This is a genomic window from Streptomyces sp. NPDC050617, from assembly GCF_040654795.1.
Classification (GTDB): domain Bacteria; phylum Actinomycetota; class Actinomycetes; order Streptomycetales; family Streptomycetaceae; genus Streptomyces.
The window spans coordinates 55,475-110,363 of the sequence record NZ_JBFAIS010000017.1 but is presented as its reverse complement, the minus strand read 5'-3'; the positions used below and the strand labels follow the sequence as shown (position 1 = coordinate 110,363).

Below are 54,889 nucleotides of genomic sequence, written 5' to 3'. Positions count from 1 at the left end.
GGTCCGCCCAGGTCGAGTCGGGGCGCAGCTCGCCGCGGACCGTGGAGACGAGATGGACGAGACCGGGGTGCGGCTCGATCTCGCAGAGCCCCGGCACGGTCACCGAGCCGCTCGCGCAGACCCGGCCGAGGTCGTTGCGGACCAGGTCGACGATCATCACGTTCTCGGCGTGGTCCTTCTCCAGCAGGTCGGCGGCGGTCCGGCCGGTGCCCTTGATCGGCCCGGACTCGACGGTGCGGCCGGACCGGCGCACGTAGAGCTCGGGCGAGGCCGTCGCCACCTCCACGCCGTGCGCGGGCAGCCGGATCGTTCCGGCGTGCGGGGCGGGGTTGCCGCGGGCCAGCAGCGCGGTGAGCGCGTCCACGTCGGCCGCGTCCGGGTCCGGCAGCGGCGCCGTGAGAATTCGGCAGAGATTCGCCTGATAAACGTCGCCCGCCGCGATGTGTTCGCGTATGCGGCGTACGCCCGCGGTGTACGCGCCCCGGTCCAGGGAACTGGTCCAGTCCAAAGGCGCGGGACCGCGCCAGCGCCCCGGCGCGGGAACGGGCGCGGGGCGTACGTCCCCGAAGCGCGCGCACACCATTCCGCCCTCGAAATCGGCCGTCACCGCCCACCAGCCCGAGGAGTCCAGGGCCGCCGGGTCGCTGGTGACGTCGCGCAGGTCAAGGGCGAGAAGCCCGCCGAAACGGGCCATCGGGGAGAGGTGGGACACGCTTGCGAGTCTATGACCGGGGAAGGCGCGGGCCGCCTCGGGGGAAACGAACCCCGCGGCAAGCTGGGCAAACGGAATTTGAGCTGGCGCTGGAATCCGCTAGAGTTCAACACGTCGCCGGGACGCGCAAGCGCACCGGACACAACGACACCTGCGGACGTAGCTCAGTTGGTAGAGCACCACCTTGCCAAGGTGGATGTCGCGAGTTCGAGTCTCGTCGTCCGCTCGAAGTGGGGATCTTCCCGAACCCCGCACTCCGGGTGGAGTGGCCGAGAGGCGAGGCAACGGCCTGCAAAGCCGTCTACACGGGTTCAAATCCCGTCTCCACCTCCAAGGACGATTAGCTCAGCGGGAGAGCGCTTCCCTGACACGGAAGAGGTCACTGGTTCAATCCCAGTATCGTCCACCGGGACCCTCACAGGTCCCCCCGCGCGATTAGCTCAGCGGGAGAGCGCTTCCCTGACACGGAAGAGGTCACTGGTTCAATCCCAGTATCGCGCACGCGACAAGAGCGGCACCCGCGACACCGAGGACGATTAGCTCAGCGGGAGAGCGCTTCCCTGACACGGAAGAGGTCACTGGTTCAATCCCAGTATCGTCCACACAGCACAGCGGCCGGACCCCGGGAACGGGTCCGGCCGCTGTCGTATGTCCATGCCATCCTCCGCCCACGCGCCCGCCCGTACGCGGGCGAATCGGTCCGGAACGCGCGATGGCCGGGTACCTCCCCAGGTACCCGGCCACTCGTGCCGTCCGCCGCACCCCCGTCCCCACGGGGTTTAGGCCGGTTTCCCCGGTCCGGGCCGCTCTCCCGGACCTCGGGGCGCTCAGCGCCCCAGTGTTCCGGCCACGGACGACGCTTGGGTGACGACGGCGTCCCAGCCGCCGAAGGCCACGGCCAGGAGAACCGCCAGCGGCAGGACCATCGCCGCCGCGATCAGCGGATGGCGCGTCCGCCCGGACTGCCGGCCGCCGAGGGCGCCCAGGGCGCCGAAGGCGTCGACGGCCCGGCGCCCACGGGCCCGGATCATCGTGCGTCCTGCGGTGTCCGCCATCGTCCTTCTCCTGTCGTTTCCGGAGCGGCGGGCGTCTGACCTCGGGGGACGAGTGCTACGCCCGCCGCTTGACCTCAACATTAGGTGCGCCGCGCACCCCCGGCGTCATGCCCTCGTATCGATTGGCGGGCCTCCCGGAGGATGACGGCGGACCGGACCGGCTACTCCCCTGGGTGGAGAACGGCCGTCACGTCTTGGGGTCTTCCCGGAGGGGTCCCTCCGTGTCGTCGACCCGCGGCACCGGGTGCTCGACCAGGGCCAGCACCCGGGTGGCCATGAAGCGCGCGGTCCGCACCACCGAGCCGCTGCGGGTGACTTCACTCACTTCCACCACTCCGCGGCGCACCGCCGTCTCGACCCTGCGCCCCGCCCTGCTCGCCACCATGTCGTACGTCCGCGTCGTGTCCCCGGCGTCCACCACTATCTCCACACGGTCACCCTTCACCGGCCCAATCCCCCTTCTGAGCACTGCCTTTGGGACCCGCGCCCCGATGCGGGAACCGCGGTCCCGTGGTCTGCGTCCACCCTCCAAGGGTCCCACTCGGCACTGACAATCCGGTTGACGACGCATGCGCGGCCTATCAGCGCGCCGGGCCGTCAATCCGTAAGCTGTGCCTCGTCAGGACGGATGGGCAGCGGAGTGGGGCCTCCCCACCGGAGGTAGGGGACGGACATGGCGATGATGCGGCTCCGGCGCGAGGACCCGCGTGTCGTCGGCTCGTTCCGGCTGCACCGGCGGCTCGGCGCGGGCGGGATGGGCGTGGTCTACCTCGGCTCCGACCGGCGCGGGCAGCGGGTGGCGCTCAAGGTGATCCGGCCGGACCTGGCGGAGGATCAGGAGTTCCGCTCCCGGTTCGCCCGCGAGGTGTCGGCGGCGCGGCGCATCCGCGGCGGCTGTACGGCGCGGCTGGTGGCCGCCGATCTCGACGCGGACCGGCCGTGGTTCGCCACCCAGTACGTGCCCGGACCCTCCCTGCACGACAAGGTGAACGAGGAGGGGCCGCTGTCGGCCGCTCAGGTCGCCGCCGTCGGGGCGGCGTTGTCCGAGGGCCTGCTGGCCGTGCACGACGCGGGCGTCGTGCACCGCGACCTCAAGCCGTCGAACATCCTGCTCTCCCCCAAGGGCCCCCGGATCATCGACTTCGGCATCGCCTGGGCCACCGGGGCGAGCACCCTGACGCACGTCGGGACGGCCGTGGGCTCGCCCGGCTTCCTCGCGCCCGAGCAGGTGCGCGGCGCGGCGGTGACGCCGGCCACCGACGTCTTCGCGCTGGGCGCGACCCTCGCGTACGCCTCCACGGCCGACTCCCCGTTCGGGCACGGCAGTTCGGAGGTCATGCTCTACCGCGTCGTGCACGAGGAGCCCCAACTCATGGGCGTGCCGGACGCGCTGGCGCCGCTGCTCCACGCGTGCCTGGCGAAGGACCCCGAGGAGCGGCCGAGCACGCTCCAGCTGTCGCTGCGGCTCAAGGAGATCGCGGCGCGGGAGGCGCACGGCATCGCGGAGGGCCGCCCGCCCGCCCAGCGCCGGGAGCCGGAGCGCCCCACGGGCCGCCGGGCCGAGGAGTACGCGGAGCAGCACACCGAGCGGCGACCGGGCGGCACCCCCGCGCCGCGCCCGCAGCAGTCCGGCGCCGCGGAGAGCGTACGGGCGTCCGCGCCGCGTACGGGCGGCGGCGGGCGGACGACCAACGGCGGACGCACCGGCGGCGGGCGGACGACGAACGGCGGGCGCACGGGCAGCGGGCGCACCGCCGGCACCGGGCGCGGAACGGCCGGGCGGAGCGGTTCGCGTCCCCCGGCCCGTACGACCGGCACGGGACGGCGCTCGCCCGGACCGGACCGCCGGCTGCTGCGGCAGCGGCTGATCGTCTTCGTGGTCGTCACGCTGCTGGTGGCGCTGGGCATCGCGGCGGCGCAGGGCTGCCAGGGGCCCGCGCACAGCATGGGTGAACTCCACCGGGCGCCGGTGGAGTCGGCCGAGCCAGGGATCTGAGGGGCCGGGGCCCCGGGGGCCGCCGGGTCAGTCCTGGGGGCGTCCGGAGGCCACCGCGTAGAACGCGACGGCCGCCGCCGCGCCGACGTTCAGCGAGTCGACGCCGTGCGCCATGGGGATGCGCACCCATTCGTCGGCGGCCATCAGGGCCCGCGCGGACAGGCCGTCGCCCTCCGCGCCCAGCATGAGGGCCGCGCGCTCCAGGCGGTGCGGGGCGGCCTCGTCGATGGCGGTGGCCTTCTCGTCCGGGGTGAGCGCCAGCAGCTTGAAGCCCGCGTCGCGGACCGTCTCCAGGTCGCGCGGCCAGGTCTCCAGGCGCGCGTACGGCACCGAGAAGACCGCGCCCATCGACACCTTCACCGACCGGCGGTAGAGCGGATCGGCGCAGTCCGGGGAGAGCAGGACGGCGTCCATGCCGAGGGCGGCGGCACTCCGAAAAATTGCGCCGATATTTGTATGGTCATTGACGGATTCCATGACCACGATCCGCCGTGCGCCGCCCAGCAGTTCGGCCGCGGTCGGCAGCGGCTTGCGCTGCATGGAGGCGAGGGCGCCCCGGTGCACGTGGTAGCCGGTCACCCGCTCGGCGAGCTCGGGGGCCACCGCGTAGACGGGGGCCGGCACCTCGTCGATGACATCGCGCATGACGTCGACCCACTTGGCCGAGAGCAGCATCGAGCGCATCTCGTAACCGGCGTGCCCGGCCCGTCTGATGACCTTCTCGCCCTCGGCGATGAACAGCCCCTCGGCGGGCTCGCGCCTGCGGCGCAGTTCCACGTCGGTGAGTCCGGTGTAGTCGCGCAGGCGGGGGTCGTCGGGGTCGTCGACGGTGATGAGATCGGCCACAGGGTGATACTGCCTTGTCGTGGTTGCGGTGCCAATGTGCGGGACGAGAACGGTTACCGGCCGGTACCGGAGCCGATGGCCACCACGTCGCCGATGACGATGACCGCCGGCGGCCGTACGCCCTCGGCCCTGACCCTCTCCCCCAGCGTCCCCAGCGTCGCGTCCACCCGGCGCTGGGCCGCGGTCGTGCCCTCCTGGACGACGGCGACGGGGGTGTCCGCGGCCCGGCCGTCGCGGACGAGGGCCGCGGCGATGGCGCCGCTGTTCTCGACGCCCATGAGGACCACGAGGGTGCCGCGCAGCTTGGCGAGGGCGGCCCAGTCGACCGTGGACCGGTCGTCGTCGGGCGCGACATGGCCGCTGACGACCGTGAACTCCTGGGCGACGCCGCGGTGCGTCACCGGGATGCCGACGGCGCCGGGCACGCTGATGGAGCTGGAGATGCCGGGCACGACGGTGCACGGTATCCCGTGCTCCGCGAGCGCCGCGGCCTCCTCCATGCCGCGGCCGAAGACGAAGGGGTCGCCGCCCTTGAGGCGGACGACGGCCTTGCCGGCCTTGGCGTGCTCGATGAGGGCGTCGTTGATGGCCTCCTGGGCCATGGACCGGCCGTACGGGATCTTGGCGGCGTCGATCACCTCGACGTGCGGCGGCAGTTCGTCGAGCAGATCGCGCGGGCCGAGCCGGTCCGCGATGACGACGTCGGCCTCGGCCAGCAGCCGCCGCCCGCGCACGGTGATCAGATCCGGGTCGCCGGGACCGCCGCCGACGAGGGCGACCCCGGTCGTACGGGCGCGGTGGTGCGGCGCGGGCAGCGTGCCGTCCCGCAGCCCCTCGATGATCGCGTCCCGCACGGCGGCGGAGCGACGCGGGTCACGGCCGGTGAGCACCGCGACGGTCACGCCCTCGCTGCGCCCGGTGGCCGGCGTCCACGCCGACGCGGCCTCGGCGTCGTCGCTGCGCACGCACCACACCCGGCGCGCCTCGGCCTCCGCCGACGCGGCGGCGTTGACCTCGGGGTCGTCGGTGCTGATGAGCGCGTACCAGGCGTCGGCGAAGTCCCCGTCGCGGTACCCGCGGCGCTCCCAGCGCAGCTCGCCCGCCTCCGCCATGGCCTCCACGGAGGGGGTGGCCGACGGCGATACGAGCAGGACGTCCGCGCCGGCCGCGATCAGCGCGGGCAGCCGGCGCTGGGCGACCTGCCCGGCGCCGAGCACGACGACGCGGCGTCCGGCGAGGCGCAGACCGACGGGGTAGGCGGCGCTCGTGGCGTGCCCTGCGTTGTCGACGGGTTCGGACATGGTGCTCGCGGCTCCTAGGTACGGCGACGGGGCGCCGCTTCGGCGGTGGAGCGGCAGGTCAACGGGGGGACGGGCCCCGGCGCACACTTTACGGTGCGGCGCCGGGACCCACGGCTGCCGCGGGAACGGCACAACCCCCGGCGCCGTCCCGCGGTCGGCGCCGGGCGGGCCCGTGCCCGCCCGCTCTCACGCCTTCTCGGTGACCCCGGCGGCGTCGAACGTGGCGACTTCGTGCATGGCCCGCGCGGCGCTCTGCACCACGGGCAGCGCCAGCAGCGCCCCCGTGCCCTCGCCGAGCCGCAGGTCGAGGTCGACCAGCGGGCGCAGGCCCAGCTTCGTCAGCGCCGCCACGTGGCCGGGCTCCGCGCTCCGGTGCCCCGCGATGCAGGCGGCCAGCGCCTCGGGGGCGATGGCCCGCGCCACCAGGGCGGCGGCGCCGGCGCTCACGCCGTCCAGGATCACGGGCGTGCGCAGCGAGGCGCCGCCCAGCAGCAGCCCGACCAGGGCCGCGTGCTCCAGCCCGCCGACGGCGGCCAGGACGCCCACCGGGTCGGCCGGGTCCGGCTGGTGCAGCTCCAGGGCCCGCCGTACGACGTCCACCTTGCGCGCGTGCATCTCGTCGTTGATGCCGGTGCCGCGGCCGGTGATCTCGGCCGGGTCGATGCCGGTGTACACGGAGACGAGCGCGGCGGACACGGTGGTGTTCGCGATGCCCATCTCACCGGTCAACAGCGCCTTGTTGCCTGCGGCGACCAGGTCGCGGGCGGTCTCGATGCCGACCTCGATGGCGCGCAGCGCCTCCTCGCGGGACATGGCGGGGCCGGCCGTGAAGTCGGCGGTCCCGGCCCGTACCTTGCGCGGCAGCAGCCCCGGCGTGCTCGGCAGGTCGCCGGCGACGCCCACGTCGACCACGCACACCTCGGCGCCGACCTGGTTGGCGAAGGCGTTGCAGACGGCGCCGCCGCCGAGGAAGTTGGCGACCATCTGCGTGGTCACCTCCTGCGGCCAGGCCGTGACGCCCTGGGCGTGCACCCCGTGGTCGCCGGCGAAGACCGCGACGGCCGCGGGCTCCGGGATCGGCGGCGGGCACTGCCGGGAGAGCCCGCTGAGCTGCGCGGAGATGATCTCCAGCATGCCGAGCGCGCCGGCTGGCTTCGTCATCCGCTTCTGCCGCTCCCACGCCTCGCCGAGCGCCTTGGCGTCCAGCGGCCGGATGCCCTGGAGGGTCTCGGCGAGCAGGTCGTGCGGCTCCTCGCCGGGCAGGGCGCGCCGCCCGTACGTCTCCTCGTGCACGACCCAGGACAGCGGGCGGCGCTTGGACCAGCCCGCCTGCATCAGCTCCGGGTCCTCCGGGAACTCGTCGACGTACCCGACGCACAGGTAGGCGACGACCTCCAGGTGCTCGGGGAGGCCGAGTTCGCGGACCATCTCGCGCTCGTCGAAGAAGCTGACCCAGCCGACGCCGAGGCCCTCGGCGCGCGCGGCGAGCCACAGGTTCTCGACGGCGAGCGCGGAGGAGTACGGGGCCATCTGCGGCTGGGTGTGCCGGCCGAGGGTGTGCCGGCCGCCGCGGGTCGGGTCGGCGGTGACGACGATGTTGACCGGGGTGTCGAGGATCGCCTCGATCTTCAGTTCCTTGAACTGCTTGGCGCGCGCCTTCGGCAGCGACTTCGCGTACGCCTCGCGCTGGCGCGCGGCCAGGTCGTGCATCGTGCGGCGGGTCTCCGCGGAGCGGATGACGACGAAGTCCCAGGGCTGCGAGTGCCCGACGCTCGGCGCGGTGTGCGCGGCCTCCAGGACGCGCAGCAGCACGTCGTGCGGGACGGGGTCGGTGCGGAAGCCGTTGCGGATGTCGCGGCGCTCGCGCATCACGCGGTGGACGGCGGCGCGCTCGGCGTCGTCGTAGCCGGGGGCCGGTTCCGCGGCTTCCGCGGCCTCTGCGGGCGCCGTGGTCTCGGCAGCCGCCTCCGCGACGGGCGCGGGCTGCTCGGAGGGGGCTTCGCCCTGCGGTGCGGCCGACTCGGCTGCCGCGTCGGCGACTATCGAGTGCCCCGGCGCGACCGGGGCCGGGCCGGGCTCGGCTTCCTCGGACACGACCGCTTCGGACACGACCGCTTCGGACACGACCGCTTCGGACACGACAGCCTCGGACACGACTGCTTCGGCCGCCGCCGCTTCGGTCGCCGCTTCTTCGGAGAGGTGGGCGATGCCGTCGCTGCCGACGGCGACGGGCGCGGCCGCGCCCTCGCGGGCCTCGGGCCGCGCTTCTGCCTCCGCCGGGCTCTCGGCTTCGGCGGCCTCGGCGGCCGGCTGCTCAGCCGCGGCGACGGGGGCGGCGGCCGGTTCCGTGGCCGGATCGCCGGTCTCGGCGGCGACGGCTGCCGGCTCGGTGGGGGCTTCCTCGGACGGGCCCTCGCCATCGCCTTCGACGGGTGCGGCCTCGGGCTGCGGTCCGGCGGCGACCGGCTCGGCGGCAGCCGCGCTCTCCCCGTCGCCGGCCTCGGCCGCCTCGGCCGCCGGGTGCTCGGCCGTGGTCGAGGCAACGCCTTCGGGCTCGGGCTCGCCTGCGGGCTGCGCCCCGGCGACGGCCACGGCCTCGGATACGGGCTCGGACGCGGCTTCCTTCACAGTCTCGGCCTCGGGCTGCGCCTCAGCGGCAGCCTCGGGCGCGGGTGCGGCGGCCGGTTCGGCAACGGCCGCGGTCTCGGATGCGGGCTCGGGCTCGGCTACGTTCGCAGCCTCTGCCTCCGGCTGCGGCGCGGCAGCCGGTTCGGCGGCGGGCGCGTCCCCGGACTCGGGCACGCCTGCGGGCTGCGCCTCGGCAGACGCCACGGCAACGGCCACAGCCTCGGCCTCGGGCTGCGGCTGCGCCTCAGCGGCGGCTGTCGGCTCGGCGACGACCGCGGCCTCAGGCCCCGCCTCGTTCACAGCCCCGGCCTCCGGCTGCGCCTCGGCGACAGGCTCGTCCCCGGACTCGGGCTCGGACTCGGACTCGGGCTCGGACTCGGGCTCAGCCTCGGCGGCCGTCTCCGCGACGGCCACAGCCTCGGCCTCGGGCTCGGCTTCTTCCGCAGCCTCGGCCTCGGGCTGCGCCTCAGCGGCGACCGTCTGTTCGGCGACGACCACGGCCTCGGGCCCGGCCTCGTTCGCAGTCCCCGCTTCCGGCTGCGCCTCGGCGACGGCCGTCGGTTCGGCAACGGCCGCGCCCTCAGGCCCGGCCTCGTTCACGGCTCCGGTCTCGGGCTGCGCCTCGGCGGCGGCCGCAGGCTCCGCGGCAGGGGGTACGGGCGCGGCTTCGGCCGTGCCCTCGGGCTGTGCCTCTCCCCCGGCCACGGCCTCCGGCGCACCGGCCGGCTGCTCGGCGCTCTCCGGCTCCGCGGGGGCCTCAGCGGCGGCGGGAGCCTCCGGTTCGGCCTGAGCCTCGGCCCCGGCCTCAGTCACGACAGCCTCGGGCGCGCTCTCAGCGGCAGCCGCGACCTCCCCGGCCTCCGGCTCAGCGGCCTCCGGCTCGGCGCTCTCCGCAGGCGCGGGCGTCTCGGCAGTGGCCACGGCCTCCGCGGTTGCCACGGCCTCCGGCTGCGCCGGCGCCTCCGGCTCGGCCGCCGCGGCGGGTACGGCCGTGGGGGCGGCGTCGGGGGCGGGCGCGGCCGTCTGCTGCGGCTGCGCGTCCCACGCCTCCGCCTGCGGCGGGACCTCGCCCAGCTGCGGCCCCGCGAGCGCAGCGGTGTCGTCGCGCGGCACGTCGAGGTATTCGGGGCCCGCGGTCGGCGGGCCGGCGTGCTGCACGGGCGGCGCGCTCTGCTGGACGCCCGTGGCGGGGCCGCGGTCGGCGAGGGAGCGTACGACGCCGCCGGAGGTGTCCGGCACGGGCGGGCCCATGTGCAGCGGGCGGCGCGGCGCGGCGGGCGGGGCGGCAGCGGCCGGAGCGGCGGGGCGCTGCTCGCGCACGCCTGGGACCTGGACGGACCCGGTGTCGCGTCCGCCCGTCTCGTGCGTGGTGCCGCGCGGCGCGGCGGCGCCGGTCGGGGGCTGCTCCATCCAGGCGCCCTGCGCGCCCGGCATCAGCAGCAGGTCGTCCTCGTCCATGCCGCCGTCGAGGCTGCCGTCCAGGTCGTCCACGGCGCCGTCGACGTCCCGGTCGGCGAGGAACGCGTACGTGGACGGGCCCTGGGCCGGGCGGCCCGGCCGCTCGGCGCGGTGGGCGCCGGCGGCGGCGGGGGCCGGGGCGGCGGCGTCAGCGGGGAGCGGCTGTCCGGGCTGTGCGCCTGCGTTCCCCGGCTGTCCCTCGCCCGGGATCTGGCCGGTGTCGGTCATGCGTACCCCTCGCCCATCGGTAGTGCTCCTTCGAACCGCTCCCGCCCTCGAGACAAGAACGAGCGTCCGTGTCTCGCGGCACGTTGCACGCGGTATGCCGCCCGTACCACCCTGCCTCGTGCGCCACCAAGCCGGTGGTGCTTTCCGGACATTGGCGACTGGGAGTCGAATGCCGGGCGGCGGTACAACAGTCGGCCAGCCTACCCTTTGCCGTGCTCGGCGAGGTCATGGGTGGGACCGGAACCGGCCGCGTGAGCTGGGCGGGGGCGGGTTCACGGATGGGCGCGGTGGCCGCTCAGCAGGAAGGCCACGGCCCGTTCGCGCTCGGCCCACACGCGGGTGTCCAGCTCCATCGCCTGGAGCAGTACGCACTCCACTCCGTACCCCGCGGCCGCGAGCACCCGGCCCACGGCCTCGGCCTCGTCGCGGGTCGAGGCGTGCGTCACGATCCGCTCGGGCCGGCGGGCCGCGCACGCCTCGACGACGACCGCGCCGCCGCCTCCGACGCGGATCACGTCGGGTTCGGGGAGGTCTTCGAGGATCTGGGGGGCGGCGCCGTGGACGATGTCGAGCTGTACGCCGAAGCGGCGGGCGACGGCGGCGGCGCGGCCGCATGCCTCCGCGTCGCGGTCCACGGCGATGACGGCCGCGCCGAACCGGGCGGCCTCGACGGCCGCCGCGCCGCTGCCCGAGCCGATGTCCCAGACGAGGTCGCCCACGCGCGGCCCGAGGCGGGCCAGTTGCGCCGCGCGCAGCTCCATGGACTCGCCCTCGCCCAGCACGGTCCCGTACGCGCCGGAGGGCAGCGCCCAGCCCCGTACGGGCGGCGGGTAGCCGGGGTCGCGGCCCGCGAGCCAGCCGCTGCCCTGGGCGGCGGCGGTGCCCGCGCCGCCGATGACGATGACGACGTTGGGGTCGCGCCAGGCGTGGTCGACTACCTTGTCGGAGGTGAGCACGGTGACCTGTTCGCGCGCGGTGCCCAGTTCCTCGCAGATGACGAACGTACGGTGCACCGGGCCGAGCAGGAGGGCCAGCTCGGCGGGGCCGGCGCCCGGCGAGGTGAGGACGGCGACCTTGGTGTGCGCCCGGCAGACGTTGACGGCGCGGCGCAGGTCGCGGCTGTGGGCGACGACGACCTGGGCGTCGTCCCAGGGCATGCCGGCTCTGGCGAAGGCGGCGGCGACGGCGGAGACCGCCGGGACCACCTCGACCTCGAGTCCGTGCTCGGGGGCGCGCAGGGTGCGTACGACGCCGAAGAAGCCGGGGTCGCCGTCGGCGAGGACGACGGCGGTGCCGCGGTGCTGCGCGATGCGCCGGGCGGCGAGGTCCAGGCTGCCGAGCCTGATCCGTTCGGCGGCGGGCGGTACTTCGGGCAGTGCCAGGTGGTGGGCGGCGCCGGCCACGAGGGTGGCCGCTTCCATGGCGGAACGGGCGGCGTCCGTGAGCGGGGAGCCGTCCCAGCCGATCACCGTGACCCGGTCGGCCATCGTCGTCAGTCTCCTGGGCTTGTCGCGGGGCGGGCGGATCAGGGGGGCTATCGGCGGGCGGATCGGCGGACAGGTCCGAACGGGCCCGCGGCGGCGCGGGCCCGCGGCACGGGCGCGAACACGGTGAGCGTATCGCGACTGGTCCAGACCGGGCAGCGGCCGTCGTCGGCGGCCCGGGGCCGCGGTCAGCTCCAGTCGGGGTACGCCGCCGCGTATCCGGAGTCCTCGGCCGTCTCGTCGTGGGCGCCGTCGAGGTCTTCGGGGAGCAGACTCCACACGAGGAGGTCGGTGCGGATGCGGGTCCAGCCGCCGTCCTCGGTGCGGATGCGGGCTATCCAGGCGTTGCGGAGCACGCCCTCGCTGATGCAGCCGATCTTCTGGGCGACCTGCTGGGCGGCGGCGTTGTCGGCGGCGGTGCGCAGTTCGACGCGCTCGAAGCGCAGGTCGCGGAAGAGCCACTGGGCGACGGCGAGCACGGATTCGCAGGCGTATCCCTCGCCGCGGGCCCAGGGGGCGGTGGCGTAGGACACCTCGGTGGCGAGCGTCCGCCAGTCGGTGTTGCGCAGCTGGACGGTGCCGACGAGGCGCTGGGTGAGGAATTCGGTGACCGCAAAGACGATTCCTCGCCCGCTGGTGCGCTCGGCGGGGGCGCGTCGTGCGGTCCAGTCGCGGGCGTCGGCGGCGGTGTAGGGGTGGGGCGCGGCGGTCCAGGCGGTGACGAGTTCGTCGTTCATCATCTCGGTGAGCGCGGGGACGTCCGCTTCCTCGAATGGGCGCATCACCAGCCGGTCCGTGCTGATGGAGATGTCCGGAAAGGTGGATGTCATGCTCTGCTCCAACGCCGGGGACCGGGGTGATCTGGACCGTCTTGAGTGCACAAGCATGCAGCATGCGCCCGTCGCCGTGCCAAGCGCGTGGGCCCCGCGCACGCGGTGCGCGTGCGCGGGGCCCTGGTCCGTACGGGCGGCGTGAGCGGGTCCGTACGGGCGGCGTGAGCGGGGGTCAGCTCGTGACGGGGCCGAAGGCCGGGAGGACGGAGCCGTCGGTGTACTTGGACTCGATGAACTTCTTGACCTCGTCCGAGTTGAGGAGCTTCGCGAGCTTCTCGACGCGCGGGTCGTGCTCGTCGCCCTTCTTCACGGCGAGGAAGTTGGCGTACGGGTTGCCCTTGGCCTGCTCCAGGGCGAGGGCGTCCTCGGAGGGCTTGAGGTGCGCGCCGATGGCGAAGTTGCCGTTGATCACCGCGGCCTGGACGTCGTCGAGGTGGGCCGGGATCTGGGGGGCCTCCAGCTCGGTGAAGTTCAGGCCCTTCTTGTCGGTGATGTCGGACAGCTTGGCGTTGGCGCCGACCCCGGCCTTGAGGTCGATGAGCTTGTGGTCGGCGAGCAGCTTGAGGGCGCGGCCCTCGTTGGTGGCGTCGTTGGGCACGGCGATCTTGGCGCCGGGCTTGATGTCGGAGAGCTTCTTCGCCTTCTTGGAGTAGAGGCCCAGCGGCTCGATCTCGACGTTGACGACGGGCACGATGTGCGTGTTGTTCTTCTTGTTGAACTCGTCCAGGAACGGCTTGTGCTGGAAGAAGTTGGCGTCGACGTCGCCGTTCTCGGTGGACGTGTTGGGGAGGTTGTAGTCGTTGAACTCCTTGACCTCCAGGTTGAGCCCGGCCTTCTTCGCCAGCTTGTCCTTGACGTAGTCGAGGATCACGGCGTGCGGGGTGGGGCTGGCGGCCACGACGAGCTTCGCGTCGGGGTCGCCCTTCTTGCCGCCGGAGTCGGTGTCGGAGGGCGCGCTGCACGCGCCGAGGCCGATGGTCAGCGCCGCGGCGGCGGCGACGGCTGCGGAGATCTTGATGGTGTTGCGCACGAAGAGTGCCTCTTTCTCATCTCACGAATTGGTGCGCCCGGCGAAGGGTCCGGGCTCGTGGGCGTGGGGTGCGGGGCGGCGCCCGCGCGGGTCAGGACTTGGGGATCGATGCCTCCTGGGCGGTCCGGCCCGACCAGGGCAGCCGGATCCGTACGGGCGACTGGGCGCGGGAGGTGCCGCGCGGGGCCAGCCGCCGCGCGGCGAGGTCGCCGAGGAGCTGGACGAGGGTGACGATGACGATCAGCACGACGACGGTGACGATCATCAGGCCGGTCTCGAAGCGCTGGTAGCCGTAGACGATGGCCAGGTTGCCGAGGCCGCCCGCGCCGATCGCGCCGGCGATGGCGGAGTAGCCGATGAGCGCGATCACGGTGGTGGTGAGCCCCGCGACGATGGAGGGGAGCGCCTGCGGCAGCAGGACCTTGAGCACCAGCGTCCAGGTGCCGCCGCCCATCGACTGCACGGCCTCGATGAGGCCGTGGTCGACCTCGCGGACGGCGGTCTCCACGAGCCGGGCGAAGAAGGGGATGCCGCCGATGGCGAGGGCGACGACCGCGGCGCTGGGGCCGATGGAGGTGCCCACCACGAAGCGGGTGAAGGGGATCAGCACCACCATCAGGATGATGAACGGTATCGAGCGGCCCACGTTCACGACGGCGCCGATGGCCTTGTTCGCCACCACGTTCTGCAGCAGGCCGCCGCGGCCGGTGAGGACCAGCAGGACGCCGAGCGGCAGCCCGACGACGACGGTCCACACGGTGGCCCACAGGACCATGAAGAGGGTGTCGAGACAGGCGTCGGACAGCAGGGGCTGCATCTCGGACCAGGTCACTTGGCACCGTCCTTCGCGAGGTCCGCGGCCTCCTGGAGTCCGTCGCCGTCGGCGTCGGCCACGGCCGCGACCTCGACCTGGAGTCCCTGTTCGCGCAGGAAGCCGATGGGGACGACGTTCTCCTCGAAGCGGCCGGGCAGCTCGATGCGCATCCGGCCGACCTGCCTGCCCGCGACGGTGTCCATCGCGGCGCCCAGGATCGAGATGTCGATGTTGTACGTACGGGAGAGCTGGGAGATGACCGGCCGGGTGGCGGCCTCGCCGAGGAAGGTGACGTCGACGACGGTGCGGTCCGCGCCGGACGGCTCGCCGCCGACCGGGAAGAGCTCCGCGGCCAGCTCCGAGCCGGGGGTGGCCAGCAGTTCGGAGACGGTGCCGGATTCGACGACGCGGCCGCCCTTCATGAGGGCCGCGGAGTCGCAGATGGTCTTCACGACGTCCATTTCGTGGGTGATGAGCAGCACGGTCAGGCCGAGCTGCTGGTTGAGGTCGCGCAGCAGCTGGAGGATCGAGCGGGTGGTCTCGGGGTCGAGGGCGGAGGTCGCCTCGTCGGAGAGCAGCACCTTGGGGTCGCCGGCGAGGGCGCGGGCGATGCCGACGCGCTGTTTCTGGCCGCCGGAGAGCTGGGCCGGGTACGCCTTGGCCTGGGCGGCGAGGCCGACGAGGTCGAGCAGTTCCAGCGCCTTGCGGGTGCGCTCCTTGCCGGAGACGCCGAGGATTTCCAGCGGCAGCTCGACGTTGTCGCGCACGGTGCGCGAGGAGAGCAGGTTGAAGTGCTGGAAGACCATGCCGATGCGGCTGCGGGCCTGGCGGAGCGCGGCGTTCGCACGCTGTCCGCGTCCGGCGAGGGCCGTGAGGTCCTGGCCGGCCACGGTGACCGTGCCGGAGCTGGGGCGCTCCAGGAGGTTCACGCAGCGGATGAGGGTGGACTTCCCGGCGCCGCTCTGTCCGACGACGCCGTAGACCTCGCCCTCGCGGACGTGCAGGTCGACTCCGTCGAGCGCGGTGACCTCGCGGCCGCGCGAGCGGTAGACCTTGGTCAGGTCTGTCGTGGTGATCACAGGGGTTTCCATCACTGTCGAGTGCGCGGCGCGGGGCGCCGGGCACGGGCATGCATTGCGGAGCGCGGCAGCGGGGAGCCCGGCGGGGCGCGGGGGCGCGGTCGGGGGTTCCGGTGACGCGGGGCGTTGCCGGCCGGTACGGGCGGGGCTCGTACGGTCACGGCTTCATGGCTCACGGTCTCGCTTCGGGGCGCGAGGCTCGGACAGGGGCCCTCAGCGGTCACACATTCGACACAGGCAACGAGCACCGGGCGTCGTCATCGCCTCGGTCGCAAGGGTGCGGCTGCTCGTCGTGGTCATGCCGTCAAGTAAAACAGACCCGCGCGCGGCCCGATCAAGCATGTCCACATTTTGGACGCTCTCGACCGACCTGTGGACATTTTCCGTCGGGCCCCGTCCCGTTCCGGCGGGGCGCGCGGAGCCCGGCGGCGGCCGTTCGCGGGCGGCCGATTAGAGTCGGCGCATGCCTGTCAAGCCCGCTCCCTCCGCCCGTACCGCGCGGAGGCCCCGGTGATCACCGCCCTGACCGCCGCGGTCGGCGTGTGCGCGCTCGCGCTGGCCGCGTGGTGCGGCTTCGCCGCCTACCGCGACCAGCCCACCAAGGACTGGCACTTCATCGGCATGGCCGTGGTGTCGCTGCTCGCCGTGGCCCAACTGGTCGTCGGCATAGTGCAGTTGGCGCGCGGCGACAAGCCGGACCAGGGGCTGCCGATCTTCCTGGCGTATCTGATCGGCTCGGCGGTGTGCGTACCGGCGGCGGGCTTCATGTCGCTCTCGGAGCGGACCCGCTGGGGCTCGGTGACGGTCGCGGCGGGCGGCGTCATCCTGGCCGTGCTGGAAGTGCGGCTCTACGACATCTGGGGAGGCTGACGATGCCCGACTCCGCGACGACAGCGCGCTCGGACGACGGGACCGGACGGACCGATCGGACGGGGACGGCCGGGCAGGCCGGCCCGAAGTCCGGCTTCAGCCTCGGCCAGGGGCCCGGCCGGCTGCTGGTGTGGCTCTACGGCGTCTTCACGGTCGCGGCGGCGTCCCGCTCGGTCGTCCAGATGATCATGGACTTCGGGCGGGCGCCGCTCGCGTACGTGCTCTCGGCCGTCGCCGCCGTGGTGTACGCCTTCATCACGTACTCCCTGGTGCGCGGCGGCGAGGGCGCGCGCCGGGCGGCGCTGGTGTGCTGCGCCGCCGAGCTCGCGGGGGTGCTGGTCGTCGGCACCTGGACGCTGGTGGCGCCGTCCGCCTTCCCCGACGCGACGGTCTGGTCGGACTACGGCATGGGCTACCTCTTCATCCCGGTCATCCTGCCGGTGACCGCGATGGTCTGGCTCCGCAAGGCGAAGCGCTGAGGCGGCCGGCCGTCCGGGGCGGCCGTGCCGCCCCGGACCGGCGAGGCGCTCAGGCGCTGGCCACGTACGAATCCGCGTCGGCGGCCTTCTCCAGGGTCACCAGGGTGAGCTGCCGGCTGACCTCCTCACGGGAGACGGGCGCGTAGCCGTACTTCCGGTAGAGGCGCAGATTGCCCTCGTTGCGGTGGCCGGTCAGCAGCCGGTACCGCTTGGCCGCCCGCTCCTGCGCGAGCCGCTCCTCGACCGCGGCGAGCAGCCGGCCGCCGAGCCCGTGCCGCTGCATGCGCGGATGGACGATCAGTTTGTCGATGCTCGCGGTGCCGTCCGCGTCGACCGCGCCCCGCACCGAACCGACGACTTCCCCGCCGAGCCGGGCCACGAGCACGCACCCGGCGCCCAGTTCGGCGCGCACGTCGTCGAGGGACTGGGTGAGCGGTTCGATGGAGTAGTCGCCGTACAGCGCGGCTTCTCCCTGATAGCAGAGGTACTGGAGTTTGAGGATCTGCTCGACGTCGTGCTCGGTCGCCGCAGAGATGGTCACGCTCATGCCCATGTGCGCATGCCTCCCTTTTCGGTGCCGCTCGGGCCGGAGCGACGCCGAGGGTGGACGTCGCCTCCGTGGCGACGATTGTCTAACGCTCCTTTCCCCAAGGGTCAGGAGCCGCAACCTCCGCCGTGAGCATTCTGCGCAGGCATCCCAGGCAACGGGAACGGACTGGCCCCAAAGATCCTTGTGAGATACCCAACTCCCCTGCGATTTCCCGGTACGTAGGGTCGGTTTTGGACAGCAGCGCGTCGAGCAGCCGCGGGCACCGGCCGGGCAGCCGCCGCACGGCGGCGCGCAGCGCCCGCCGCTCCTCGGCGGCCAGCACCTCGGTCTCGACCTCGGACTCCGCCCCGGCGTACGGGCCCGCGTGCGCGCCGCCCGGGGACGGGGCGCCCGCCTGCTCGTACGGCACCTCGCGGCGGGCCCGGCGGCGGGCGTCGCGGGCCTCGGTCCGTACGGCGGTGCGCAGCCAGGCGGCGGGCTCGGCCGGCGGCCCCGTCCTGCGGGTGCGCTCCAGCAGCCGCAGCCAGACGCCCTGTTCGAGGTCGGCCGCTTCGATACCCGCCGCGTACGCCTCGGCTCGGGCCTCGGCCGCGAGCAGCGGGCTCAACTCCTCCAGGATGTTCATGCCGGGCGGGACGTGGCCGTGCCGACGCGCGGTTGCCGATCCGGCCACGCCCCACCCGTGCGGGTCAGGCGGCGTTCCCGCCTTGACGCCTCGGCGCCGGCATCCGGCGCCTTGGCGTCTCGTCCCCGGCGTCCGACGCCTCCGGCGGCTCAGCGCTTGCGGAAGGCGTCCCTGGCGAGCACCGCGGTGTCGCAGTTGTCGGAGAAGATCCCGTCGATGCCCGTCTCGAAGTACACCTGGAACGCGCCGAAGGCGTCGCCGTAGGCGTTCGGGTCGGCGCCGCGCCGGAAGTCGGCGGGCAGGAAGGTGTTCTCGTTGCGCATCGTGTACGGGTGCAGGATCAGCCCGGCCGCGTGCGCGTCCCGTACCAGGGTCGTGGGCCGGGTCAGCCTGCCGTCCTTGTCCCGGGGGATGATCAGCAGCAGCGTCGGCCCGATGCCCTGCGCGAATCCGGCGACCCACTCCAGCCCCTTGGGGGTGATCAGGTCGGCGACGGTGCGCGGGTCGTTCGCCTCGACGAAGTCCCAGGGGCGGGTGTCCGCGGCGTCGAGCAGCAGCACCTTCGGGGCGGACGCGCCGAGCCGGCCGAGCCGCTGGAGGCTGCTGGGCTCGAAGGACTGGAGGAAGGTGTGGCCGTTGCGGCCGGCGCGCCCGTAGCGGCGCAGCAGCCTGAAGAGACGTTCCTCCAGCCCGAGGCCGATGCCGCGGAAGTACGTGGGGTGCTTGGTCTCGACGTGCAGCCAGATCCGCCGCCCGCGCTCGCGGCCCCGCTCCTCGGCCCAGTCCAGGACCTCTTCGAAGGTCGGCACCGCCCAGCGCCCGTCGTAGAGGGTGTTGTGCTGGCGGGTGCCCGGAATGCGCTCCTTGGCGCGCAGCGTCTTGAGCTCCGCGAGCGTGAAGTCCTCCGTGAACCAGCCGGTGATCTTGGCCCCGTCGACGGTCTTCGTGGTCTTGCGGTGCGCGAACTCGGGGTGCGCGGAGACATCGGTGGTGGCGGTGATGTCGTTCTCGTGACGGCACACGAGATGCCCGTCCTTGGTGGGGACGACGTCCTGCTCTATGACGTCCGCCCCGTTGTCGAGGGCGAACTGGTACGAGCCGAGCGTGTGCTCCGGGCGGTAGCCGCTGGCGCCGCGGTGGCCGACGACGGTCGGCGTCGGCAGGTCCCGGTACGGGCCGTGGCCGGTGTGCGAGCCGTGCGGGCCGCCGCGCGGCGCCGCCTCGGCGGTTCCCGCGCCGCCCAGCACCGCGGCCCCCGCCCCGAGGGCCGCCGCCCCCAGGAGGGCGCGTCGCGCCGGTCCCTGTCCCCGTTCCTGCTCCATCAGCACTCCTCTTCCGTCAGTTTCTGTCATGTACCGCACCGATCATGGGTCTGGCCGATCGTAGACGTGCAGTGCTTCCGTACGGGACCCCCTGGGCGAAATGACGGAGAAACACACATCAACACGGCGTATCAACCGATGAGCCCGGTGTGCGGCGCGTGGGTTCCCCCGAGTATCGTCCGGAGCTGCGTGCTCAGGTGCGCAGCGTGCGCAACAGCCGACCACCACGACCGGAGGACCCGTTGTCCCGGATCATGCTCAAGGCGATTCTTGGATTGCTCATGCGCGTCCTGTACCGCCCGCGGGTCGAGGGCCTGGGGAACATCCCCGCGTCCGGGCCGGTGATCCTGGCGGGCAATCACGTCACGTTCATCGACTCGCTGTTCATGTCGCTGGTCGTGAAGCGGCCGGTGTACTTCATCGGCAAGGACGAGTACGTCACCGGCAAGGGCATCAAGGGCCGCCTGATGGCCTGGTTCTTCACCGCCTCCGGCATGATCCCCGTCGCCCGCGACGGCGGGCGCGGCGGCGTCGCGGCGCTGATGACGGGGCGCCGGGTGCTGGAGGACGGCAAGGCGTTCGGCATCTACCCGGAGGGCACCCGCTCCCCCGACGGCCGGCTCTACCGCGGCCGTACGGGCGTGGCGCGGCTCACGCTGATGACGGGCGCGCCGGTGGTGCCGTTCGGGATGATCGGCACGGACAAGGTGCAGCCGGGCGGCAAGGGCCGGCTGCGCATCAGCCCGGTGACGGTCCGCTTCGGCGAGGCGCTGGACTTCTCCCGGTACGAGGGCATGGACCGCGACCGGTATGTGCTGCGGGCCGTGACCGACGAGATCATGAGCGATGTCATGCACCTCTCGGGCCAGGAGTACGTGGACGTCTACGCGACGAAGGCGCGCGCGGCCTGAGCCGCGACCGCGAGCCCCCGGGCGACGGGCCTCGCCGCTGAGGCTCCCGTCGGACCGGGGGCTTCGTGCTGTCGCGGCGCGCCGTCAGGGCAGCTTGATGGTCGGCGCGTACATATCGATCCAGACGGCGAGGTCCAGCGTCCGCTCCAGGTCGCGCCGGGACGCCTGGTCGATCTGCGGGGTCCGCGCGGAGACCGCCTCGCCGAGCCGCCCCTTGTCGACGAGGTCGAACACCGGGTGCCCCGGCGTGGAGAGCAGTTCCCGGCACTGGTCGCGCAGGGCGGCGGCGTACGTCGGGTCCTGGGTGGAGGGGTAGGGAGACTTGCGCCGCTTCACGACGGACTCGGGCAGCACATCGGCCGCCGCGGCGCGCAGCAGCGACTTCTCCTTGCCGTCGAAGTTCTTCAGCGCCCAGGGCGTGTTGTAGACGTACTCCACCAGCCGGTGGTCGCAGAACGGGACCCGCACCTCCAGGCCGGAGGCCATCGAAGTGCGGTCCTTCCGGTCGAGCCAGATGCGGACGAACCGGGTCAGATGCAGATAGCTGATCTTGCGCATCTGCCACTCCGGCTCGCTCTCGCCGTCGAGCCGCCGGATGCCGGTGACGGCGGAGCGGTACGAGTCCTGGATATAGGCGTCGAGGTCGAGCGCCGCCTCCAGCTGGTCGCTCAGCAGGCTCCGCGGGCCGGCCGCCGCCCGGCCGTCCCGCCCCCGCCGCCCTTCATGCCCGCCCTGCCCCTGCCGCCCTTCCTGTCCCTGGCCGAAGAACTGCTGGTGCCGTGCCAGCCAGGGGAAGGTCGTGCCCTTGCGGGCCTCGGGGTCGAAGAACTGCTTGTAGCCGCCGAAGAGTTCGTCGGCCGACTCGCCGGACAGCGCCATGGTCGCGTGCCCGCGGATCGCCTTGGCCAGCAGGTACAGCGAGGTGTCGAGGTCGCCGAGGCCGGAGGGGAGGTCGCGGGCGCCGATCACCTTCCGGCGCACCTCGGGGTCGGCGATGTCGGCGGAGCTGAGCACGATGTCCTGGTGCAGGGTGCCGGACTTCTCGGCGACGTCGTGCACGAAGGGGGTGTCCGGGGCGTCGCGCAGCGCGTCGGGGACGAAGTTCTCGGTCAGTCCGGCGAAGTCCACCGCGAAGCTGCGCACCCGCTCGCCCCGGCCGGCCAGTTGCGCCGCGGCGATCGCGGTCATCGCCGAGGAGTCCAGGCCGCCGGAGAGCAGGGTGCAGCTCGGCACGTCGGCGACCAGCTGGCGGCGGACGATGTCGTCGAGGAGTTCCCGCACCCGCGCCACCGTGGTGTCCCGGTCGTCGGTGTGCTCCCTGGTCTCCAGGGTCCAGTAGCGGGTGGTGCGGATGCCGGTGCGGCCGACGGCGACGACGGTGCCCGGCTCGACCTCGCGCATGCCCTCCCACACGGCGTGTCCGGGCGTCTTGATGAAGGCGAACAGCTCGCGGAAGCCGTCGGCGGTGACGGTGCGTTCGGCGAGCGGGTTGGCGAGGATCGCCTTGGGCTCGGAGCCGAAGAGGACGCCGTCGGGGGTCGGGTAGTAGGAGAAGGGCTTGATGCCCGCGCGGTCGCGGACCATGAGGAGCCGCTGCTCGCGGCCGTCCCAGATCGCGAAGGCGTACATCCCGTTGAGGCGCTCGGCGACGGCGTCGCCCCACTCCAGATAGCCGCGCAGCACGGCCTCGGTGTCCGAGTGGGTGGTGAACTCATGGCCACGGGCGGCGAGTTCGGCGCGTAGCTCGGTGAAGTTGTAGACCTCGCCGGAGTACACCATGGAGACGGCGCCGTGCGGGGTGTCCGCGTTCATCGGCTGCGCGCCGCCGGGCGGGTCGATGATGGCCAGCCTGCGGTGGCCGAGCGCGACATGCCGGTCCAGGTAGGTGCCGCGGCCGTCCGGGCCGCGGCAGGCCATGGGGTCGGTCATGGCGTCCACGATCGGCTGCTGGGTGCGCAGGTCGCGATCGAAGGCGACCCACCCTGCGATGCCGCACATATGTCTCCTGCCTTTCTGTATGAATTTCCTGGGCATCCGGAATGGCCATGGGTCCGCCCTCGGCGGATTTCGCGAATACCCGCCGCGGCGGCGCAATGGCGTCGCGCCGGACGGAGTTCACGCGGCGGCGGCCCGCTTCGGGTTTCGCACTCCGAGCGGGTCTCGAACAGCATCCCGGTGAACGGCTCAGAGGGTCTTGCACAAACGCGACACGCCTGTTGCCCGGCCGTGCAGCAGTTCGCCGGTGAACTGGTCGGGAAGGGAGTCGAGCGGGCCGCTCCGGCCGGATTCGGCGCGGGCCGCGGGAAATCTTCCGGGGGTGCAGCCAATCATCGCCTTGAAGCTCCGGGTGAAGTGCGACTGGTCGTGGTAACCGGCCGCCGCGGCCACTTCCGCCCATGTCATCCCGCGCTTCTTGTAGCGCAGCGCCGCCTGGAGCCGCAGCACCTGCGCGAGCGACTTCGGCGGCAGGCCGACCTGTTCGAGGAAGCGGCGCTCCAGCTGGCGGTGGCTCCAGCCGGTGCCGGCGGCCAGCCGCCGTACGGACGTACGCCCGGCGCTCCGGTGCAACTGCCGCCAGGCCCAGGCGAGTTCGGGCGAGCACCGCGGTCCGGCGAGCAGCCGCGCGGTGAGCACCTGGTCGAGCAGGGCGAAGCGCGAGCCCCAGGTGGGCGCCTCGGCGAGCCGGGCGGCGAACCGGCGCAATCGCTCGCCGAACAGCTCGGCCACATCCACGTTCCGGCAGGCCAGCCGGTCCATCGGGACCCCCATCACCCGGTACGCGGCGAGCGGCGTCAGCAGCACCGTGACCCCGTGCACCGGGCCGGCGTGCTCGCCCACGGTGGCGGTCGCGTGGACGCCGCTGACCAGGGAGATCGCGGTGACCGGCCGGGTCGGCCGCACGGCGTCGGCCACCCGCAGCGGACCGCTGAAGCCGAGTACGACCTTGACGACACCGTCCGGCGCGACGAGCCAGCGGCCGGGCCCCCTGGCCCCGAACATGAAGCCCCGGTATCCCAGCACATGGCCGCGCAGAGCGGGTCCGGAAGACCTCCAGACCAGCTCTTTCGCGTGCGCCGCCGCTAACTGGCCTTTACTCACGCCTGCCACCCCCGAGGCTTTCGGAACACCGGACCGTACGGAATTCGACGCGTTCTGCACTGAGGTTTTCCCCGGATTCGCCGCGAGAACATCCGCAGCCGGGGGAACTGGTGTGAGAGGGCGCCGAAAGGCGAAGGAAGCCCGTCCGGCCAATACCCGAACGTGTGCCGCACGAAAACAGGCGCGACAGCAGAAGTCCGTGGGCATTCGCAGAATACACAGGCGAGTTGGCGGCGGGCAGCGCCGCGCACCGGGCGATATCGGGCGCACCGGATCCGGAAGCGGCCGCGGGGGCGGGCATTCGCCCAGCTCACTCGGGTACCGACGGCGCCGTACGGCCGTGCGGCGAAGCGGTGGGATCTGCTCCGGCGCGTCAAAACCTGTGATCTCGGTCACTTCGGTTCGGGCATTCTCCGCCCGCCGCCGGACCGCCGGTCCCCGCGCCGAGGTCGCGTTTGTACAAGACCCCTCTACGCGGTCACAGGAATGCTGTCACACAACAAGGCACGACAGGGATCCCGAAACAGAACCGTTCCCACGGGGAACCCCACCGTTCATTCGGCGCCCTCGTACCCCCCGCCGACAGCCCCTCACGCGTTCCGTGGCCGTCTCGCCCAGCGCGAGCACGGCGACGGCCGCGCCCGTCCAGTCCACGCCGCCATGCCGTGCCCGGTCGCCGCACGGGACGGCTCCGCGCTGCCGCCGGCGACTCACGACCAGCGAGGAGATCGCATCGCATGCGCGTCAACCATGACCGTCTCCAACAGCGGATGAACCAGTTCGGCCTGGACGCCGTGGTGAGCACCACCGCGGAGAACCTGACCTATCTCACCGGTGTCGAGAGCGTGCACCTGGACATGTTCCCGCACTCCGGCCGGGCCTTCGCGGTCCTGTCCCAGGACACCCGGGCCGGCGCGGTCTTCGTCTGCGGGCGCTGCGAGGTCGACCAGTTCCTGGACGCCGACGAGCGGATCTCCGAGGCGATCGGCTACGGCCCCTTCTACCGGGAGCTGCCGGAGGAAGTGGACCTCGGCCAGGACGACCGGCTGCTGCACGCCATGACCGGCGACGCCCGCTTCCCGGACGCGCGGGCCGCCCTCACACACGCGATCAAGCAGGTCTGCCCCGGCGGCGGCCGGGTGGCCGTGGACGAGGAGGGCGTGCCGCCGGAGTTCCTCGACGCGCTCGGCAAGGAGCTGTCCGGCTGGCAGCTGGTGCCCGCCGCCGCCCATCTGCGCCACGCCCGCCAGGTGAAGACCGCCCGCGAACAGGGACTGGTGGCGGCCGCCGCGGCCGTTGCGCAGAACGCGATCCTCGCCACCGTCGCCATCATGCGCGAGGGCGTCACCGAGCGGGAGCTGGTCCGGGAGTTCAACCGCTCGGTCGCGGCGCAGGGCGGCACGCCGCGGTTCACCCTGATCCGGATCGGCGCCAACGCGGTCGCCGGGCAGCGGCGGCCCACCGGCACGGTGCTGCGCCGCGGGCAGGCCGTGTGGTTCGACGTCGGGGCCGTCGTGGACGGCTACTGGTGCGACATCGCCCGCGTGTGCACGCTCGGCGAGCCCGAGCAGCGGCTGGCGCGGCTGTACGCGGCGGTGCTGGCCGGCGAGGAGGCCGCGCTGGAGCGGGCCCGCCCCGGCATGACCGGCCGGGAGTTGTTCACGCTCACCGTCGAGGCGGTGCGCGACGCGGGCATCCCGCACTACCGGCGCAGCCATGTCGGCCACGGCATCGGCGTCGAGGTCTACGACCGGGTCCTGATCCGCCCGGACAGCACGGACGAGCTGTGCGACGGCACGGTCGTCAACATCGAGACCCCCTACTACGAGTACGGATTCGGCTGTGTGCACGTCGAGGACCCCTTCGTCGTCGGCCCGGACGGCAACCGCCTGCTGACCACGCTGGACCGCGGGCTGCTCATCGCCCCCTGAACCGGCCCCACCGGTCCATCGGCTCATCGGCACCGCCCCACGAGGAGAAACCGTGATCTACGAGAACGTGCTGGAGACGCTCGGGGACACCCCCGTCGTCCGGTTGCGCCGGCTCCTGCCCCGGCCGCAGGACCGCGTCTACGTGAAGCTGGAGGGCGCCAACCCGTCGGGCAGCATCAAGGACCGTGCCGCCCTCCACATGGTCGAACAGGCCGAAGACGAGGGCCGGCTGCGGCCGGGGGCGACGCTCGTCGAGTCGACCTCCGGCAACCTCGGCAAGTCCCTGGCCCTGATCGGCGCGGTCAAGGGCTACCGGATCATCCTGGTCGTCGACCCCAAGACGCCCCAGTCGGTGCTCTCCTACGCCACGAGCCTCGGCGCCGAGATCGACATGGTCGCGCGGCCGGACGCGGACGGCAGCTACCAGGCGGCCCGCATCCGCCGGGTGCGCCGGCTGGTCCAGGACACGCCCGGCGCCCACACCCTGGACCAGTACAACAACCCCGACAACCCGCGGACGCACCGGCTGCACACCGCCCGTGAGATCACCAAGGACTTCGACCACCTGGCCGCGCTGGTCGCCACCGTCAGCACCGGCGGGCACCTGAGCGGGCTGAGCGCGGGGCTCAGGGAGCAGTTCCCGGATCTGCACGTCCGCGCGGTGGACGCCGTCGGCTCCGCCGCCTTCGGCCACCGCTTCGAGCCGTACAAGATGCGCGGCATCGGCCTGAGCTGGCGCCCCGGCAACCTGCGGCCCCAGGCCGTCGACTCGCTGCACCGGGTCGCCGACACCGAGGCCCTCTCCGTCTGCCGGGTCCTGGCCGGCGAGGAGGGGCTGCTGCTCGGCGAGTCCGGCGGCGCGGCGGTCTTCGCGGCGCTCGCCTACGCCGCCGCGCATCCGGGCGCGCCGGTCCTGGCGATAGCCCCGGACACCGGCGCCAACTACCTGTACGAGACCTATGACGACCGGTGGCTGCGCGAGCACGGCACCCCGCCGGAGGTCCTCTGGCGCACCGGCGGCGACCTGCTGCACCACGCCCGTACGCCGCTCCACCCGCCGGTCCCGCTCGGCGGCGACACCGCGACCGGGGCCGGCACCGGGACCGGGACCGGAACAGGAGCCGGAACCGGGTCCGGCCAGGTGACGATGGAGGTTCAGGCATGACGATCCGTACGGGAGCCGAGTATCTGAGCGGGCTGCGGGACGGGCGCGAGGTGTGGCTGAGCGGACGCCGCGTCGACGACGTGCTCGCCGAACCGGTCCTGGCCTCGGCCGCGCACACCGTGGCCCGCCTCTACGACCAGCAGCACGACCCGCTGCTGCGTGACGTGCTCACCTACGAGGACGGCGGCGAGCGCTACCCCATGTCGCTGGCCGTGCCGCGCGACGCGGACACCCTGCGGCGGCGCGGCGCCGCGTTCCGCACCACCGCCGAAGCCACCTTCGGACTGGTCGGCCGCTCCCCGGACTTCGTGAACGCCGTGGTCACCGCGTTCGCGTCGGCGAGCGGGTTCTTCGACCGGGCCGACCCGCGCTTCGGCCGCAACGTCGCCGGATTCCACCGCGCCTGCCTGGCGAGCGACCGGTTCCTCTCGCACGCCGCCATCAACCCGCCGCTCAGCCGCGCCCGTTCCTCCAGCGAGCAGGACGACCCGTACGTCCATCTGCGGATCGTCCGGGAGACCAGCGAGGGCATCGTGGTGCGCGGGGCGAAGCTGATCGGCACCCTGGTGCCGGTCGCCGACGAGATCGTGGTCTTCCCGCTGCCCAAGTACCACCCCGGCGACGAGGCGTACACCGTCGCCTTCGCGATCCCCGTCGCGACGCCGGGGCTGCGGATCGTCTGCCGGGAGCCGCTGGTCACCGACCCGACCCGGCTGGTCAGCAGCCCGCTGGCGCCCTTCGAGGAGATCGACGCGACGTGCGTCTTCGACGACGTCCTCGTGCCGTGGGACCGGGTCTTCTTCCACGGCGACGTCGACGCCGCCAACCGCATGTACGACGTGACGACCGCGCGCCACCACACCGGCCAGCACGGCATCGTGCGCGGCGCCGTCAAGGCCGAGCTGCTCACCGGCATCGCCGTCGCGCTGTCCGAGATGTCCGGCACCAACTCCTTCCTGCACGTCCAGGAGATGCTCGGCGAGGTGCTGGGCTCCCTGGAACTGGCGAAGGCCGGCATCCTGGCCGCCGAGGCCGACGCCGAGATGAGCGAATGGGGCACCCTCACCCCGGCGATCGCCCCGGTGCTGGCCCTGCGCTACCACTTCCCCCGGATGACGAGCCGCATGATCGAGGTCATCCAGCTGCTGGGCGGCGGCAGTCTGCTGAGCACCCCCTCCGAGGAAGATCTGAGCAGCGAGCTGTGGCCCGCCATCGAACGCTTCTTCCGGGGCGCGGACGGCGTCCCCGCCGAGCAGCGCGTACGGCTGCTGAAGCTCGCCTGGGACGCCACGGGCAGCGCGTTCGGGCAGCGCCAGATGCAGTACGAGCGCTACCACTCCGGCGACCCGGTCCGGCTGGCCGCGGCCCAGTACTTCGGGTACCGCACCACCCCGCTGCTGGAGACCGTGCACCGCGCCCTGCGCCCTCCGACGCCGGGGACGGGCGCGGCCCCCGGCGCGACCCCGCAGGAGGCCCACTCATGATCACCGCCGAGCCCCGCCGGATACTGGTCCTGGCCGGGGCCGCCGCCCACGCCTCGCGCACCCGGTCGGTGGCGGAGCTGGTCTGCCGCGACGTCGCCGCGGCCGGCGGCCGGCCCGTCCTGCGCGACCTCGCCGAACACCCGCTGCCGCTGCTGCACGCGGACCCCGACGGCGCCAACCTCGCCGACGTGCAGATCCAGGCCGCCGAGGCGGACGCCATGATCTGGGTGACCCCCTGCTACCACGGCAGCTACTCGGGCATCCTCAAGAACTGCCTCGACCACCTGCGCGAGGACGCGCTGCGCGGCAAGCCCGTCGGAGTGGTGGCGGTCGGCGCGTCCCTGACGGCCGTCTCGGCGTGCGAGCACCTGCGCACGGTCGCCCGCACGCTGGGCTGCGTCACCGCCCCCACCCAGGCGGTGGTCTCCGGCGGCGGCCTCGCCGGAGACGACGGCACCGACGCGGGCGCGTACCCGCGGATCATCCGCATGATCGGCGAACTGCACGCGCTGAGCGGCGTGACGGGGCTGCTGCGCCAGTGCGCGGCGGCGGACGCGGTAAGCCCCGCGTAATTCCCGGGCGTGCTGGGGACGGGGTCCCTAGGGTGAGGCGGATGAACTCCGCCTCACCCTCCTTCCTCGATCTGCGCGGCCGCCGCCTGAGCTACCTCGACTTCGGCGGACCGGGCGCGCCCGTGCTGGCCCTGCACGGCCACTTCGGCCGGGCCCGCCAGTACGCGCCGCTGGCCGCCGCCCTGGCGCCGCGCCACCGCCTCATCGCGCTCGACCAGCGGGGGCACGGACTGAGCGAGGGCGGCGGGCCGTTCTCCACCGACGAGTACGCGGCGGACGCCGCCGCCCTGATCGAGGAGTTGGGCGTCGGCCCGCTGCCGGTGGTCGGCCACTCGATGGGCGGGCTGATCGCCTACACCCTCGCCGCGCTGCGCCCCGAGCTCGTACGGGCCCTGGTCATCGAGGACATGGGCGCGGTCAACCAGCCGCCGGAGGTGGCCCACGCGGTCCTCGACGTATCCGACTGGCCGGTACGGGCGGCGAGCCGCGAAGCGCTGGGCGAGGCCATCACCGCTCGGGGCGTCCCCGACCCCGCCTACTTCCTGGACAGCGCGGAACCGGCCGGCGACGGGTGGCGGCTGCTGTTCGACCCGGCCGAGATGATGGAGTCCCAGCGCGCGACGGCAGGCGACCACTGGCACCGCTGGCTCGGCTCCTCATGCCCGACCCTGCTCCTCCACGGCGAACACAGCTTCATGCTCTCCCCCGCCCACGCCCACGAAATGACAAGCCGCCGCCCCAGCACCGAGCTGGTGGAATTCCCCTCCTGCGGCCACTGGCTCCACGACGACGACCCGGCCGGCTACGCCGAGGCCGTGGCGTCGTTCCTGTCGCGGGCCTGAGCTCGTCGCCGAGCGGCATCGTCGAACGGCTCGCCGCCGGACAGCTACACGACAGCACATGCTTCGTCTGCCCCACCAACGTGGAAACCGGCGGCGATTCCTCCTCAGCCGACAAACAGCCGCCGAGTTGAATCTCGCCGTGGGTTCCTGAGCCGTCGACGCCCGGGCAGTAACCGAGGTTGCCGTCATTCCATCCCACGAGGACGGCGCGACAAAGCCTCCGCGAAAGCGCGCGGACATGCATCGCTCAGCTCACCGTAAATCCCTGAAGGATTCCTGAAGATTGAGCCCGATACGTCTGCACGGACGGAGCATTCCGCTTCTTTGGGCAAACGCATCGCAAAGATCGTTCGACTTCCGTTCCGCTATACGATCACGCACGGCATGCTGCGACAAGTGCCGTTGCGCGGAGGCAGCGAACACGCTGCCGCCCCGAAGCTGCGGACCCCACACAGACCTTGAAGGGTTCGCCGAGTTCGGGCACGAGCATCCGCAGGTCGGCGAAAGTCAGTAATCATCATTTCGGGGCCCGCGCAGCGGGCCCCGAAGGGACAAGGAAGACCGCGTGCACGCCCCATCCATCCCCTTGTATGCCTGGTGGATCATTTCCATCGTCGCCACATTGGCATTCCTCATCTTCTTCGTGACGCTCATGCCGATCCGTAAATACAAGATTCAGGTGTGCTTCGCACCCGTACTTGGCATGACTTTCGGCGTGGCGTCCGCACTCCTGAAAGACATGAAACTCGAAGAATTACTGCCGATGTATGCCACCGCACTACTGGTGTTCCCTGTCGGCGTTTTGGGGCACCGGCGAGAAATACGGCAGAAAATTCTGAACAGATCAATACACGGAGAGCGGCCGGAGGACAAGCCGTCCCGTGCACTGACGGCGCAGATTACCCTTTCGCTCGTGATATTCGGCGCACTCATGGCATGGCTTACCTTTACCTGATCCAGCTCAAGAGAAGCACGTCGCTTCCGCTGGGGCGGCCTCAGTGCTCGGCCGCTCCGTCCTCCAGGCGCTGGCCGCGGAGGAGGAACCACGCCGCGATCGCCGTGGCGAGGAGGACGGTCGCGCCCGCGGCCGCCGCGATCCGCAGCCCTTCTGTGAAGGCGTCCTGCGCGGAGGCGAGGAGGGCCGCGCCCGTCTCGTGCGGCAGTTCGGCGGCGGACTCGACCGCGCCGCCGAGGGACTCGTGGGCGTCGGCGGCGGCAGGGCCCGGTACGCCGGCCGGGACCGTGAAGCCGCGGTAGACGCCGGTGACGATCGAGCCGAGCAGGGCGATGCCGAGGGCCGCGCCGAGTTCGTACGCGGTCTCGGAGACCGCCGAGGCCGCGCCCGCCTGCTCCTTGGGGACGCTGGAGAGGATCACGTCGGCGGTGACGGTGAAGGAGAAGCCGGCGCCGGTGCCGACGACGAGCAGCACCGCCCCGAGGATCGGGTACGGCATGTCGCCGTGCACCCAGATCAGCACGGCCAGGGACACCGCGATGGCGGCGAGGCCGCCGGCGACCACGCCGCGTACGGAGTAGCGGCGGGCGGCCTTGCCGGCGAGCAGTCCGGCGGTGACCGCGCCCACGGCGGCGGGCAGTTCGGCGAGCCCCGCCTCCAGCGGGCCGCGTCCCTGGACCAGTTGCAGGAACTGGGAGAGGAAGAAGACCAGACCGGACAGGCCGAGGATGGTCAGCAGGTCGGCGAGGACCGCGCCGGAGAAGCCGCGGTGGTGGAAGAGGCGCATGTCGAGCAGCGGCGCGGGCAGCCGGAGCTGGCGGCGTACGAACCACAGCAGCGCCAGCACGCCGATCACGCCCGCGGCGGCGATGTCCCAGCGCATGCCGTGCGCCGCCGCCTCCTTGATGGTGTAGACGACGCCGACGATGCCGATCAGCGAGAGGGCGACGCTGCCGAGGTCCCAGGGGCCGGGCGAGGGGTCGCGCGACTCGGGGAGCAGTTTGATGCCGACGACGACGAGGATCACCATCACCGGCAGGTTGATCAGGAAGACCGAGCCCCACCAGAAGTGCCCGAGCAGGAAGCCGCCGACGACCGGTCCGACGGCCGCGCCGGCCGAGGCCATCGCGCCCCAGATGCCGACGGCGAGGCTGCGTTCCTTGGGGTCGTGGAAGATGTTGCGGATCAGGGCGAGAGTCGACGGCATGAGCGTCGCGCCGGCTATGCCCAGCAGCGCGCGGGCCACGATCATCAGCTCGGGGCTCGTCGCGTAGGCGTTGAGCGCGGACACCGCGCCGAACGCGACGGCGCCCGTGAGCAGCAGTTTCTTCCGTCCGATGCGGTCGCCGAGGCTGCCCATGGAGACCAGGAGCCCGGCGATGACGAAGGAGTACACGTCGCCGATCCACAGCAGCTGCGTGCCGGACGGCTTCAGGTCCTCGCTGAGGAACGGCGTCGCGAGGCCGAGCACGGTCGCGTCGACCGCGACGAGGAGCACGGCGAGGACGAGGACGGCGAGCGCCAGCCAGCGGCCGGGCGCGGGGGCGCCGGGCCCCGCCGCCGGTACGGCCCGGATCTTCGCTGCGGACTCGCTCATTTCTCCATGCTCCGTCGGGCGCCGCCGAGCAGCAGCTCGGCGATCGAGTGGTTGAGGTCCTTGCGGGCGACGCGCCCCTCGTGCACAGCCCAGGCGCCCGCGCCGATCAGCCCGTACAGCGCCTCGGTGAGCCAGACGGAGCTGAGGTCGATCCGGAAGCGGCCCTCTTCCTGGCCGCGGCGGAAGACGGCGTTGATCCGGGCGTCCAGCCGGTCCCAGCCCTCATGGGTGTCGCCCTCGAACAACTGGTTCTCGGTGCAGAGGAAGGCCATGAAGGCGAAGACGGGCTCGGACTCGGCGAGCAGCCGGCGCAGCGCCTCGACGGCGTCGCCCTCGTCCAGCCGGGCGGCGTCGAGGGCCTGCTCGAACTGGGCGATGCCCAGTTCCTCCAGGGCCCGTATGAGCGCGTCGCGCCCGGCGAAGTGCCGGTGCAGGGTGGCCCGGCTGATTCCAGCGGCCTTGGCGATCTCGTCCATGGAGGCCGTCGCCTTGCGGCTCAGCAGGCCGGCGGCCTCTTTCAGTACCTGCTCACGATCAACGGCCATGAGACGCACCCTACCCGAATGAGACAGTGACGTCTCACGAGATAGACCTCCCACCGGACAGCGGCGCGCCTCCCGCCGGCGCTCAGGACCAGGGCAGCTGGGAGCGGTGCCGCCAGTAGGCCGCGGGATCTTCGGCGAGACCCGCCAGACGGGTGAGCTGGTTCTCGGTGAGGGCCAGCCGCACCGCGCCCACATGGGAGGCGAGCTGCTCGGCGGTGGCCGCGCCGGAGAGGACCGTGCCGGCCCACGGCTGGTGGAGGACGGCGGCCACCGCCACCGCGTCGGGGGCCGCGCCCGCCTCCTCGGCGATCCGCAGCAGCTCCGGCGGCGCGTACGCGGCGCTCGCCAGCCGCCCGTTGGCGACCGCCTCCTTGACGATCACCGCGACGCCCGCCTCGTGGGCCTCGGCCAGCGCCGCGCCCGCGGCGGGCTCCAGCACGTTGTACGTGGACTGGACGGTACGGAAGAGGGGTTCGCCCTCCCAGGTGACGCCGAGGGCGGCACGGATGGCGTCGGCCTGGGCGGGGCCGCTGGTGGAGAGGCCGACCGTCACGCCCTCGGCGGCGAGGGCCGCCAGCCGCCCGTGCAGCGCGCGGTCGGTCAGGGCCGGGCTCCCGGGGGTGACGGAGTGGATCTGGTAGAGGTCCAGGCGCGGCCCGAGCAGGGCGTCGGTCTCGGCGCACTGCCGGTCGTACGCGGCGACGCTGTGGTCCTTGACCTCGTGCACGTCGGCGTCGGTGCGCCAGTCGGCGACGTAGGTGTAGCCCCACTTGCTGCCGATCACCGCGTCCTCGGCGTCGGGGCGGCGGCGCAGCCAGTCGGCGAGGAACTCCTCCGAGCGCCCGTAGGACCGCGCCGCGTCCAGATACCTGACGCCGTGCCCGTACGCGGCGTCCAGCAGCTGGTGGGTGCGCTCGCGCATCGCGTCGACGGTGCGCTGGGCCGGGAGGTCCCGGTCGCGGCCGTGGTTGATGTAGCCGGGGCGGCCGACGGCGGCCAGCCCCAGTCCGATACGGGCCGCCGGAGCGGCGGCTTCCGCGAGGCGCGCGAACGCCATGGTGTTCTCCCGAGGGCCGGTGTTCTTGCTGGTCGGATCGTTTCACCGTACCCGCAGCGGCGGGCGGGACCGGCCATCCGGCCCCGCCCGCCGACGCTCTCAGCCCTTGGCGTCCGCCCAGGCCCGCTGCACCGCGAGGTCGGCCTTGACCTCGGCGAGCTGCGCGGCCACCGCCGACGGCGCGGTGCCGCCGCGCCCGCTCCGGGAGGCCAGCGCGCCGGGCACGTCGAGGACCGTGCGGACCTCCGGCGTCAGATGCGGCGAGATCTTCGCGAACTGCTCGTCCGTGAGCTGGTCGAGCTCGTCGCCGTGCGCCTCGCACTCCTTGACGCACTCCCCCGCGACCTCGTGCGCGACCCGGAACGGCACACCCTGCTTGACCAGCCACTCGGCGATGTCGGTGGCGAGCGAGAAGCCGGCCGGGGCCAGCTCCGCCATGCGCTCGCGGTGCACGGTGAGCGTCGCCATCATGCCGGTGAACGCGGGCAGCAGCACCTCCAGCTGGTCGCACGAGTCGAAGACCGGCTCCTTGTCCTCCTGGAGGTCGCGGTTGTACGCGAGCGGGAGCGCCTTCAACGTCGCCATCAGGCCCGTGAGGTTGCCGATCAGCCGGCCGGACTTGCCGCGCGCCAGCTCCGCGATGTCCGGGTTCTTCTTCTGCGGCATGATCGACGAACCGGTCGAGAAGGCGTCGTGCAGCGTGACGAAGGAGAACTCCTTCGTGTTCCAGATGATGACCTCCTCCGCGATGCGCGAGAGGTTGACGCCGATCATCGCGGTGATGAAGGCGAACTCCGCCGCGAAGTCCCGCGCCGCCGTGCCGTCGATGGAGTTGGCCGCGCTGCCGTGCTCGAACCCGAGGTCCGCCGCGACCGCCTCCGGGTCGAGGCCGAGGGAGGACCCGGCGAGCGCGCCCGACCCGTACGGCGAGACCGCCGTCCGCTCGTCCCACTGCCGCAGCCGCTCCGCGTCGCGGGAGAGCGACTGCACATGGGCCAGGACGTGGTGGGCGAAGAGGACCGGCTGGGCGTGCTGGAGGTGCGTACGGCCCGGCATGGCGACGTCCGGGTGCGCCTCGGCGAGGGCGGTCAGCGCCTCCTGGAGGTCGGTGATCAGGCCGCCGATGGTCCGCGCGTGGTCGCGCAGGTACATCTTGAAGAGCGTCGCCACCTGGTCGTTGCGCGAGCGGCCGGCCCGCAGCTTGCCGCCGAGGTCGGCGCCGAGCCGCTCCAGCAGCCCCCGCTCCAGGGCGGTGTGCACGTCCTCGTCGGCGATGGTGCCGGTGAACGAGCCGTCCGCGACGTCCGACTCCAGCTGGTCGAGGCCCGCGAGCATGCGCGAGAGCTCGTCGGCGGTGAGCAGCCCGGCCTTGTTCAGCACGCGCGCGTGGGCGCGGGAGCCCGCGATGTCGTACGGGGCCAGCCGCCAGTCGAAGTGGACGGACGCGGACAGCTTGGCCAGGGCCTCGGCCGGCCCGTCGGCGAACCGCCCGCCCCAGAGCCGGACATCACCGCTGTTGCCGTTGCTCACTTGCTCTGCTCCTCGTAAGAGATGAGTCGAACCCGGTCCCGGCCCATGAGCCCGTCCGGCGTTCGAGGCTTCCGGGAAGGGGCGGGGTGGGGTGGGGAAATCTGCGATCTGCATGCAGATGTAGTACCAGATGGCATAACTATGCAAGTCAATGCATGATTCGTCAATGCCACCGGAGAGTGAACCGCGCGGGGAGCCGGTCGGCCGGAGTCACCCCCGCCGCACCGTCCGCACCACATCGGCCAGCACCAGCACATGCCCGTGCTCGACGTCCTTGGTCGCGGTGAGCAGCGTGAGGCGCCCGGACCCGGCCCGCTCGCACAGCTCCCGTACGGCCCGCTCCCCGTCCTCCGCCGCCAGCTCGGCGCGGTAGCGCTCGGCGAACTCGTCGAACCTGGCGGGGTCGTGCCCGTACCAGCGCCGCAGCTCGGCCGACGGCGCGACGTCCTTGTCCCACGCGTCCAGCTCCGCCGCCGCCTTCGACAGGCCGCGCGGCCACAGCCGGTCGACCAGCACCCGCGTGCCGTCCGCCGCGTCGGGGGCCTCGTACACCCGCCGCACCCGCACCTCGTCCGCGTCGCGCGCCATCGTCTGCCTCCTGCCGTGGGACGACCCCCTCGCCCCATAATGCGAGGCATGGGAAAGGTGTACGAAAAAATAGACGGCCGGCTGCGCGCGTTCATCGAGGCACAGCACATCTTCTTCACCGCCACCGCGCCGCTCGACGGGGACGGCACCGTGAATCTCTCCCCCAAGGGCCTGCGCGACTCGTTCGCCGTGCTCGACGAGCACACCGTGGCGTACCTGGACTTCGCGGGCAGCAACGCCGAGACCATCGCCCATCTCCGCGAGAACGGCCGCATCACCCTGATGTGGTGCGCCTTCGACGGGCCGCCGAACATCGTGCGCGTGCACGGCCGCGGTGAGCCGGTCTTCCGCGACGACCCGCGCTGGCCGGGGCTGCTGGCGCACTTTCCCGACAGCGACCCGGCCCGGCACGGCCTGCGCGCCGTCATCGTCGTCACCGCCGAGCTGATCCGGGACACCTGCGGCTACGCCGTGCCGTTCATGTCGTTCGACGCGGAACGGGAGCTGCACGGGAAGCGGTTCGCGCGCGAGACGGACGCGTCCCTGGACGCGTACTTCCACAAGAAGGAGCACATCACGTCCAGCATCGACGGTCTGCCGGGCCTGCCCTTGCCGCTGCCACCCCTCCCACCGGCCGCATGAGGGGCCGCTTCGGCCGGGCGGCCGCGGTCCTCGCCACGGCGGCGGCTCTGACCGGCACCCTGGGCCTCGCCACCGCCCCCTCCCCGACCCCGACCCAGGCCCCGCTCCCGTCCCGCATGGCCGACACCGGCGGCGGCACGCAGCTGATCACCGCGGAGGCGGCCCGTACGGACTCGACCACCGGCACCCTCACCTGGTGGGAGCGGCGCGACGGCCGCTGGCACGCGGCGGGCGCCGCCCCGGCCCGGTTCGGCGCGAAGGGCCTGACCGAGGGCCGTACCCGCGAGCAGGGCACGAACACCACGCCGACCGGCCTGTACGCGCTCCCCTACGCCTTCGGCAACGACGCCGCCCCGGCGGGCGCCCGGAGCCCGTACCGGAGGGTCACCCCCGACTCCTGGTGGTGCGAGGACAACGCCTCCCGCTCCTACAACCGCTGGGTCGAGCGGCTCCCGGCCGACTGCGCGGCGAAGGAGTCCGAGCACCTGGCCGACTATCCCGTCCAGTACAGCCGGGCCCTGGTCGTCGCCTTCAACTACGCCCGCCCCGTCCACGGCCGCGGCGCCGGCATCTTCCTCCATGTGAACGGCCGCGGCGCGACCGCCGGCTGCGTCTCCGTACCCGCCTCCTCGATGGCCGCGGTCCTCACCTGGCTCCGCCCCGCGGCCCGCCCCCACATCGCCATCGGCACCCGCTCCGGACCGACGGCGATCACCCGCTACTGACCCCCTCCGGCGCCGCCGGCCACCCCCCGATTCGGCTCACCGGCCGGGACAGGGTATTTTCTTCTTGCACGCCCGACCGGGAAGAACCCCGGAAGCGGCGGGCACCGGGACGTGGCGCAGCTTGGTAGCGCACTTGACTGGGGGTCAAGGGGTCGCAGGTTCAAATCCTGTCGTCCCGACGGTGCAGAAGCGAGAGGGGCCCGGCGGCCGGAGCAGATCCGGCCGCCGGGCCCCTTCGCGTGTACGGACCCGTGCCCGGGAGACCGTGTACGGGCCCGTAGACGCGGAAAAGCGGAAAAGGGGCCCGTCCCCGGTCTCCCGGGTACGGGCCCATGCTTCGGGCGCGCCCGCCCGCGTCAGCCCGTCTTCTGGTTCTGGGCCAGCCGCAGCAGGTGGTCGGCCAGGGCCTGGCCGCCGGCCGGGTCGCGGCTGATGAGCAGGAGCGTGTCGTCGCCCGCGATGGTGCCGATGATCTCGTGAACCCCCGCCTGGTCGATGGCCGAGGCGAAGAACTGGGCGGCGCCGGGCGGGGTGCGCAGGACCACGAGGTTGGCGGACGCCTCGGCCGAGATCAGCAGTTCGCCCGCCAGCCGCGCCATCCGCCCCTCGGTGACCGACTCGCCGAGCGGCGCGCGGGGGGTGCGGTCGCCGCCCTCGGAGGGCACCGCGTAGATCAGCTCGCCGCCGGTGTTGCGGATCTTGACCGCGCCCAGCTCGTCGAGGTCGCGAGAGAGGGTGGCCTGGGTGACGGAGAGACCGTCGTCGGCGAGCAGCTTGGCCAGTTGGCTCTGCGACCGCACCGGCTGCCGGTTGAGGATGTCCACGATCCGGCGGTGGCGTGCGGTGCGGGTCTGCGGCACGGCCGGACCGCCGTGGGCCGGCTCCGCGGCCTCGGCCGCCCGGGCCGTCTCGGTCTCCTGCGCCTCGGTCATCGTTGTGTCAGTCCTCGGATCGTCGTTCCCCGTCGGCCGTGTCGGCCGCGTGCGCCCCGTGCGCCGCGTCGAGGACGGCGGGCAGCGCCCGCAGCAGCGTCTCCACCTCATCATCGGCGATGATCAGCGGCGGGGCGAGCCGCACCACGTCGGGCGCGACCGCGTTCACCAGGAGACCCGCTTCCTGCGCTGCCTGCTGCACCTTCGGTGCGAGGGGCTCGGTGAGGACAATACCCAGCAGCAGGCCGGAGCCGCGGACCCGGTCGACGAGCGGGTGTCCGAGGGACGCGATCCCGTCACGCAGCCGCTCCCCGGAACGCTCGACTCCGGCCAGTGCCCCGTCGGCGGCCAGCGTGTCGAGGACGGCCAGCGCCGCGGCGCACGCGACGGGGTTGCCGCCGAACGTCGAGCCGTGCTGACCAGGCGTCAGCAGGCCGGCCGCCGCGCCGAAGGCCACGGTCGCGCCGATCGGCAGGCCGCCGCCGAGCCCCTTGGCGAGGGTGACGATGTCGGGCTCGACGCCCTGCGCCTGGTGCGCGAACCAGTGCCCCGTACGGCCGATCCCGGTCTGGATCTCGTCCAGCGCCAACAGCGTCCCCGTGGCGCGGGTGATCTCGCGGGCCGCCGCCAGATAGCCGGCCGGGGGCACGACGACGCCGTTCTCGCCCTGGACCGGCTCCAGGACGACGAGCGCCGTCTCGTCGGTGACCGCCTCGCGCAGCGCCTCGGCGTCGCCGTACGGGACGTACGTGACATCGCCGGGCAGCGGCAGGAACGGCTGCTGCTTCTTGGGCTGGCCGGTGAGCGCGAGGGCGCCCATGGTGCGCCCGTGGAACCCGCCGGCCGCGGCGACCATGTGCGTACGGCCGGTGAGCCGCCCGATCTTGAAGGCGGCCTCGACGGCCTCCGCGCCGGAGTTGGAGAAGTAGACGCGCCCGGTGCGGCCGAAGAGCGCCAGGAGGCGTTCGGCCAGCGCCACCGGGGGCTCGGCGGTGAAGAGGTTGGAGACGTGGCCGAGGGTCGCGATCTGGTCGGAGACGGCCCGTATGACCGCGGGGTGGGCGTGGCCGAGGGCGTTCACGGCGATGCCGCCGACGAAGTCGACGTACTCCTTGCCGTCGGCGTCCCAGACCTTGGCGCCCTCGCCGCGCACGAGCGGGATGCGGGGCGTGCCGTAGTTGTCCATGAGGGCGCCCTGCCAGCGCCGCGTCAGGCCGGCGTTGGTGTCCGCCGCCGGGCCCGTCATCGTCGTGTCCGTCATGCCGCCCCCTCCTCGTCGGGCACGACCATCGTGCCGATTCCTTCGTCGGTGAAGATCTCCAGCAGGATCGAGTGCTGTACGCGGCCGTCGATCACGCGGGCGGTGGTGACGCCGTTGCGCACCGCGTACAGGCAGCCCTCCATCTTGGGCACCATGCCGCTGGCCAGCTCCGGCAGCAGCTTCTCCAGCTCCCGCGCGGTGAGCTGGCTGATCACGTCGTCGCTGCTCGGCCAGTCCGCGTAGAGGCCCTCGACGTCGGTGAGGACCATGAGCGTCTCGGCGCCGAGAGCGGCGGCGAGCGCGGCGGCGGCGGTGTCGGCGTTCACGTTGTAGACGTGGCCGTCGTCCTCGCTGCGGGCGATGGAGGAGATCACGGGGATGCGGCCGTCGTCGAGGAGCGCCTGGACGGCGCCCGCGTCGATCCGGGTGATCTGCCCGACGCGGCCGATGTCGACGCGCTCGCCGTCGACTTCGGCGTACCGCTTGGTGGCGCTCATGGTGTGCGCGTCCTCGCCGGTCAGGCCGACGGCGAGCGGGCCGTGCTGGTTGAGGAGGCCGACCAGCTCGCGCTGCACCTGGCCCGCCAGCACCATCCGTACGACGTCCATCGCCTCCGGCGTCGTCACGCGCAGCCCGGCCTTGAACTCCGTGACCAGCCCGAGCCGGTCGAACTGCGCGGTGATCTGCGGGCCGCCGCCGTGCACGACGACGGGCTTGAGCCCGGCCTGCCGCAGGAAGACGACGTCCTGGGCGAACGCGGCCTTCAGCTCCTCATCGACCATGGCGTTGCCGCCGAACTTGATGACGACGGTCTTGCCGTTGTGCCGGGTGAGCCAGGGCAGCGCCTCGATGAGGGTGCGGGCCTTGGGCAGGGCGGTGTGCTTGCGGGTGCTCATGAGGAATACGCGCTGTTCTCGTGGACGTAGTCGGCGGTGAGGTCGTTGGCCCAGATGACGGCGGACTCGGCGCCGGCGGAGAGGTCGGCGGTGATGCGGACCTCCCGGTAGCGCATGTCGACGAGTTCGCGGTCCTCGCCCACCGAGCCCTTCTTGCAGACCCAGACGCCGTTGATGGCGACGTTCAGCTCGTCGGGGTCGAAGGCGGCGGCGGTGGTGCCGATCGCGGACAGGACGCGGCCCCAGTTGGGGTCCTCGCCGTGGATGGCGCACTTGAGGAGGTTGTTGCGGGCGATGGACCGGCCGACCTCCACCGCATCGTCCTCGCTCGCGGCGCCCACGACCTCGATGCGGATGTCCTTGGACGCGCCCTCGGCGTCGCCGATGAGCTGCCGGGCGAGATCGTCGCAGACGGACCGTACGGCCTCGGCGAACTCGCCCTGCCCGGGCGTCACTTCGGACGCGCCGGAGGCGAGCAGCAGCACGGTGTCGTTGGTGGACATGCAGCCGTCGGAGTCGACCCGGTCGAAGGTGGTGCGGGTCGCCGCGCGCAGCGCCTCGTCCAGCCGGTCCGCGTCCACGTCGGCGTCGGTGGTCAGCACGACGAGCATGGTGGCGAGGCCGGGCGCGAGCATGCCCGCGCCCTTGGCCATGCCGCCGACGCACCAGCCGTCGCCCTCGGCGACCGCGGTCTTGTGCACGGAGTCGGTGGTCTTGATGGCGATGGCGGCCTTCTCCCCGCCGTGCTGGGAGAGCGCGGCGGCGGCCGCGTCGACGCCGGGGAGCAGCTTGTCCATCGGGAGGCGCAGGCCGATGAGGCCGGTGGAGGCGACGGCGATCTCACCGGCGCTGTGGCCGAGCGCCGCCGCCGCGCGCTCGGCGGTGGCGTGGGTGTCCTGGAAGCCGAGGGGGCCCGTACAGGCGTTGGCGCCACCGGAGTTGAGGACGACGGCGGAGACCTGACCGCCCTTGAGAACCTGCTGGGACCAGAGGACGGGGGCGGCCTTGACGCGGTTGGAGGTGAAGACGCCCGCGGCGGCGGCACGCGGACCCGTGTTGACGACGAGCGCCAGGTCCGGGTTGCCGTTCTCCTTGATCCCGACGGCGACGCCCGCCGCCGTGAATCCCTTTGGTGCCGTGACGCTCACTGCTTCTCCTTGTGTGGTGCCGTGGTCGGTGTGCGGCCGGTGCGGCCGGTGCTGCCGGTGCCGCCGGTGCTGCCTGCGCCGCCGCTCACGGCGCGATCCCGGCCGTGGTCAGGCCGAGCTCCTCGGGGAGGCCGAGGGCGATGTTCATGCTCTGCACGGCGCCGCCGGCGGTGCCCTTGGCGAGGTTGTCGATGGCGCTGATCACGACGATGCGCCCGGCCGCCGCGTCGTACGCGACCTGGATCAGCGCGGCGTTGGAGCCGTGGACGGCGCCGGTGGAGGGCCACTGCCCCTCGGGCAGGAGCGTCGCGAACGGCTCGTCCTGGAGGGCCTTCTCGTAGGCGGCCCGTACGGTCTCGGCGGTGACGCCCGGCTTCGCCTTCGCGCTGCACGTGGCGAGGATGCCGCGGGGCATGGGGGCGAGGGTCGGGGTGAAGGAGACGGTGACGGGCTCGCCCGCCGCGGCCGACAGGTTCTGGATCATCTCGGGGGTGTGGCGGTGGCCGCCCCCGACGCCGTACGGGCTCATGGAGCCCATGACCTCGCTGCCGAGCAGGTGCGGCTTGGCGGCCTTGCCCGCGCCGGAGGTCCCGGACGCGGCGACGATCACGGCCTCGGGCTCGGCGAGCCCGGCCGCGTAGGCGGGGAAGAGCGCGAGCGAGACGGCGGTCGGATAGCAGCCGGGCACGGCCACGCGCCGGGCCCCGCGCAGCGCGTCCCGCGCGCCGGGCAGCTCGGGGAGCCCGTACGGCCAGGTGCCCGCGTGGGGCGAGCCGTAGAACTTCTCCCAGTCCCCCGCGTCCGCCAGCCGGAAGTCGGCGCCGCAGTCGACGACCAGCACGTCGTCGCCGAGCTCGGCGGCGACGGCGGCGGACTGCCCGTGCGGCAGCGCGAGGAAGACGACATCGTGCCCGGCGAGCGCGCCGGCGACGGTCGGCTCCAGCTCACGGCCGGCGAGCGGCAGCAGATGCGGCTGGAGCGCGCCGAGCCGCTGCCCCGCGTTGGAGTTCCCGGTCAGCGCGCCGATCCCGGCGGCCCCGACCTCGGGGTGCCCGAGCAGCAGACGCAGGATCTCCCCTCCCGCATACCCACTCGCCCCGGCCACCGCCGCACGTACCGCCATCGGAAATCCTCCTCGTTGATGGCATGACTATACGTATCTTGACAGTGTTATGCAATGGCGGGTGCGGGCGGGCCGGGGGGCGGCGGGAGCCGGGCGTCGCCGGGGGGGGCGGGAGCCGGGCGGCGAGAGCCGGGCAGGCCCCCGCTCACTCGGTCACCAAACGGTCATATTCGTAAGGATTGTCAACTGGGCCTCGGATGAGCACAGTTGTGCGTGATCTTGTGCATTGATCCAATGCGACGGAGGTGCTCTCCCATGCGTTTCTTCCCCCTGCCCAGCGGATCCGCCCACCAGCGGCCGGACAGCCCAGGGCACCCACCACATCGGGCCGGCCCGCAGGGCAGGTCGCGCCATCGTGCGTTCCGCCGCGGGACCGGGCGCACGAGTGCGGCGTCCCCGCCCGCGATGGCGAGAGGACTGGTCGCCGTCGGGGTCGTCGCCGCCTCCTTAGGGGTGGTGGCCACGCCGTCCGGCGCGTCCGCGGACAGCCGGGCCGTCCGGGCCGGGGAAGCCCCGGCGCCCGGCGAACACCTCGACTGGAATCCCTGCGTGAAGGTGGCCGAGGACTGGGACAAGAGCGACACCAAGACCGAATGCGCGATGCTGACGGTGCCCATGGACTACGCCGCACCGCAGGGCCGCAAGATCAAGATCGCGGTGAGCAGGCTCAAGGCCGCCGAACCGGCCGAACGCCGCGGCGCGCTGGTCTTCAGCCCCGGCGGCCCCGGCCTGCCCAACCTGTACGCACCGCAGAATTTCGCGGAGGGCGGGCTCGGCACGCTGGCCACCGATCACGACGTGATCGGGTTCGACCCCCGAGGGGTGGGCTACAGCGACACGAGGGAATGCCAGAGGTCCACGTTCCCGGAGGTGCCGGCCGACGCGCCCCCGAAGGAGCGGGCGAAGGTCGGCTTCGACTACTGGGCCGAGGAGAACAAGCGATGCGCCGCGCTCGATCCCGCCTTCGCCCGGCAATTGACCACCGCGAACATCGCACGTGATGTGGACCGTATCCGGGCGGCGCTCGGTGAAGAGAAGATCAGTTTCTTCGGGGTCTCCTACGGCACCGCGGTGGGCGCGAACTACCGGTCGATGTTCGACGACCGGGTGGACAGGATGTGGCTGGATTCGACGATGCCGCCGAAGATGGACTTCGACGCGATGAACGCCTCGATGGACGCGCTCACCGAGAAGAACTTCGGCGAGTTCGCCCAGTGGCTGTCGCGGCACGACGTCGAGTACCACTTCGGCACGACCGCCGACGCGGTCCGGCACACCCTTTTCGACCTGCGCGACCAACTCACACAGAAGCCCCGGAAGGTCGACAAGGACACGGCGCTGGACGGCGAATGGGTCACCGGCCAGCTGGGCGTAGGTCGCGGTCAGTGGGTCGCGAACGCACGGGACCTCGCCACCGTGCGCGAAGGCGGCATCCCCCGCTCGGCGCGGCCCACGCCGCAGACCGGGCGCCCCTCGGCCAGAGTGTTCGGCTTCGAGAACCCGAACGGAGGGGCCAACGGCCTCCAATACGACGCGGTCATGTGCAACGACGGGACCGGTGGCCGCGACTTCGAGCAGGAGTGGGCCGACAAGAAGGCCCGCGAGCGCACCTACCCCGCGACCGGCGGCTCCCTTGAGCTCGGGAAATACTGCGGAGGCTGGCCGTGGCCGGCACAGCAGTGGAAGGCGGTGAAGGGCAAGAGCCCGCTCCAGATATCCGGCCACACCCGCGAACTCGCTACGCCGTACGCCTGGTCGGTGGACCTGAAGGACGCCATCGGCGGCACTCTCCTGACGATCGAGGACGACCGGCACGCCTCCCTGAGCAGGGTTCCCGAATGCGCCGCGAAGGCGATCGACTTCTTCCGTACGGGCCGCACCTCCGGGGGCACCTGCCCGGGCATCGAATGACCCCGCCCCTTCCCGCCGCTCCCCCCCCTGAACGGAAATGAGATGCGTATGTCCCTGCGTACGTTCCGACGCATCGGTGCGGTATTCGGCGCCGCCCTGTCCGGCCTGCTACTGGCGGCGACGTCGGCGCATGCCGCCCCCGTGGACTTCTCGGGCGCGGTCGACGTGGACGGCTGCTCGGGATCGCTGGTGCGGATGCCCGACTCCACGGACGGCGACAACGCCTTCGTCCTGACCAACGGACACTGCTACGAGGGCGCGTGGCCCGTCCCGGACGAGGTTCTCGTGAACCAGCCGTCCCACCGCGTCTTCAGCCTCCTCGACGGCAAGGGCGAGCGGGCGGCGACCCTGAGAACGGCGAAGGCGGCGTACGTGACCATGACCGGCACCGACATCACGCTGTACCAACTCGGCCTGAGTTACCGGCAGTTGAAGGAGAAGTACGGCATCAGCCCGCTCACCGTGTCGGCCAAGCGCCCCGCGACGGGCACGGACATCCGGGTGGTCTCCGGGAACATGAAGAAGATCTTCACGTGCGGCATCGACCAGCACGTCTACCGCGTGCTGGAGTCGGGCTACCTGACCAAGGACGTCCTCCGCTACACCTCGGCGTGCGACACCGGCCCCGGCACCTCGGGTTCCCCGGTCGTCGACAAGGCGAGCGGAGAGGTCGTCGGAATCAACAACACCAGTAACCGCGACGGCGGTCAGTGCACCCAGAACAACCCCTGCGAGATGGACCGCGACGGCGTCATATCGGTGCACAAGGGCATCGCCTACGGCACCGAGACCTACTGGCTCACCACGTGCGTCGAACCGGGGAACAAGCTCTCCCTCGACAAGCCCGGCTGCCTGCTGCCCAGGCCGGACGACCGGATCGGCGTGAAGTGACGGCAGCCGCGGCGTAGGCCGGTCCGTACGAACCCGCGCCGGCTTCACCAGCACGTCACGTCGGGTCACGTCATACGGACCCTGCCCGCGGCCTCCTCGTACGAGCCGCGGGCAGTGCCGGTCCAGCGCCGCGGGCGGTCGATCCGACTGCCCGGTCACCGCGTCCGGGCGGCGGCCTGTTTGACGGTCCTGATCACGGGGGCCGTCTCGATGTGGGTGACGGCGGGCAGCGCGGCGACCCGGGTGGTCAGATACCGGTACAGCGCCTGCTGGTCGGCGCAGACCACGGTCGCGTACAGGTTCGTCGGGCCGGTCGTGGCGGCGGCGAACGCGATCTCGGGGTGCCCGGCCAGCGCCGTTCCGGCCTCTTCCAGACGGGCCGGGGGGACCGACAGCCAGAGCAGGGTGCGGGCGCCGACGCCGAACAGCCGCCAGTCGATGTCGATGTCCAGGTACAGCACCCCGCGCTCGCGCAGCTCCGCCATCCGGCGCCGGACCGTCGTCGGGGACCAGCCGGTCACCGCGGCCAGCCGCTCCAGCTCGGTCCTGCCGTCGGCGGCGAGCGCGGCGAGCAGCTTCCGGTCGCCGTCGCCGAGCCGCACCGGCCCCGGCCGGCGGGGAGCCGGAGGCGGGCGCAGCCGCGCGGCCTCGTCCTCGTCCAGCACGCCGAGCTTGGCGACCAGGCTGTCCGGCCCGCCGTAGAAGGCGTGCAGCACCGAGTGCGCGGTCACCCCCTCCACGCGGGGCGTACGGGGGAGCCTGGCCAGCAGCAGAGCCTCGCTGTCGGCCTCGCTCTCGGCGCGGACCGCGCAGATGACCTCGGTGCCGCCGGAGGTGAGGCTCACCCAGGAGGTGTCCGGGCGCCGGGCCAGCGCCTCGGCGACCGGTACCGCCGCGGCGGGCGCGCAGCGCACCCGCAGGAACCACTGCACCGCGCCCAGCGCGACCGGATCGACCCCGCCGAGCACCCGCACCGCTCCGGCCGAGCGCAGCCGGGCGTACCGGCGGGCGATGGTGCGATCCGACACGCCGAGAACCCCGGCGATCGTGCTGAAGGCGGCCCGGGGAGCGATCTGCAGGGCGTGGACGAGCCGCCGGTCCAGCTCGTCGAAGTCGATTTCCATCACTCGGACGGTAGCGGGTGTCGGATACCGACGTCCCTCAGCCGTCTCCTGGCCCGGCGGGCACGGCGCGGGGAGGGTTGCCGCTGCCCTGATCGGCGCGGACAACCACGGGAGAGACATCATGGACACCGACGTTCTCGTCGTCGGCGCGGGACCGACCGGTATGACGCTGGCCAACGAACTGCGGGTGGCCGGAGCCTCGGCCGTGCTGGTCGACAGGCTGCCGCGGCGCAGCGAGCTGTCCAAGGCCGGCGGCGTGCAGTCCCGCACGCAGGAGGCGTTCGACCAGCGCGGCCTGCTGGAACCGCTGCTGGCCACCGGTGACCACCCGGTCGGCACAGCCCACTTCGCCGGCATCACACTCCCCCTCACCCGCGACCGGCACCGCTTCCCCTGGCGGTCCATCCCGCAGGCGACGATCGAGGGGTTCCTGGAGCGGCACCTCGCCGCCCATGGCGTCCACGTCCTACGGGACCGCGAACTGACCGGCGTCGCCCAGGACGAGGACGGGGTCACCGCGGCCTTCGCCGACGGCGCCACGGTCCGTTCCCGGTACCTCGTCGCCGCCGACGGCGGCCGCAGCACGGTGCGTTCGCTGCTGCGGGCCGACTTCCCCGGTCGGCCGGGCACGGTGACCGTGGTCGCCGCCGACGTCCGCCTGGACGGCGCCGACCGGGCCGGGACGCACTCCTGGAGCGAGGACGGGCACTGGGCGCAGATCTTCCCGCTGGGCGCCGATCCGCAGGGCCGGCCGCTGTCCCGGCTCGCGCTGGGCGGGCCGGGCCGGTCCCTGCCCCGGGAGGTCCCGGTCACCGAGGAGGAGATCGGCGACGGTCTGCGCGCCGTCTTCGGGTCCGGGGTGCGCCTGCTCGAACTGCGCTACGCGCGTCGCATCACCAACGCGGCCCGGCAGGCCGCCCGTTACCGGCACGGCCGGGTGTTCCTGGCCGGGGACGCCGCCCACGTCCATCTTCCGCTCGGCGCGCAGGGCATGAACACCGGGATCCAGGACGCGATCAATCTCGGCTGGAAGCTCGCCGCCGCCGTGCACGGCTGGGCGCCGCGCCGGCTGCTCGACACCTACCACGCGGAACGCCACCCGGCCGGGGCCGCCGTGCTGCGCAACGTCCAGGCGCAGAGCCTGCTGATGGACTGGCAGGGCGCCCGCGACCCGGACGTACTGGCCGCCAAGGAACTGTTCACGGCCATGGCACGCCTTCAGGCCGTCCAGTACTTCCTGGACGACACGCTGTCCGGGATGGGCGTCCGCTACCCGATGCCGGGCGCCGGGTCCCATCCGCTCGTCGGCCTCCCCTCGCCCGACCTGAACCTCGGCCCGGTCCGGGTGCACGAACTGCTGCGCTCCGGGCACGGCGTCCTGCTCGACCCGGCCGACACGTTCTCCGAGATCGCCGCGGCCTGGTCGGACCGAGTGCGCTGCGCGGGGCAGGGCGCTCACACCGAACCGATGCTCATCCGGCCGGACGGCTACGTGTGCTGGGCCGCCGGCCCCGACAGCGACGCGTACGGCCTGGAGTCGGCGCTCCGCGACTGGTTCGGCGCGCCCCGTTGACGAGCCGGCGGGCCCCGTTGACGGGCCGACCCGGGCGCCGTGGGCGGCGGCCGGCGGGCGCCGTGGGCGGCCGGCGCCCGGGTCGGCTCAGTCGCTGAAGTCCGGCGCCTCGGCCCCCGCGCCGCCTTCCAGGATTCGGGCCGTGTGGAGCGCGGCGACCTCGCCTGTACGGCCCTCGCCCGGTTCGTCCTGGAGGTCCCGGTCCTCGCCCAGGGGCGGAAGGACCAACGGGCCGCCGTGGAGGAAGTCTTCGACATCATCACCGACGGCTGGCGGCCCCCCGGCGAACCGGCCGCGGGGCCCGGGGCCGCGACGGGGCATGATCGGGGCATGCAGCGACAACGCGCCGAGGACGGCTACCTCCTGGACAACCGGCAGGCCGAAGCGGGCGAGCGGTTCGACGCGCTCGGGGCCCTCTTCGACGCCTCCACCTTCCGGCACATCGACGAGCTGGGGCTCGCGGAAGGGCAGCGCTGCTGGGAGGTGGGCGCCGGCGGGACGTCGGTGGTGCGCGGGCTCGCCGAGCGCGTGGGCGCCGCCGGGTACGTACTCGCGACGGACATCGACACGTCGTGGACGGCGGCCGCGGCCGGGCCGCAGGTCGAGCTCCGGCGGCACGACGTCGCCGCCGACGCGCCGCCGGCCGGGCCCTTCGACCTGGTCCACGCCCGCCTGGTCCTCGTCCACGTCGCCGACCGGGACCGCGCGCTGCGCGCGATGATCAGCGCTCTGCGGCCCGGCGGCCGGCTGCTGCTGGAGGACGCCGACCCGGCGCTCCAGCCCCTCATCTGCCCCGACGAGTCCGGCCCGGAGCAGCGCCTGGCCAACAGGCTCCGCCGCCGCTTCCGCGAACTCCTCGCCGAGCGCGGCGCGGACCTCTCCTACGGCCGCCGCCTGCCGCGCCTGCTGCGCGAGGCCGGGCTGACGGACGTACGGGCGGACGCCTACTTCCCCGTCACGGGCCCGGCCTGCGCGGCGCTGGAGACGGCCACGGTGCGGCAGGTCCGCGACCAGCTGGTGGCCAAGGGCCTGGCGACGGAGGCGGAGATCGACACGCATCTCGCCAACGTCGCGGCGGGCGGCCTGGATCTGGCGACGTCCCCGATGATCTCGGCCTGGGGGCGCAAGCCGGGCTGACGCCCGCGCGGGCCAGGGGCGCGGCGCGCGCCGGTACGGGCGTACGGGAGCGGCCCCGCCCGCGCCCGGCCGGAGTACGCCCGTACCGCCCTCACCCCTCGGGTCGCGGTGGCGGCGCGGGTTCCAGGCCCCGCAGCGTGATGTCGATGAGGCGTTCGGCCTGCCCGCGCTGTTCGGGGGCGGCCGAGGTGAGGGCGATGCCGGCGAGGGCGGCGAACAGGTCGGTCGGGCGGATGTCGGGGCGGATCGTACCGGCGGCGGCGCCTGCCTCCACGAGGGTCCGCAGGGCCGACTGGATCATGTCGTGGCTGTCGCTGTAGGGGTTGGCTCCCGTGGCGACGACGGCCCGCAGCGCGTCGGCCATGCCGAGCTTGGCGGTGGCGTAGTCGATGAAGCGGTACGTCCACGCGTGCAGCGCCTCGCGCGGCGGCAGCTCCGCGAGGAGGCCGGGCACGGCGTCGCACAGCCGGGCCACTTCGTTGCGGTAGGCGGCCTCGACCAGGGCCTCGCGGTTCGGGAAGTTGCGGTAGAGGGTGCCGGTGCCCACGCCCGCTTCCTTGGCGATGCGCTCGAAGTGCGCGTCGAGTCCCTCCTCGGTGAAGACGCGCACCGCGGCGGCCAGGATCTTCTCCCGGTTGCGCTGCGCGTCGGCCCTCAGCGGGCGTCCTGCGTCTCGGGCCATCAGCGACTCTCCCTCTCCGTCTCCCCGTTTGCCAAGTGGAGGCACCTCCACTTACTCTGCACTAAGTGGCGGTGCCTCCACTTTAAGCGAGGGTCCACACCTCTCGCCCGCCCCGCCCCCTCCTACCTCCCGACCTTCCGAAAGGGCTGTCGATCATGTCTGGAATCGAAGGCAAAGTCATCGCGATCACCGGCGCCGGCAGCGGCATCGGCGAGGCGACCGCACTGCTCCTCGCCGAGCGCGGCGCGAAGGTCGTCCTGGGCGCGCGCCGCACGGAGCGGCTGAAGGAGCTGGCCGCCCGCATCAAGGAGGCCGGCGGCGACGCGGCCTGGGTCCGCACGGACGTCAGAAGGCAGCAGGACCTCGCCGGCCTCGTCCGGCTGGCACGGGACCGGTACGGCAAGCTCGACACCCTCGTCAGCAACGCCGGGGTCGGCCTGATCTCCCCGCTGGACGAGCTGCGCGTCGAGGACTGGGAGGAGATGATCGACGTCAACCTCAAGGGCGTCCTGTACGGGATCGCCGCGGCCCTCCCCGTCTTCCGGGAACAGGGATTCGGACACTTCGTCAACACCGTGTCCACCGCCGGGCTGCGCATCGTGCCGCTCCAGTCGGTGTACGCCGGGACGAAGAACGCCGTGCGCACCATCTCCGAGGGCCTGCGCCAGGAGGCCGGCGACAGCCTGCGCGTCACCGTCGTGTCGCCCGGCGCCGTCCGTACCGACTTCACGTCGCGCATCGACCCGGCGATGCGGGCCCAGACCGACAAGCTGATGGAGATCGCCCTGTCGCCGGACGCGGTGGCCCGCGCCATCGCCTTCGCCATCGAGCAGCCGGACGGCGTCGACGTGGGCGACATCGTGGTCCGCCCCACCGCCCAGGGCTGACGCGCCGGCGACCGGTCAGGCCCCCTCCGCCACCCCGCGGCACCGGTCGCCCGCCAGCACGGCCGCGGTCAGGGTGAGGTGCCGGGCCAGCACCTCGGCCGCCGCGTCGGCGTCGCGGGCCAGCGCCGCCTCCTCCAGCCGGCGGTGCTCCTCGGCGCCGTCCCGGTCGGGGGCGCGCCACGTCGACCAGCGGCGCGTCAGTTCGCTCGCGGTCCACATCCGGTCGAAGGTCTCCAGCAGTACGGGGTTGCCGCACCCCTCCAGCAGCGCGCGGTGGAAGTCCCGGTGCGCCTCGGACCACGCGCCGCTGTAGTACTCCCCCTCCTCCGGCACGTACACCGGGGTGCGGGTCAGCCGGTGGTGCGCGGCGCGCACGCGGGCCTCCCAGTCGATGTCGCCGCGCTCGACGGACATGCGCAGCACGACCGGTTCGATGGTCCGGCGCGCCTCCGCGATCTCCTGCCAGCGGCGGTCGGAGCAGTCCGGGACCGCGAAGCCGCGGTTGGGCAGCCGGTCGGCCAGGCCCTCGCCGGCCACCCGTACGAGCGCCTCGCGCACCACGGCCAGGCTCACGCCCTGCTCCCTGGCGAGGTCCTGCGGCTTGAGGGCGTCGCCGGGCGCGTACTCCCCCCGCATGATCGCGTCGCGCAGCCGCGCGTACACCTGCTCGGAGAGCATCTTCTTCCCCGACGCGGCCGAGCTGCCGCGCGCCGTCTGAGTCATGACTCCACCATAGACGGTTTGATTAATAATCGATTATTGCTGTTATGGTCGATCTATCGGCGGGCGGCAGGCGGCCCAGTGACTCAAGCGACGCCTCTCCCCCGCCCCAGCACGGCCTGGCCCGGCCCGGCCCGGCCTGAAAGGAACATCGCCATGCGCGCCAACGACCCCTTCGCCCGCCTCCCCGAGGCGGCCTCCTTCACCGTCACCAGCAGCACCGTCGCCGACGGCGCCGCCTGGCCGACCGAGCAGCTCTCCGGCCTGTCCGGGGTGCCCGGCGGCAAGGACGTCTCCCCGCAGCTGTCGTGGAGCGGCGCCCCGGAAGGCACCAAGAGCTACGCCGTCACCGTGTACGACCCCGACGCGCCCACCGGCTCCGGGTTCTGGCACTGGGCGGTCGCCGACATCCCCGCCACCGTCACCGAACTGCCCGAGGGAGCGGGCGACGACACCGGTTCGGGCCTGCCGGAAGGCGCCTTCCAACTGCCCAACGACGCCCGCGCGGCCCGTTTCCTCGGCGCCGCCCCGCCGGCCGGGCACGGCCCGCACCGCTACGTCACCGTGGTCCACGCCCTCGACACCGAGAAGATCGGCGTACCCGCCGACGCCACCCCGGCCGTCCTCGGCTTCACCATGGCCGGCCACATCCTCGGCCGCGCGGTCCTGACCACCACGGCGGAGACCCCGGCCGAGGGCGAGGGCCGGGCGACCGAAGGCGACGCGGGCGGCGGCCGGGCGAGCGGTGAGGCCGCGGGCCGCGAGGCCGAGCGGATCGAGGTCTCCCGCCTCATCCCCGCCTCCGCCGAAGCCGTCTTCGCGGTCCTGGCGGACCCGCGGGGCCACGTGGACATCGACGCGTCGGGCATGCTCATCGACGCCGAGGGGCAGCCGGTCGAGCGGCCCGGCGACCGGTTCCTGGTCCACATGGACCGGCAGGCGATCGGGGACGTCGCCCTGGGCAAGTACGACGTCGAGGTCGTCATCACCGACCTCACCCCGAACGAGGAGATCGCCTGGACCGTCGAGGGCAAGGTCCGGCCGCACGTCCGCCACATCTACGGCTACCGACTGGAGCCGGCCGAGGGCGGCACCCTCGTCACGTCGTACTGCGACTGGTCCCGCACCAGCGAGGAGTGGCGGGCGCGCGTCACCTTCCCCGTGGTCCCCGAGTCCGCCCTCAAGGCCACGCTCGGAATCCTGGAGCGGACCGTCCGCCGCCGGGCGGCCGCCGCGTCCTGATCAGGCCGGTCAGAACGATCGGGACGGTCAGGCCGGTCAGACGAACCCATCGACGCTCGAAGCAGGCAGAGCGGTCGGAGTTTGACAGAGGCCTTTGCCGGTGCGGCAAATGTCCCTATGAGCGACGACGATCTCGACGATTTCTCGGAGGTGCTGGCCGCCGTCGGGCCCCGGCTGCGGGTGCTGCGGAAGTCGCGCGGCATCACCCTGGCCCAACTCGGCGAGCGGACCGGCATCTCCCTGAGCACGCTCTCGCGGCTGGAGTCCGGCCGCCGCGAGCCGACCCTGAAGCTGCTGCTGCCGCTGGCCAAGGCGTACGGCGTCCCGCTCGACGAACTCGTCGGGGCGCCGCAGACCGGCGATCCGCGCGTCCACCCGCGCCCCGTCACCCGGCACGGCAAGACGTGGGTCCCCCTGACCCGGCACCTCGGCGGGCTGCACGCCTACAAGCAGATCCTCCCCGTCGCCGACGCCGGCCGCCGCGACGAACGGCCCGAGCAGTCCGCGCACGAGGGCTACGAGTGGCTGTACGTCCTCTCCGGCCGGCTGCGGCTCGCCCTGGGCGAGCACGACCTGCTGCTCTCCGCGGGCGAGGCGGCCGAGTTCGACACCCGCACCCCGCACGGCTTCGGCAACGCGGCGGAGCAGCCCACCGAGTTCCTCGTGCTGTTCGGGGCGCAGGGCGAGCGGATGCACGTACGGGTGCGGACCACCGCCGGGTGAACCCGGACACCGGACCCTCCAGATGTCGGGTTCTCACAAATCATCAGCTCCGGACTCCGTGGATCACAGCATCCGGACAACCGGAATCCCCCTGACAAAGTGGCCGGTGAAGCGATCTCCTCGCACCGCAGCACACGCGAGGAGTTGTGATGCCACTACAAAGGGGGTTATACAGTGCGTACGACATCGAGCACCGGCGCGAGCAGCGTCACGGACGCGGGCGACGCCGACGGCGTGGTGGTCACCGGGCTCGGAGCGACCACACCGCTCGGCGGGGACGCCGCGTCGACCTGGGCCGCGATGCTCGCCGGGAACTCCGGCATCCGCGCGATCGAGGAGGAGTGGGCGGCCGAGCTGCCCGTACGGATCGCGGGCCGGCTGAAGGCCGAGCCGGGCGAGGTCCTGGACCGGGTGCAGGCCCGCCGCATGGACCGGTGCGAGCAGATCGCGCTCGTCGCCGCCCGCGAGGCGTGGGCCGACGCGGGCGCGCCCGGCGTCGACCCGGAGCGGCTGGCCGTCGTGATCGGCACGGGCACCGGCGGCGCCCTCACCATGCTCGGCCAGGACGACATCCTCGAAACCCGCGGTGTGCGGCGGGTGTCCCCGCACACCGTCCCGATGCTGATGGCGAACGGGCCCGCCGCCTGGGTCAGCATCGACCTCGGGGCGCGCGGCGGCGCGCACACCCCGGTCAGCGCCTGCGCGTCCGGGGCCGAGGCGATCTCCATGGGCCTGGACCTGATCCGGCTGGGCCGCGCCGACGTCGTCGTGGCGGGCGGCGCCGAGGCGTGCGTCCATCCGCTGCCGCTGGCCGGGTTCGCCCAGGCCAAGGCCCACTCGACGCGCAACGACGAACCCGAGCGGGCGTCCCGGCCGTTCGACGCCGACCGCGACGGGTTCGTGATCGGCGAGGGCGGCACCGTGGTCGTCCTGGAACGCGCCGGGTTCGCCGCCGCGCGCGGGGCCCGGCCGCACGCCGCGCTCGCCGGGGCGGGCGTCACCTCGGACGCCCACCACATCACGGCCGCGCACCCGGAGGGGCAGGTCCGCGCCATGCGCCGGGCCGTGGCCCAGGCCGGGCTGTCGCCGCTCGACATCGGCCACGTACAGGCGCACGCGACGTCGACGCCCAAGGGCGATCTGGTCGAGGCCGGTTCGATCGCCGAGGCCGTCGGCGTCCACCCGGCCGTCACCGCGGTCAAGTCGATGACCGGGCATCTCTTCGGAGCCGCCGGAGCGCTCGGCGCGCTGGCCGCGATCCTCGCGGTCCGCGACGGGGTCATCCCGGCGACGCGGAACCTCGACGCCGTGGACCCGGACGTGCGGCTCGACATCGTGGCCGGGGAGCCGCGCCGGGGCCCGGTGGCCGCGGCGCTCGCCAACTCCTTCGGCTTCGGCGGGCACAACGCGTCGCTCGTCTTCACCTCCGTCGCCTGACCGGCCGCCGGCCCTCGAACGCACCAGGCCGGACCGAGCCGGGCCGGGCCGCCCCCCGCACGGCCCGGTCCGGTCCCGGCGGGGCCCGGGCGCGCGGTTACCAGCCCGCGCCCGCGGGCTGCCTGGTGGCGGCGTTGATCCGGTTGAAGAGGTTGGTCAGGCCGATCCACAGGACCAGGCCCGCCAGCTGCTTCTCGTCGTGGTGGCGCGCGGCCTCGTCCCAGACCTCGTCGGGCACCGGGTCCGTAC

Annotated in this window: 49 protein-coding genes, 6 tRNA genes and 2 pseudogenes (2 of these 57 cut by a window edge); 27 read left to right on the top strand and 30 right to left on the bottom strand. The window is 73.0% G+C overall.

The genetic code is table 11. The features are described 5' to 3' along the window. A protein-coding gene (locus AB0I49_RS22850; RefSeq protein WP_363228871.1) for a chorismate-binding protein crosses the window boundary here: on the bottom strand, positions 1-712 show its 5' portion. The gene continues 341 nt to the left of window position 1, outside the view; the window shows 712 of its 1,053 coding nt (coding positions 1-712); its start codon is at positions 710-712; its stop codon lies beyond the left edge, outside the window. A 153-nt stretch (positions 713-865) separates the two neighbouring features. Between AB0I49_RS22850 and AB0I49_RS22845 the strand changes: the two genes are divergently transcribed. From AB0I49_RS22845 to AB0I49_RS22825, 5 genes are all read left to right on the top strand, one after another. Further along, positions 866-938, top strand: a tRNA-Gly gene (locus AB0I49_RS22845). Between the two features lie 33 nt (positions 939-971). Next, positions 972-1,045: transfer RNA gene (locus tag AB0I49_RS22840), tRNA-Cys, on the top strand. 1 nt (position 1,046) lies between these two features. Then, positions 1,047-1,118, top strand: a tRNA-Val gene (locus tag AB0I49_RS22835). Positions 1,119-1,141: 23 nt separating this feature from the next. Further along, positions 1,142-1,213, top strand: a tRNA-Val gene (locus AB0I49_RS22830). A 29-nt stretch (positions 1,214-1,242) separates the two neighbouring features. Next, positions 1,243-1,314 (top strand) — tRNA-Val (locus AB0I49_RS22825). 225 nt (positions 1,315-1,539) lie between these two features. On the opposite strand, the gene AB0I49_RS22820 is transcribed toward AB0I49_RS22825, so the two are convergent. Together AB0I49_RS22820 and AB0I49_RS22815 are read right to left on the bottom strand one after the other, a co-directional pair. Then, positions 1,540-1,767: a hypothetical protein gene (locus AB0I49_RS22820; RefSeq protein ID WP_363228870.1), complete on the bottom strand. Its 228-nt coding sequence runs from the start codon at positions 1,765-1,767 to the stop codon at positions 1,540-1,542. Between the two features lie 187 nt (positions 1,768-1,954). After that, complete coding sequence (locus AB0I49_RS22815; RefSeq protein WP_363228869.1) at positions 1,955-2,212, bottom strand: hypothetical protein; 258 nt, start codon at positions 2,210-2,212, stop codon at positions 1,955-1,957. A gap of 228 nt (positions 2,213-2,440) precedes the next feature. Here AB0I49_RS22815 and AB0I49_RS22810 point away from each other — a divergent pair, with 228 nt between their 5' ends. Then, positions 2,441-3,763, top strand: a complete 1,323-nt coding sequence (locus AB0I49_RS22810; protein WP_363228868.1) for a serine/threonine-protein kinase — start codon at positions 2,441-2,443, stop codon at positions 3,761-3,763. Positions 3,764-3,790: 27 nt separating this feature from the next. Here AB0I49_RS22810 and AB0I49_RS22805 read toward each other — a convergent pair whose 3' ends face one another. The 8 genes from AB0I49_RS22805 to AB0I49_RS22770 all read right to left on the bottom strand — a co-directional run bounded on the left by AB0I49_RS22805 (position 3,791) and on the right by AB0I49_RS22770 (position 15,476). Next, complete coding sequence (locus AB0I49_RS22805) at positions 3,791-4,609, bottom strand: RNA methyltransferase (RefSeq protein WP_363228867.1); 819 nt, start codon at positions 4,607-4,609, stop codon at positions 3,791-3,793. Positions 4,610-4,662: 53 nt separating this feature from the next. Then, positions 4,663-5,910: a uroporphyrinogen-III C-methyltransferase gene (cobA, locus tag AB0I49_RS22800; protein WP_363228866.1), complete on the bottom strand. Its 1,248-nt coding sequence runs from the start codon at positions 5,908-5,910 to the stop codon at positions 4,663-4,665. A 186-nt stretch (positions 5,911-6,096) separates the two neighbouring features. Beyond that, positions 6,097-10,224: a nicotinate-nucleotide--dimethylbenzimidazole phosphoribosyltransferase gene (cobT, locus tag AB0I49_RS22795; protein WP_363228865.1), complete on the bottom strand. Its 4,128-nt coding sequence runs from the start codon at positions 10,222-10,224 to the stop codon at positions 6,097-6,099. 272 nt (positions 10,225-10,496) lie between these two features. After that, positions 10,497-11,711, bottom strand: coding sequence for a precorrin-6y C5,15-methyltransferase (decarboxylating) subunit CbiE (gene cbiE, locus AB0I49_RS22790; protein WP_363228864.1), 1,215 nt, complete (start codon positions 11,709-11,711; stop codon positions 10,497-10,499). 185 nt (positions 11,712-11,896) lie between these two features. After that, the gene (locus tag AB0I49_RS22785) at positions 11,897-12,538 is read right to left on the bottom strand and encodes a GNAT family N-acetyltransferase (protein ID WP_363228863.1); all 642 of its coding nucleotides are present in this window, start codon (positions 12,536-12,538) and stop codon (positions 11,897-11,899) included. A 175-nt stretch (positions 12,539-12,713) separates the two neighbouring features. Beyond that, positions 12,714-13,571: a MetQ/NlpA family ABC transporter substrate-binding protein gene (locus tag AB0I49_RS22780; protein WP_363228862.1), complete on the bottom strand. Its 858-nt coding sequence runs from the start codon at positions 13,569-13,571 to the stop codon at positions 12,714-12,716. Between the two features lie 91 nt (positions 13,572-13,662). Then, on the bottom strand, positions 13,663-14,403 hold the full coding sequence (locus tag AB0I49_RS22775; RefSeq protein ID WP_363228861.1) for a methionine ABC transporter permease: 741 nt from the start codon (positions 14,401-14,403) through the stop codon (positions 13,663-13,665). Beyond that, positions 14,400-15,476, bottom strand: a complete 1,077-nt coding sequence (locus AB0I49_RS22770; RefSeq protein WP_363228860.1) for an ATP-binding cassette domain-containing protein — start codon at positions 15,474-15,476, stop codon at positions 14,400-14,402. The genes AB0I49_RS22775 and AB0I49_RS22770 overlap by 4 nt, the downstream gene beginning before the upstream one ends. A 498-nt stretch (positions 15,477-15,974) precedes the next feature. Between AB0I49_RS22770 and AB0I49_RS22765 the strand changes: the two genes are divergently transcribed. Together AB0I49_RS22765 and AB0I49_RS22760 are read left to right on the top strand one after the other, a co-directional pair. Beyond that, positions 15,975-16,334 carry a hypothetical protein gene (locus AB0I49_RS22765; protein WP_363228859.1) on the top strand — a complete coding sequence of 120 codons (360 nt, stop codon included), beginning with the start codon at positions 15,975-15,977 and terminating at the stop codon, positions 16,332-16,334. A 2-nt stretch (positions 16,335-16,336) separates the two neighbouring features. Next, on the top strand, positions 16,337-16,813 hold the full coding sequence (locus AB0I49_RS22760) for a hypothetical protein (RefSeq protein WP_363228858.1): 477 nt from the start codon (positions 16,337-16,339) through the stop codon (positions 16,811-16,813). Positions 16,814-16,862: 49 nt separating this feature from the next. Here AB0I49_RS22760 and AB0I49_RS22755 read toward each other — a convergent pair. The 3 genes and pseudogenes from AB0I49_RS22755 to AB0I49_RS22745 all read right to left on the bottom strand — a co-directional run. Beyond that, positions 16,863-17,384, bottom strand: a pseudogene (locus tag AB0I49_RS22755) (GNAT family N-acetyltransferase); the annotation flags it as partial. Positions 17,385-17,445: 61 nt separating this feature from the next. Further along, positions 17,446-17,988 carry a sigma-70 family RNA polymerase sigma factor gene (locus AB0I49_RS22750; protein ID WP_363228934.1) on the bottom strand — a complete coding sequence of 181 codons (543 nt, stop codon included), beginning with the start codon at positions 17,986-17,988 and terminating at the stop codon, positions 17,446-17,448. A gap of 149 nt (positions 17,989-18,137) precedes the next feature. Beyond that, positions 18,138-19,310: a glycerophosphodiester phosphodiesterase gene (locus AB0I49_RS22745; RefSeq protein WP_363228857.1), complete on the bottom strand. Its 1,173-nt coding sequence runs from the start codon at positions 19,308-19,310 to the stop codon at positions 18,138-18,140. Between the two features lie 242 nt (positions 19,311-19,552). Here AB0I49_RS22745 and AB0I49_RS22740 point away from each other — a divergent pair, with 242 nt between their 5' ends. Continuing rightward, on the top strand, positions 19,553-20,221 hold the full coding sequence (locus AB0I49_RS22740; protein WP_363228933.1) for a lysophospholipid acyltransferase family protein: 669 nt from the start codon (positions 19,553-19,555) through the stop codon (positions 20,219-20,221). 84 nt (positions 20,222-20,305) lie between these two features. Here the strand turns inward: AB0I49_RS22740 and asnB are convergent, their stop codons facing one another. Next, entirely contained in the window at positions 20,306-22,219 is a 1,914-nt protein-coding gene (gene asnB, locus AB0I49_RS22735) for an asparagine synthase (glutamine-hydrolyzing) (protein WP_363228856.1), read from the bottom strand. Positions 22,220-22,405: 186 nt separating this feature from the next. Continuing rightward, positions 22,406-23,221 (bottom strand): AraC family transcriptional regulator, encoded by an 816-nt coding sequence (locus AB0I49_RS22730; protein WP_363228855.1) that lies wholly within the window; start codon positions 23,219-23,221, stop codon positions 22,406-22,408. Positions 23,222-24,057: 836 nt separating this feature from the next. Between AB0I49_RS22730 and AB0I49_RS22725 the strand changes: the two genes are divergently transcribed. The 6 genes from AB0I49_RS22725 (at position 24,058) to AB0I49_RS22700 (ending at position 30,269) form a co-directional block, all read left to right on the top strand. Then, positions 24,058-25,251 (top strand): Xaa-Pro peptidase family protein, encoded by a 1,194-nt coding sequence (locus tag AB0I49_RS22725; protein WP_363228854.1) that lies wholly within the window; start codon positions 24,058-24,060, stop codon positions 25,249-25,251. Between the two features lie 52 nt (positions 25,252-25,303). Further along, the gene (locus AB0I49_RS22720; protein WP_363228853.1) at positions 25,304-26,416 is read left to right on the top strand and encodes a cysteine synthase family protein; all 1,113 of its coding nucleotides are present in this window, start codon (positions 25,304-25,306) and stop codon (positions 26,414-26,416) included. Next, positions 26,413-27,900, top strand: coding sequence for a 4-hydroxyphenylacetate 3-hydroxylase N-terminal domain-containing protein (locus AB0I49_RS22715; RefSeq protein WP_363228852.1), 1,488 nt, complete (start codon positions 26,413-26,415; stop codon positions 27,898-27,900). Before AB0I49_RS22720 ends, AB0I49_RS22715 begins: the two co-directional genes overlap by 4 nt. Beyond that, a complete protein-coding gene (locus AB0I49_RS22710; protein ID WP_363228851.1) occupies positions 27,897-28,472 on the top strand; it encodes an NAD(P)H-dependent oxidoreductase in 576 nt (191 codons plus the stop codon). The genes AB0I49_RS22715 and AB0I49_RS22710 overlap by 4 nt, the downstream gene beginning before the upstream one ends. 41 nt (positions 28,473-28,513) lie before the next feature. Then, a complete protein-coding gene (locus AB0I49_RS22705; protein WP_363228850.1) occupies positions 28,514-29,314 on the top strand; it encodes an alpha/beta hydrolase in 801 nt (266 codons plus the stop codon). A gap of 565 nt (positions 29,315-29,879) precedes the next feature. Continuing rightward, positions 29,880-30,269 (top strand): hypothetical protein, encoded by a 390-nt coding sequence (locus tag AB0I49_RS22700; RefSeq protein ID WP_363228849.1) that lies wholly within the window; start codon positions 29,880-29,882, stop codon positions 30,267-30,269. Positions 30,270-30,309: 40 nt separating this feature from the next. Here the strand turns inward: AB0I49_RS22700 and AB0I49_RS22695 are convergent, their stop codons facing one another. From AB0I49_RS22695 to AB0I49_RS22675, 5 genes are all read right to left on the bottom strand, one after another. Beyond that, positions 30,310-31,866, bottom strand: a complete 1,557-nt coding sequence (locus tag AB0I49_RS22695; protein WP_363228848.1) for an MFS transporter — start codon at positions 31,864-31,866, stop codon at positions 30,310-30,312. Then, on the bottom strand, positions 31,863-32,411 hold the full coding sequence (locus AB0I49_RS22690) for a helix-turn-helix domain-containing protein (protein WP_363228847.1): 549 nt from the start codon (positions 32,409-32,411) through the stop codon (positions 31,863-31,865). The genes AB0I49_RS22695 and AB0I49_RS22690 overlap by 4 nt, the downstream gene beginning before the upstream one ends. 82 nt (positions 32,412-32,493) lie before the next feature. Beyond that, complete coding sequence (locus AB0I49_RS22685) at positions 32,494-33,468, bottom strand: aldo/keto reductase (RefSeq protein ID WP_363228846.1); 975 nt, start codon at positions 33,466-33,468, stop codon at positions 32,494-32,496. Between the two features lie 99 nt (positions 33,469-33,567). Then, the gene (argH, locus tag AB0I49_RS22680; protein ID WP_363228845.1) at positions 33,568-34,998 is read right to left on the bottom strand and encodes an argininosuccinate lyase; all 1,431 of its coding nucleotides are present in this window, start codon (positions 34,996-34,998) and stop codon (positions 33,568-33,570) included. A 210-nt stretch (positions 34,999-35,208) separates the two neighbouring features. Beyond that, positions 35,209-35,586, bottom strand: coding sequence for a DUF488 family protein (locus tag AB0I49_RS22675; protein WP_363228844.1), 378 nt, complete (start codon positions 35,584-35,586; stop codon positions 35,209-35,211). Between the two features lie 48 nt (positions 35,587-35,634). Between AB0I49_RS22675 and AB0I49_RS22670 the strand changes: the two genes are divergently transcribed. The 3 genes from AB0I49_RS22670 (at position 35,635) to AB0I49_RS22660 (ending at position 37,132) form a co-directional block, all read left to right on the top strand. Continuing rightward, positions 35,635-36,228, top strand: coding sequence for a pyridoxamine 5'-phosphate oxidase family protein (locus tag AB0I49_RS22670; protein WP_363228843.1), 594 nt, complete (start codon positions 35,635-35,637; stop codon positions 36,226-36,228). Further along, positions 36,225-36,953 carry a L,D-transpeptidase family protein gene (locus AB0I49_RS22665; protein ID WP_363228842.1) on the top strand — a complete coding sequence of 243 codons (729 nt, stop codon included), beginning with the start codon at positions 36,225-36,227 and terminating at the stop codon, positions 36,951-36,953. Before AB0I49_RS22670 ends, AB0I49_RS22665 begins: the two co-directional genes overlap by 4 nt. Before the next feature lie 105 nt (positions 36,954-37,058). Beyond that, positions 37,059-37,132, top strand: a tRNA-Pro gene (locus AB0I49_RS22660). A 177-nt stretch (positions 37,133-37,309) separates the two neighbouring features. Here the strand turns inward: AB0I49_RS22660 and AB0I49_RS22655 are convergent. From AB0I49_RS22655 to argC, 5 genes are all read right to left on the bottom strand, one after another. Beyond that, positions 37,310-37,885 (bottom strand): arginine repressor, encoded by a 576-nt coding sequence (locus tag AB0I49_RS22655; protein WP_363228841.1) that lies wholly within the window; start codon positions 37,883-37,885, stop codon positions 37,310-37,312. 7 nt (positions 37,886-37,892) lie between these two features. Next, positions 37,893-39,146 carry an acetylornithine transaminase gene (locus AB0I49_RS22650; protein WP_363228840.1) on the bottom strand — a complete coding sequence of 418 codons (1,254 nt, stop codon included), beginning with the start codon at positions 39,144-39,146 and terminating at the stop codon, positions 37,893-37,895. Continuing rightward, the gene (argB, locus tag AB0I49_RS22645; RefSeq protein WP_363228839.1) at positions 39,143-40,042 is read right to left on the bottom strand and encodes an acetylglutamate kinase; all 900 of its coding nucleotides are present in this window, start codon (positions 40,040-40,042) and stop codon (positions 39,143-39,145) included. The genes AB0I49_RS22650 and argB overlap by 4 nt, the downstream gene beginning before the upstream one ends. Further along, the gene (argJ, locus tag AB0I49_RS22640) at positions 40,039-41,190 is read right to left on the bottom strand and encodes a bifunctional glutamate N-acetyltransferase/amino-acid acetyltransferase ArgJ (RefSeq protein WP_363228838.1); all 1,152 of its coding nucleotides are present in this window, start codon (positions 41,188-41,190) and stop codon (positions 40,039-40,041) included. The genes argB and argJ overlap by 4 nt, the downstream gene beginning before the upstream one ends. A gap of 85 nt (positions 41,191-41,275) precedes the next feature. Then, positions 41,276-42,313: an N-acetyl-gamma-glutamyl-phosphate reductase gene (gene argC, locus AB0I49_RS22635; RefSeq protein WP_363228837.1), complete on the bottom strand. Its 1,038-nt coding sequence runs from the start codon at positions 42,311-42,313 to the stop codon at positions 41,276-41,278. A gap of 405 nt (positions 42,314-42,718) precedes the next feature. Between argC and AB0I49_RS22630 the strand changes: the two genes are divergently transcribed. Both AB0I49_RS22630 and AB0I49_RS22625 read left to right on the top strand, forming a co-directional pair. Continuing rightward, positions 42,719-44,224 carry an alpha/beta fold hydrolase gene (locus AB0I49_RS22630; RefSeq protein WP_363228836.1) on the top strand — a complete coding sequence of 502 codons (1,506 nt, stop codon included), beginning with the start codon at positions 42,719-42,721 and terminating at the stop codon, positions 44,222-44,224. A gap of 48 nt (positions 44,225-44,272) precedes the next feature. Next, a complete protein-coding gene (locus tag AB0I49_RS22625; RefSeq protein ID WP_363228835.1) occupies positions 44,273-45,115 on the top strand; it encodes a serine protease in 843 nt (280 codons plus the stop codon). Between the two features lie 155 nt (positions 45,116-45,270). Here AB0I49_RS22625 and AB0I49_RS22620 read toward each other — a convergent pair whose 3' ends face one another. After that, on the bottom strand, positions 45,271-46,239 hold the full coding sequence (locus AB0I49_RS22620; RefSeq protein WP_363228834.1) for an AsnC family transcriptional regulator: 969 nt from the start codon (positions 46,237-46,239) through the stop codon (positions 45,271-45,273). Positions 46,240-46,360: 121 nt separating this feature from the next. On the opposite strand from AB0I49_RS22620, the gene AB0I49_RS22615 reads away from it, so the two are divergent. Together AB0I49_RS22615 and AB0I49_RS22610 are read left to right on the top strand one after the other, a co-directional pair. Further along, positions 46,361-47,812, top strand: a complete 1,452-nt coding sequence (locus AB0I49_RS22615) for an FAD-dependent monooxygenase (protein ID WP_363228833.1) — start codon at positions 46,361-46,363, stop codon at positions 47,810-47,812. A 330-nt stretch (positions 47,813-48,142) separates the two neighbouring features. Continuing rightward, the gene (locus tag AB0I49_RS22610; protein ID WP_363228931.1) at positions 48,143-48,949 is read left to right on the top strand and encodes a methyltransferase domain-containing protein; all 807 of its coding nucleotides are present in this window, start codon (positions 48,143-48,145) and stop codon (positions 48,947-48,949) included. 91 nt (positions 48,950-49,040) lie between these two features. Here AB0I49_RS22610 and AB0I49_RS22605 read toward each other — a convergent pair whose 3' ends face one another. Further along, the gene (locus AB0I49_RS22605) at positions 49,041-49,631 is read right to left on the bottom strand and encodes a TetR family transcriptional regulator (RefSeq protein WP_363228832.1); all 591 of its coding nucleotides are present in this window, start codon (positions 49,629-49,631) and stop codon (positions 49,041-49,043) included. Between the two features lie 155 nt (positions 49,632-49,786). On the opposite strand from AB0I49_RS22605, the gene AB0I49_RS22600 reads away from it, so the two are divergent. Continuing rightward, positions 49,787-50,518 carry an SDR family oxidoreductase gene (locus AB0I49_RS22600; RefSeq protein WP_363228831.1) on the top strand — a complete coding sequence of 244 codons (732 nt, stop codon included), beginning with the start codon at positions 49,787-49,789 and terminating at the stop codon, positions 50,516-50,518. 15 nt (positions 50,519-50,533) lie between these two features. Here the strand turns inward: AB0I49_RS22600 and AB0I49_RS22595 are convergent, their stop codons facing one another. Continuing rightward, a complete protein-coding gene (locus tag AB0I49_RS22595) occupies positions 50,534-51,241 on the bottom strand; it encodes a GntR family transcriptional regulator (RefSeq protein ID WP_363228830.1) in 708 nt (235 codons plus the stop codon). Between the two features lie 153 nt (positions 51,242-51,394). Between AB0I49_RS22595 and AB0I49_RS22590 the strand changes: the two are divergent. The 4 genes and pseudogenes from AB0I49_RS22590 to AB0I49_RS22575 all read left to right on the top strand — a co-directional run. Beyond that, positions 51,395-51,931 (top strand): annotated as a pseudogene (locus AB0I49_RS22590) (YbhB/YbcL family Raf kinase inhibitor-like protein); the annotation flags it as partial. Further along, positions 51,905-52,480, top strand: a complete 576-nt coding sequence (locus tag AB0I49_RS22585) for an SRPBCC family protein (RefSeq protein ID WP_363228930.1) — start codon at positions 51,905-51,907, stop codon at positions 52,478-52,480. The pseudogene AB0I49_RS22590 and the gene AB0I49_RS22585, both read left to right, overlap by 27 nt. Positions 52,481-52,597: 117 nt before the next feature. Continuing rightward, entirely contained in the window at positions 52,598-53,203 is a 606-nt protein-coding gene (locus AB0I49_RS22580) for an XRE family transcriptional regulator (protein WP_363228829.1), read from the top strand. Positions 53,204-53,377: 174 nt separating this feature from the next. Beyond that, on the top strand, positions 53,378-54,640 hold the full coding sequence (locus tag AB0I49_RS22575; protein WP_363228828.1) for a beta-ketoacyl-[acyl-carrier-protein] synthase family protein: 1,263 nt from the start codon (positions 53,378-53,380) through the stop codon (positions 54,638-54,640). A 97-nt stretch (positions 54,641-54,737) separates the two neighbouring features. Here the strand turns inward: AB0I49_RS22575 and AB0I49_RS22570 are convergent, their stop codons facing one another. Then, positions 54,738-54,889: the end of a carboxymuconolactone decarboxylase family protein gene (locus AB0I49_RS22570; RefSeq protein ID WP_363228827.1), read on the bottom strand. 304 nt of this gene lie beyond the right edge of the window; 152 of the gene's 456 nt are visible here — the last part of the coding sequence; its start codon lies off the right edge, out of view; the stop codon is at positions 54,738-54,740.

What these genes read in the sequence shown, in the direction of transcription:
- cobT (WP_363228865.1), bottom strand. Translation starts at nt 10,224, where the DNA reads ATGACCGACACCGGCCAGATCCCGGGCGAGGGACAGCCGGGGAACGCA.
- AB0I49_RS22670 (WP_363228843.1), top strand. Translation starts at nt 35,635, where the DNA reads ATGGGAAAGGTGTACGAAAAAATAGACGGCCGGCTGCGCGCGTTCATC.
- AB0I49_RS22715 (WP_363228852.1), top strand. Translation starts at nt 26,413, where the DNA reads ATGACGATCCGTACGGGAGCCGAGTATCTGAGCGGGCTGCGGGACGGG.
- asnB (WP_363228856.1), bottom strand. Translation starts at nt 22,219, where the DNA reads ATGTGCGGCATCGCAGGGTGGGTCGCCTTCGATCGCGACCTGCGCACC.
- AB0I49_RS22665 (WP_363228842.1), top strand. Translation starts at nt 36,225, where the DNA reads ATGAGGGGCCGCTTCGGCCGGGCGGCCGCGGTCCTCGCCACGGCGGCG.
- AB0I49_RS22625 (WP_363228835.1), top strand. Translation starts at nt 44,273, where the DNA reads ATGTCCCTGCGTACGTTCCGACGCATCGGTGCGGTATTCGGCGCCGCC.
- AB0I49_RS22785 (WP_363228863.1), bottom strand. Translation starts at nt 12,538, where the DNA reads ATGACATCCACCTTTCCGGACATCTCCATCAGCACGGACCGGCTGGTG.
- AB0I49_RS22770 (WP_363228860.1), bottom strand. Translation starts at nt 15,476, where the DNA reads ATGGAAACCCCTGTGATCACCACGACAGACCTGACCAAGGTCTACCGC.
- AB0I49_RS22650 (WP_363228840.1), bottom strand. Translation starts at nt 39,146, where the DNA reads ATGACGGACACGACGATGACGGGCCCGGCGGCGGACACCAACGCCGGC.
- AB0I49_RS22600 (WP_363228831.1), top strand. Translation starts at nt 49,787, where the DNA reads ATGTCTGGAATCGAAGGCAAAGTCATCGCGATCACCGGCGCCGGCAGC.
- AB0I49_RS22685 (WP_363228846.1), bottom strand. Translation starts at nt 33,468, where the DNA reads ATGGCGTTCGCGCGCCTCGCGGAAGCCGCCGCTCCGGCGGCCCGTATC.
- cbiE (WP_363228864.1), bottom strand. Translation starts at nt 11,711, where the DNA reads ATGGCCGACCGGGTCACGGTGATCGGCTGGGACGGCTCCCCGCTCACG.
- AB0I49_RS22725 (WP_363228854.1), top strand. Translation starts at nt 24,058, where the DNA reads ATGCGCGTCAACCATGACCGTCTCCAACAGCGGATGAACCAGTTCGGC.
- AB0I49_RS22620 (WP_363228834.1), bottom strand. Translation starts at nt 46,239, where the DNA reads ATGGAAATCGACTTCGACGAGCTGGACCGGCGGCTCGTCCACGCCCTG.
- cobA (WP_363228866.1), bottom strand. Translation starts at nt 5,910, where the DNA reads ATGTCCGAACCCGTCGACAACGCAGGGCACGCCACGAGCGCCGCCTAC.
- AB0I49_RS22730 (WP_363228855.1), bottom strand. Translation starts at nt 23,221, where the DNA reads ATGTTCGGGGCCAGGGGGCCCGGCCGCTGGCTCGTCGCGCCGGACGGT.
- AB0I49_RS22760 (WP_363228858.1), top strand. Translation starts at nt 16,337, where the DNA reads ATGCCCGACTCCGCGACGACAGCGCGCTCGGACGACGGGACCGGACGG.
- AB0I49_RS22690 (WP_363228847.1), bottom strand. Translation starts at nt 32,411, where the DNA reads ATGGCCGTTGATCGTGAGCAGGTACTGAAAGAGGCCGCCGGCCTGCTG.
- AB0I49_RS22630 (WP_363228836.1), top strand. Translation starts at nt 42,719, where the DNA reads ATGGCGAGAGGACTGGTCGCCGTCGGGGTCGTCGCCGCCTCCTTAGGG.
- AB0I49_RS22595 (WP_363228830.1), bottom strand. Translation starts at nt 51,241, where the DNA reads ATGACTCAGACGGCGCGCGGCAGCTCGGCCGCGTCGGGGAAGAAGATG.
- AB0I49_RS22655 (WP_363228841.1), bottom strand. Translation starts at nt 37,885, where the DNA reads ATGACCGAGGCGCAGGAGACCGAGACGGCCCGGGCGGCCGAGGCCGCG.
- argC (WP_363228837.1), bottom strand. Translation starts at nt 42,313, where the DNA reads ATGGCGGTACGTGCGGCGGTGGCCGGGGCGAGTGGGTATGCGGGAGGG.
- AB0I49_RS22820 (WP_363228870.1), bottom strand. Translation starts at nt 1,767, where the DNA reads ATGGCGGACACCGCAGGACGCACGATGATCCGGGCCCGTGGGCGCCGG.
- AB0I49_RS22710 (WP_363228851.1), top strand. Translation starts at nt 27,897, where the DNA reads ATGATCACCGCCGAGCCCCGCCGGATACTGGTCCTGGCCGGGGCCGCC.
- AB0I49_RS22750 (WP_363228934.1), bottom strand. Translation starts at nt 17,988, where the DNA reads ATGAACATCCTGGAGGAGTTGAGCCCGCTGCTCGCGGCCGAGGCCCGA.
- AB0I49_RS22745 (WP_363228857.1), bottom strand. Translation starts at nt 19,310, where the DNA reads ATGGAGCAGGAACGGGGACAGGGACCGGCGCGACGCGCCCTCCTGGGG.
- AB0I49_RS22675 (WP_363228844.1), bottom strand. Translation starts at nt 35,586, where the DNA reads ATGGCGCGCGACGCGGACGAGGTGCGGGTGCGGCGGGTGTACGAGGCC.
- AB0I49_RS22615 (WP_363228833.1), top strand. Translation starts at nt 46,361, where the DNA reads ATGGACACCGACGTTCTCGTCGTCGGCGCGGGACCGACCGGTATGACG.
- AB0I49_RS22810 (WP_363228868.1), top strand. Translation starts at nt 2,441, where the DNA reads ATGGCGATGATGCGGCTCCGGCGCGAGGACCCGCGTGTCGTCGGCTCG.
- AB0I49_RS22605 (WP_363228832.1), bottom strand. Translation starts at nt 49,631, where the DNA reads ATGGCCCGAGACGCAGGACGCCCGCTGAGGGCCGACGCGCAGCGCAAC.
- AB0I49_RS22580 (WP_363228829.1), top strand. Translation starts at nt 52,598, where the DNA reads ATGAGCGACGACGATCTCGACGATTTCTCGGAGGTGCTGGCCGCCGTC.
- AB0I49_RS22610 (WP_363228931.1), top strand. Translation starts at nt 48,143, where the DNA reads ATGCAGCGACAACGCGCCGAGGACGGCTACCTCCTGGACAACCGGCAG.
- AB0I49_RS22695 (WP_363228848.1), bottom strand. Translation starts at nt 31,866, where the DNA reads ATGAGCGAGTCCGCAGCGAAGATCCGGGCCGTACCGGCGGCGGGGCCC.
- AB0I49_RS22705 (WP_363228850.1), top strand. Translation starts at nt 28,514, where the DNA reads ATGAACTCCGCCTCACCCTCCTTCCTCGATCTGCGCGGCCGCCGCCTG.
- argB (WP_363228839.1), bottom strand. Translation starts at nt 40,042, where the DNA reads ATGAGCACCCGCAAGCACACCGCCCTGCCCAAGGCCCGCACCCTCATC.